Source organism: Mesorhizobium carmichaelinearum, from assembly GCF_900199455.1.
Taxonomy (GTDB): domain Bacteria; phylum Pseudomonadota; class Alphaproteobacteria; order Rhizobiales; family Rhizobiaceae; genus Mesorhizobium; species Mesorhizobium carmichaelinearum.
Genome location: NZ_FZQR01000003.1, coordinates 1 through 56,583, shown reverse-complemented (window position 1 = coordinate 56,583; position 56,583 = coordinate 1). Strand labels below are relative to the sequence as shown.

The 56,583-nt window shown below is 61.7% G+C and carries 54 protein-coding genes and 2 pseudogenes (1 of these 56 only partly in view); 38 read left to right on the top strand and 18 right to left on the bottom strand.

Annotated elements, in window-relative coordinates:
* From CKW40_RS07035 to CKW40_RS07010, 6 genes are all read left to right on the top strand, one after another.
* A protein-coding gene (locus CKW40_RS07035; RefSeq protein ID WP_095199246.1) for an SDR family NAD(P)-dependent oxidoreductase crosses the window boundary here: on the top strand, positions 1–778 show its 3' portion. The gene continues 11 nt to the left of window position 1, outside the view; the window shows 778 of its 789 coding nt (coding positions 12–789); the start codon falls outside the window, past its left edge; its stop codon occupies positions 776–778.
* 37 nt (positions 779–815) lie between these two features.
* Positions 816–2,126, top strand: a complete 1,311-nt coding sequence (locus CKW40_RS07030) for an MFS transporter (RefSeq protein ID WP_095199245.1) — start codon at positions 816–818, stop codon at positions 2,124–2,126.
* A 9-nt stretch (positions 2,127–2,135) separates the two neighbouring features.
* Positions 2,136–2,609 carry a RidA family protein gene (locus CKW40_RS07025; RefSeq protein WP_342202924.1) on the top strand — a complete coding sequence of 158 codons (474 nt, stop codon included), beginning with the start codon at positions 2,136–2,138 and terminating at the stop codon, positions 2,607–2,609.
* Positions 2,610–2,860: 251 nt separating this feature from the next.
* Positions 2,861–3,178 (top strand): MFS transporter, encoded by a 318-nt coding sequence (locus tag CKW40_RS07020; RefSeq protein WP_244571112.1) that lies wholly within the window; start codon positions 2,861–2,863, stop codon positions 3,176–3,178.
* Complete coding sequence (locus CKW40_RS07015) at positions 3,175–6,357, top strand: efflux RND transporter permease subunit (protein WP_095199243.1); 3,183 nt, start codon at positions 3,175–3,177, stop codon at positions 6,355–6,357. Before CKW40_RS07020 ends, CKW40_RS07015 begins: the two co-directional genes overlap by 4 nt.
* Positions 6,350–7,681: an efflux RND transporter periplasmic adaptor subunit gene (locus CKW40_RS07010; RefSeq protein WP_095199242.1), complete on the top strand. Its 1,332-nt coding sequence runs from the start codon at positions 6,350–6,352 to the stop codon at positions 7,679–7,681. The genes CKW40_RS07015 and CKW40_RS07010 overlap by 8 nt, the downstream gene beginning before the upstream one ends.
* Positions 7,682–7,806: 125 nt before the next feature.
* On the opposite strand, the gene CKW40_RS07005 is transcribed toward CKW40_RS07010, so the two are convergent.
* Complete coding sequence (locus CKW40_RS07005) at positions 7,807–8,340, bottom strand: MarR family winged helix-turn-helix transcriptional regulator (protein WP_095199241.1); 534 nt, start codon at positions 8,338–8,340, stop codon at positions 7,807–7,809.
* Positions 8,341–8,431: 91 nt separating this feature from the next.
* Here CKW40_RS07005 and CKW40_RS07000 point away from each other — a divergent pair, with 91 nt between their 5' ends.
* Together CKW40_RS07000 and CKW40_RS06995 are read left to right on the top strand one after the other, a co-directional pair.
* Positions 8,432–9,895 carry an MFS transporter gene (locus CKW40_RS07000; RefSeq protein WP_244571111.1) on the top strand — a complete coding sequence of 488 codons (1,464 nt, stop codon included), beginning with the start codon at positions 8,432–8,434 and terminating at the stop codon, positions 9,893–9,895.
* 40 nt (positions 9,896–9,935) lie between these two features.
* On the top strand, positions 9,936–10,298 hold the full coding sequence (locus CKW40_RS06995; RefSeq protein ID WP_244571110.1) for a MurR/RpiR family transcriptional regulator: 363 nt from the start codon (positions 9,936–9,938) through the stop codon (positions 10,296–10,298).
* Positions 10,299–10,657: 359 nt separating this feature from the next.
* Here the strand turns inward: CKW40_RS06995 and CKW40_RS06990 are convergent, their stop codons facing one another.
* From CKW40_RS06990 to CKW40_RS06945, 10 genes are all read right to left on the bottom strand, one after another.
* A complete protein-coding gene (locus CKW40_RS06990; RefSeq protein WP_095199239.1) occupies positions 10,658–11,656 on the bottom strand; it encodes a 4-hydroxyproline epimerase in 999 nt (332 codons plus the stop codon).
* Between the two features lie 18 nt (positions 11,657–11,674).
* On the bottom strand, positions 11,675–12,535 hold the full coding sequence (locus CKW40_RS06985; protein ID WP_095199238.1) for an ABC transporter permease: 861 nt from the start codon (positions 12,533–12,535) through the stop codon (positions 11,675–11,677).
* Positions 12,532–13,380, bottom strand: coding sequence for an ABC transporter permease (locus CKW40_RS06980; protein ID WP_095199237.1), 849 nt, complete (start codon positions 13,378–13,380; stop codon positions 12,532–12,534). Before CKW40_RS06980 ends, CKW40_RS06985 begins: the two co-directional genes overlap by 4 nt.
* A gap of 16 nt (positions 13,381–13,396) precedes the next feature.
* Entirely contained in the window at positions 13,397–14,476 is a 1,080-nt protein-coding gene (locus tag CKW40_RS06975; RefSeq protein WP_095199236.1) for a quaternary amine ABC transporter ATP-binding protein, read from the bottom strand.
* A 91-nt stretch (positions 14,477–14,567) separates the two neighbouring features.
* Positions 14,568–15,419: a glycine betaine ABC transporter substrate-binding protein gene (locus CKW40_RS06970; RefSeq protein WP_179297865.1), complete on the bottom strand. Its 852-nt coding sequence runs from the start codon at positions 15,417–15,419 to the stop codon at positions 14,568–14,570.
* An 83-nt stretch (positions 15,420–15,502) separates the two neighbouring features.
* Positions 15,503–16,834: an NAD(P)/FAD-dependent oxidoreductase gene (locus CKW40_RS06965; protein ID WP_095199234.1), complete on the bottom strand. Its 1,332-nt coding sequence runs from the start codon at positions 16,832–16,834 to the stop codon at positions 15,503–15,505.
* Positions 16,831–18,348 (bottom strand): aldehyde dehydrogenase, encoded by a 1,518-nt coding sequence (locus CKW40_RS06960; protein WP_095199233.1) that lies wholly within the window; start codon positions 18,346–18,348, stop codon positions 16,831–16,833. The genes CKW40_RS06965 and CKW40_RS06960 overlap by 4 nt, the downstream gene beginning before the upstream one ends.
* Positions 18,341–19,252 (bottom strand): dihydrodipicolinate synthase family protein, encoded by a 912-nt coding sequence (locus tag CKW40_RS06955; RefSeq protein WP_095199232.1) that lies wholly within the window; start codon positions 19,250–19,252, stop codon positions 18,341–18,343. The genes CKW40_RS06960 and CKW40_RS06955 overlap by 8 nt, the downstream gene beginning before the upstream one ends.
* The gene (locus CKW40_RS06950) at positions 19,249–19,959 is read right to left on the bottom strand and encodes a GntR family transcriptional regulator (RefSeq protein WP_095199231.1); all 711 of its coding nucleotides are present in this window, start codon (positions 19,957–19,959) and stop codon (positions 19,249–19,251) included. The genes CKW40_RS06955 and CKW40_RS06950 overlap by 4 nt, the downstream gene beginning before the upstream one ends.
* Positions 19,960–20,704: 745 nt before the next feature.
* A complete protein-coding gene (locus CKW40_RS06945; protein WP_179297864.1) occupies positions 20,705–21,694 on the bottom strand; it encodes a GlxA family transcriptional regulator in 990 nt (329 codons plus the stop codon).
* Positions 21,695–21,976: 282 nt separating this feature from the next.
* On the opposite strand from CKW40_RS06945, the gene CKW40_RS06940 reads away from it, so the two are divergent.
* The 14 genes from CKW40_RS06940 (at position 21,977) to CKW40_RS06875 (ending at position 37,587) form a co-directional block, all read left to right on the top strand.
* Positions 21,977–23,317: an extracellular solute-binding protein gene (locus CKW40_RS06940; RefSeq protein ID WP_095199229.1), complete on the top strand. Its 1,341-nt coding sequence runs from the start codon at positions 21,977–21,979 to the stop codon at positions 23,315–23,317.
* Positions 23,318–23,409: 92 nt separating this feature from the next.
* Positions 23,410–24,315, top strand: coding sequence for a carbohydrate ABC transporter permease (locus tag CKW40_RS06935; RefSeq protein ID WP_179297863.1), 906 nt, complete (start codon positions 23,410–23,412; stop codon positions 24,313–24,315).
* Positions 24,315–25,181: a carbohydrate ABC transporter permease gene (locus tag CKW40_RS06930; protein ID WP_095199227.1), complete on the top strand. Its 867-nt coding sequence runs from the start codon at positions 24,315–24,317 to the stop codon at positions 25,179–25,181. Before CKW40_RS06935 ends, CKW40_RS06930 begins: the two co-directional genes overlap by 1 nt.
* Complete coding sequence (locus CKW40_RS06925) at positions 25,178–26,647, top strand: aldehyde dehydrogenase family protein (protein ID WP_095199226.1); 1,470 nt, start codon at positions 25,178–25,180, stop codon at positions 26,645–26,647. Before CKW40_RS06930 ends, CKW40_RS06925 begins: the two co-directional genes overlap by 4 nt.
* Positions 26,648–26,686: 39 nt before the next feature.
* Positions 26,687–27,895 carry a sialidase family protein gene (locus CKW40_RS06920; RefSeq protein ID WP_095199225.1) on the top strand — a complete coding sequence of 403 codons (1,209 nt, stop codon included), beginning with the start codon at positions 26,687–26,689 and terminating at the stop codon, positions 27,893–27,895.
* Between the two features lie 42 nt (positions 27,896–27,937).
* Positions 27,938–29,089, top strand: a complete 1,152-nt coding sequence (locus CKW40_RS06915) for an exo-alpha-sialidase (RefSeq protein ID WP_179297862.1) — start codon at positions 27,938–27,940, stop codon at positions 29,087–29,089.
* Positions 29,076–30,179 carry an ABC transporter ATP-binding protein gene (locus CKW40_RS06910; protein ID WP_095199223.1) on the top strand — a complete coding sequence of 368 codons (1,104 nt, stop codon included), beginning with the start codon at positions 29,076–29,078 and terminating at the stop codon, positions 30,177–30,179. The genes CKW40_RS06915 and CKW40_RS06910 overlap by 14 nt, the downstream gene beginning before the upstream one ends.
* A 128-nt stretch (positions 30,180–30,307) precedes the next feature.
* Positions 30,308–31,270 carry a dihydrodipicolinate synthase family protein gene (locus CKW40_RS06905; RefSeq protein WP_095199699.1) on the top strand — a complete coding sequence of 321 codons (963 nt, stop codon included), beginning with the start codon at positions 30,308–30,310 and terminating at the stop codon, positions 31,268–31,270.
* A 50-nt stretch (positions 31,271–31,320) separates the two neighbouring features.
* The gene (locus CKW40_RS06900) at positions 31,321–32,319 is read left to right on the top strand and encodes an ABC transporter substrate-binding protein (RefSeq protein ID WP_095199222.1); all 999 of its coding nucleotides are present in this window, start codon (positions 31,321–31,323) and stop codon (positions 32,317–32,319) included.
* Positions 32,320–32,470: 151 nt separating this feature from the next.
* Positions 32,471–33,154, top strand: coding sequence for an ABC transporter ATP-binding protein (locus CKW40_RS06895; RefSeq protein ID WP_244571109.1), 684 nt, complete (start codon positions 32,471–32,473; stop codon positions 33,152–33,154).
* A gap of 49 nt (positions 33,155–33,203) precedes the next feature.
* A complete protein-coding gene (locus tag CKW40_RS06890; protein WP_095199220.1) occupies positions 33,204–33,947 on the top strand; it encodes an ABC transporter permease in 744 nt (247 codons plus the stop codon).
* Between the two features lie 30 nt (positions 33,948–33,977).
* Positions 33,978–35,483, top strand: a complete 1,506-nt coding sequence (locus tag CKW40_RS06885) for an aldehyde dehydrogenase (RefSeq protein ID WP_095199219.1) — start codon at positions 33,978–33,980, stop codon at positions 35,481–35,483.
* Positions 35,480–36,388 (top strand): D-2-hydroxyacid dehydrogenase, encoded by a 909-nt coding sequence (locus CKW40_RS06880; RefSeq protein ID WP_095199218.1) that lies wholly within the window; start codon positions 35,480–35,482, stop codon positions 36,386–36,388. The genes CKW40_RS06885 and CKW40_RS06880 overlap by 4 nt, the downstream gene beginning before the upstream one ends.
* Complete coding sequence (locus tag CKW40_RS06875; protein ID WP_095199217.1) at positions 36,388–37,587, top strand: mandelate racemase/muconate lactonizing enzyme family protein; 1,200 nt, start codon at positions 36,388–36,390, stop codon at positions 37,585–37,587. Before CKW40_RS06880 ends, CKW40_RS06875 begins: the two co-directional genes overlap by 1 nt.
* A 225-nt stretch (positions 37,588–37,812) precedes the next feature.
* Here CKW40_RS06875 and CKW40_RS06870 read toward each other — a convergent pair whose 3' ends face one another.
* Positions 37,813–39,138: an ISNCY family transposase gene (locus CKW40_RS06870; RefSeq protein WP_095199216.1), complete on the bottom strand. Its 1,326-nt coding sequence runs from the start codon at positions 39,136–39,138 to the stop codon at positions 37,813–37,815.
* 467 nt (positions 39,139–39,605) lie between these two features.
* Positions 39,606–40,796, bottom strand: a complete 1,191-nt coding sequence (locus CKW40_RS06865) for an NADH-quinone oxidoreductase subunit D (protein ID WP_095199215.1) — start codon at positions 40,794–40,796, stop codon at positions 39,606–39,608.
* 815 nt (positions 40,797–41,611) lie between these two features.
* Here CKW40_RS06865 and CKW40_RS06855 point away from each other — a divergent pair.
* The 14 genes and pseudogenes from CKW40_RS06855 (at position 41,612) to CKW40_RS06795 (ending at position 52,087) form a co-directional block, all read left to right on the top strand.
* Positions 41,612–42,409 carry a phosphodiesterase gene (locus tag CKW40_RS06855; protein WP_095199214.1) on the top strand — a complete coding sequence of 266 codons (798 nt, stop codon included), beginning with the start codon at positions 41,612–41,614 and terminating at the stop codon, positions 42,407–42,409.
* A gap of 144 nt (positions 42,410–42,553) precedes the next feature.
* Complete coding sequence (locus tag CKW40_RS43685) at positions 42,554–42,772, top strand: hypothetical protein (RefSeq protein ID WP_095199213.1); 219 nt, start codon at positions 42,554–42,556, stop codon at positions 42,770–42,772.
* Between the two features lie 181 nt (positions 42,773–42,953).
* Entirely contained in the window at positions 42,954–43,628 is a 675-nt protein-coding gene (locus CKW40_RS06845) for a protein-L-isoaspartate(D-aspartate) O-methyltransferase (RefSeq protein ID WP_095199212.1), read from the top strand.
* 430 nt (positions 43,629–44,058) lie between these two features.
* Positions 44,059–44,175, top strand: a pseudogene (locus CKW40_RS06840) (IS6 family transposase); the annotation flags it as partial.
* A gap of 303 nt (positions 44,176–44,478) precedes the next feature.
* Positions 44,479–44,916, top strand: coding sequence for a hypothetical protein (locus tag CKW40_RS06835; protein ID WP_095199211.1), 438 nt, complete (start codon positions 44,479–44,481; stop codon positions 44,914–44,916).
* A gap of 339 nt (positions 44,917–45,255) precedes the next feature.
* Positions 45,256–45,570 carry a co-chaperone GroES gene (locus tag CKW40_RS06830; protein WP_095199210.1) on the top strand — a complete coding sequence of 105 codons (315 nt, stop codon included), beginning with the start codon at positions 45,256–45,258 and terminating at the stop codon, positions 45,568–45,570.
* 50 nt (positions 45,571–45,620) lie between these two features.
* The gene (gene groL, locus CKW40_RS06825; protein WP_095199209.1) at positions 45,621–47,264 is read left to right on the top strand and encodes a chaperonin GroEL; all 1,644 of its coding nucleotides are present in this window, start codon (positions 45,621–45,623) and stop codon (positions 47,262–47,264) included.
* A 41-nt stretch (positions 47,265–47,305) separates the two neighbouring features.
* Positions 47,306–47,380, top strand: a pseudogene (locus CKW40_RS46185) (NADH-quinone oxidoreductase subunit D-related protein); the annotation flags it as partial.
* A 52-nt stretch (positions 47,381–47,432) separates the two neighbouring features.
* Positions 47,433–47,798 carry a 4a-hydroxytetrahydrobiopterin dehydratase gene (locus CKW40_RS06820; RefSeq protein WP_095199208.1) on the top strand — a complete coding sequence of 122 codons (366 nt, stop codon included), beginning with the start codon at positions 47,433–47,435 and terminating at the stop codon, positions 47,796–47,798.
* Positions 47,799–47,833: 35 nt separating this feature from the next.
* Positions 47,834–48,160 carry an antibiotic biosynthesis monooxygenase family protein gene (locus tag CKW40_RS06815; protein WP_095199207.1) on the top strand — a complete coding sequence of 109 codons (327 nt, stop codon included), beginning with the start codon at positions 47,834–47,836 and terminating at the stop codon, positions 48,158–48,160.
* Positions 48,161–48,227: 67 nt separating this feature from the next.
* Positions 48,228–49,148: a complex I NDUFA9 subunit family protein gene (locus tag CKW40_RS06810; RefSeq protein ID WP_095199206.1), complete on the top strand. Its 921-nt coding sequence runs from the start codon at positions 48,228–48,230 to the stop codon at positions 49,146–49,148.
* Positions 49,149–49,211: 63 nt separating this feature from the next.
* A complete protein-coding gene (locus tag CKW40_RS06805) occupies positions 49,212–49,475 on the top strand; it encodes a hypothetical protein (RefSeq protein WP_095199205.1) in 264 nt (87 codons plus the stop codon).
* Positions 49,475–49,819, top strand: a complete 345-nt coding sequence (locus CKW40_RS43680) for a hypothetical protein (RefSeq protein ID WP_179297860.1) — start codon at positions 49,475–49,477, stop codon at positions 49,817–49,819. Before CKW40_RS06805 ends, CKW40_RS43680 begins: the two co-directional genes overlap by 1 nt.
* 1,053 nt (positions 49,820–50,872) lie before the next feature.
* Complete coding sequence (locus tag CKW40_RS06795; protein ID WP_095199204.1) at positions 50,873–52,087, top strand: NAD-dependent formate dehydrogenase; 1,215 nt, start codon at positions 50,873–50,875, stop codon at positions 52,085–52,087.
* A 262-nt stretch (positions 52,088–52,349) separates the two neighbouring features.
* Here CKW40_RS06795 and CKW40_RS06790 read toward each other — a convergent pair whose 3' ends face one another.
* The 4 genes from CKW40_RS06790 to CKW40_RS06775 all read right to left on the bottom strand — a co-directional run bounded on the left by CKW40_RS06790 (position 52,350) and on the right by CKW40_RS06775 (position 55,215).
* Positions 52,350–52,718 carry a VOC family protein gene (locus CKW40_RS06790; protein ID WP_095199203.1) on the bottom strand — a complete coding sequence of 123 codons (369 nt, stop codon included), beginning with the start codon at positions 52,716–52,718 and terminating at the stop codon, positions 52,350–52,352.
* A 201-nt stretch (positions 52,719–52,919) separates the two neighbouring features.
* Positions 52,920–53,417, bottom strand: a complete 498-nt coding sequence (locus tag CKW40_RS06785; RefSeq protein ID WP_095199202.1) for a GNAT family N-acetyltransferase — start codon at positions 53,415–53,417, stop codon at positions 52,920–52,922.
* 210 nt (positions 53,418–53,627) lie between these two features.
* Complete coding sequence (locus CKW40_RS06780; RefSeq protein WP_095199201.1) at positions 53,628–54,284, bottom strand: sulfotransferase family protein; 657 nt, start codon at positions 54,282–54,284, stop codon at positions 53,628–53,630.
* A gap of 28 nt (positions 54,285–54,312) precedes the next feature.
* Complete coding sequence (locus CKW40_RS06775) at positions 54,313–55,215, bottom strand: VOC family protein (protein WP_095199200.1); 903 nt, start codon at positions 55,213–55,215, stop codon at positions 54,313–54,315.
* A gap of 159 nt (positions 55,216–55,374) precedes the next feature.
* Between CKW40_RS06775 and CKW40_RS06770 the strand changes: the two genes are divergently transcribed.
* Entirely contained in the window at positions 55,375–55,566 is a 192-nt protein-coding gene (locus CKW40_RS06770; RefSeq protein ID WP_095199199.1) for a hypothetical protein, read from the top strand.
* A 343-nt stretch (positions 55,567–55,909) separates the two neighbouring features.
* Here CKW40_RS06770 and CKW40_RS06765 read toward each other — a convergent pair whose 3' ends face one another.
* A complete protein-coding gene (locus CKW40_RS06765) occupies positions 55,910–56,095 on the bottom strand; it encodes a hypothetical protein (RefSeq protein WP_095199198.1) in 186 nt (61 codons plus the stop codon).
* A gap of 159 nt (positions 56,096–56,254) precedes the next feature.
* Between CKW40_RS06765 and CKW40_RS42785 the strand changes: the two genes are divergently transcribed.
* On the top strand, positions 56,255–56,461 hold the full coding sequence (locus CKW40_RS42785) for a hypothetical protein (protein ID WP_143748256.1): 207 nt from the start codon (positions 56,255–56,257) through the stop codon (positions 56,459–56,461).
* The last annotated feature ends 122 nt before the right edge of the window (positions 56,462–56,583 follow it).

Here is a 56,583-nt window from a genome sequence, read left to right as displayed (position 1 = left end):
ACTCGACGGCAAAGTCGTCCTGATAACTGGCGGCAGCAAGGGAATAGGGCTGGCTTGCGCGCGGGCCTTTGGCAGGGAAGGGGCTCGCGTGGTGATTGTCTCGCGCAGCCAGCAGAACCTGGATGCCGCAAAGGCAGCGCTGGCTGCCGAGGGCCTGTCGGTAGCCAGTTTCGCCGCCGACCTGTCGGATGGGCTTGCGGCAAAGGACATGGTCGCCGCGCTCGAGGATCAGGTGGGTCCGATCGCGTCCTTGGTCAATTCAGCCGGCGGCGCCAGGAGAGTTCCTCCGGGTGAGCTGACGCCGGACAAATGGCGTATTGCGATGGACGCGAAATTCTTCACCTACATGAACGTCATGGACCACGTCCTGCCCCTGATGGTGGCACGTCGCGCGGGCACGGTCGTCAACATCGTCGGCACCGGCGGCAAGATCGCATCACCCATGCATCTGCCGGGAGGCGCCGCCAACGCGGCGCTGATGCTCGCCTCGGCGGGTCTGGCGGCGGCCTGGGGTTCCGCCGGCGTCAGGGTCAACGTCATCAACCCCGCCGCCACCATGACCGAACGCCTGCAGTTGTCGCTTGAAGTCGAATCCAGGATGACCGGCAAGCCGACGGAAGAGCTGCTGCGGCTGAACGAACAACGCATTCCCCTGCAGCGCTACGCAAAGCCGGAAGAAGTGGCCGACGCCGCGCTTTTCCTCGCCAGCGCAAGATCCTCCTACGTGACAGGCGCTTCGCTGACCATGGACGGAGGTCTCACGCCACTGGTCGTCTAGCTGGCCCAACAACCAGAAGAAGCAATGGGAGGAAGAAATGTTCACCTGGTACAAGCAGTTGACGGAGCGGGAGCGGAACACCTTCTGGGGCTGCTTCGCCGGCTGGGCAGTCGACGCAATGGACGCGCAGCTCTTCAGCTTCGTGCTGCCAGTCCTCATCGCGGCATGGGGGATGACGACGGCCCAGGCCGGCTACCTGGCGACGGCAACGTTGCTCTCCGCGGCAATCGGAGGATGGATCTGCGGATATCTCGCCGACCGTTTCGGCCGCGCCCGCATCATGCAGTTCACGATCCTGTGGTTCTGCGCCTTCACCTTCCTTGCCGGTTTTGCACAGGACTTCCAGCAGCTGATGGTCCTGCGCATCCTGCAAGGGTTGGGCTTTGGCGGCGAATGGGCGGCCGGCGCGGTTCTCATGGGCGAGATCATCCGCGCCGAACATCGCGGCAAGGCCGTCGGCACCGTCCAGAGCGGCTTCGGCGTCGGATGGAGCGCGGCGGCCATTCTGGCAGGCGTGGTGCTGGCGCATGTGCCCCAGGAGTATGGCTGGCGGGTGCTGTTGATGATTGGCGTTCTTCCCGGCCTGCTGGTGCTCTATCTGCGCCGCAGGATCGAGGAGCCGGAGATTTTTGTCAAAACGCGCGAGCTTGTCGAGAGGTCCGGAACCCGTCCGGGATTGGGGGCGATATTCCAGCCGGAAACGCTGCGCATTACCGTTCTGTCCTCGTTGCTTGCATTCGGTGTGATCGGCGTTGGCGGCGCCATCGTCAACTGGCTGCCGACTTTTCTGAAGACCGTGCGCGAACTGTCGCCGAGCACTTCGGGCTACTACGTGTTCGTGGTGACTGGCGGCTCGTTTTTCGGATTTCTGGCAAGCGCGTACCTGGCCGACTATCTCGGGCGGCGGCGGACATTTCAGCTCTTTCTGGTTTGTTCCTGGCTGGTTACCGTCGCCTACATGTTCTTGCCGCTTTCGGGCTGGCTGCTGGTTGTCCTGGGGGCGCCGTTCGGCTTCTTCACCATCGGCAACTATGCCGCGCTGGGCCCGTTCTTCACCGAACTCTTCCCGTCCGCCATTCGCGCCAGCGGCCAGAGTTTCGCTTACAACTCCGGCAAGGCAGCGGGCGCCGCGGCCGTATCCTGTATCGGGATACTGGCGCAATATATCGGCCTGGCGGAGGCGATTGGCCTGGTCGCGCTGTTGGGCTACGGCATCGCATTCGCCGCGACCCTTTTGCTGCCCGAGACACGCGGAATTCAACTGACGTCCGGCCCTTTGGCACCGCGCCCCGACCCCGGCGTTTCCTCCCCGCCGGCGGAGGCCACGGCTTTGCGGGCGAGGCGGTAGCCGCTCCAGATGCACCCGGATGAGAGTCCTGCCGTGCACGCTCCAACAAATCTCGAATTATCCCAACGATCAGATCTCGCGGAGGATCAGCAGGCCATGCGCAAGAGCATTTCGGTTAAAGGACTGAGCCACCGGCATCCGGTTCCCAACGCCTGCCGGATCGGCAATATGGTGTTCTCCGGAGCCATCCATGGCGTGAATGCGACCACGCACGAGTTGCCGGCCGAGATCGCCGATCAGTCGGCAAACGTCTTTGCCAACATGCTCGCCATTGTCGAGGCCGCGGGCGGCAGCGCGCAGGATGTCATCAAGGTGGAGATCTATCTCCGCGACAGCCACGACAGGGATGCCGTCAACACGGAATGGGTTCGCATGTTTCCCGATCCGGGGTCGCGCCCGGCCCGGCACGTTCGGCCATTGCCGCCGGATAGCCCCTCCCTGGTGCAATGCGAATTCATTGCGATTATCGAGGACAGTCCTTGATCCCGGAACAAGGCACCGGAGCTAGATGTCCCGCCGGCGGGCGGAGCCTCGCACCGGACCGTCGCCGCCTTTCGGCCGCGTCGCGGTGAGGCCGGCTTCTATGGACCTTCATGAGCGGAGTTTACAGAGTCGAGCCAAGTATGTATATGTGTATAATCATTATGACTACATAACTATGTGCACATAGGCATCCCGAGACTCAAATGGTTCCCGCCTGTTCCCCAAACCCGGCCTGGCGCTCTCCCCGTTCCATGGCCCTTGCCGGAGAGCTGCACGCGGTCGGTGTGTATGTGTTGCTCGCCGGTGCCTTCCTGCCGATCGCCGATTTCTTCATCGTCAACGTCGCGCTGCCGACCATCTCCGCCTCGCTCAAGCCGACACCGGCCGCACTCGAGCTGGTGGTTTCCGTCCATGGCGTGGCCTATGCCGCGATGCTCGTGCTCGGCGGCCGGCTTGGCGATCGCTTCGGCCGCCACACGCTGTTTGTGGTCGGGCTTTGCGGCTTCATCCTGGCGTCGCTGGCCTGCGGCCTGGCGCCGACCCACTCCGCCTCAGGCATTGTTTCATGATCGCAGTCGTCCGCATTGCCCTCAACCGGCCCTACACCTTCATTGTGTTGGCGCTGCTGATCCTGATCATCGGCCCGCTCACGGCCCTGCGCACCCCCACGGACATCTTCCCCGATATCCGTATCCCCGTGATCAGCGTGATCTGGCAGTATACAGGCCTACCGCCCGACCAGATGTCGGGCCGTATGACAACGCCGTTCCAGCGTTCGCTGACCACCACCGTCAACGACATCCAGCATATCGAATCCACCTCCTATAACGGCTTCGGCATCATCAAGGTGTTCTTCCAGCCGAATGTCGACATCCGCACAGCCAATGCGCAGGTCACCGCGGTGGCGCAGACCGTGCTCAAGCAGATGCCGGCCGGTGCAACACCGCCCCTGATCCTCAACTACAACGCCTCCACCGTACCGATCCTGCAGATTGCGCTCTCGGGGCAGGGCATGACCGAGCAGGCGCTGGCTGACCTTGGCCTCCAGACCATCCGCACGCCGCTTACGACGGTGCCGGGCGCCGCCATCCCCTATCCGTTCGGCGGCAAGACCCGCCAGGTGCAGATTGACCTTAACCCCTACGCACTGCAGGCGCGGGGCCTATCGGGGCAGGACGTCGCCAACGCGCTGGCGGCCCAGAATCTGATCACACCGGTCGGTACCGAAAAGATCGGTCGCTACGAATATGCGGTGCAGCTCAACGATGCTCCATCTTCGCTGGCCGACCTCGCTAATCTGCCGATCAAGTCGGCGAACGGGGCGCTTGTCTATGTGAAGGACGTGGCGACGGTGCGCGACGGCAATCCACCGCAAACCAACATCGTGCATGTCAACGGCACCCGCTCCGTACTGCTTCAGGTTCTCAAGAATGGGTCGGTCTCGACGCTCGCGATCATCCAAGGCATCAAGGATCAACTCGGCTTGCTGCGCCCGAGCTTGCCCGACAATCTTCAGGTGTCGCTGCTCGGCGACCAGTCGCTGTTTGTCCGCGGCGCCATCACCGGCGTGGCGCGCGAAGGCGTGATTGCGGCTGCACTCACCAGCCTGATGATCCTGCTGTTCCTCGGCAGCTGGCGCTCCACCATCATTATTGCCGCGTCGATCCCGCTGGCGATCCTCGGTTCGGTGATCGCGTTGTCGATTACCGGCGAGACGCTGAACATCATGACGCTTGGCGGCCTGGCGCTCGCCGTCGGTATCCTCGTCGACGATGCGACGGTGACCATCGAGAACATCAACTGGCATCTCGAACACGGCAAGGATGTTCGGACGGCGATCCTTGACGGTGCCCAGCAGATTGTGATGCCGGCCTTCGTTTCGATGCTGTGCATCTGCATTGTCTTCGTGCCGATGTTCTTCCTCGACGGCATTGCACGTTTCCTCTTCGTGCCGATGGCCGAGGCAGTGATGTTCGCGATGATCTCCTCCTTCATCCTGTCGCGCACTTTCGTCCCGACGCTGTGCAACTACCTGCTCAAGCCGCATGTCGATCACGGGGTGCATGGCAAGCCGCGCAGCTACAACCCGCTGGTGCTATTCCAGCGCGGCTTCGAGGCGACGTTCGAACGCATCCGTGTCGGTTATCACGGCCTGCTGGAGCTGGTGCTCGGCTATCGCTTTGTGTTCGTTGCCGGCTTCATGGCATGCATCATGGGGTCCTTCCTGCTAACGCCCTATCTCGGACGGAATTTCTTCCCCGCTGTCGACACCGGGCAGATCCTGATGCATGTGCGCCTTAGGGTTGGCACCCGCGTCGAGGAAAGCGCCAACCAGTTCGCCGACATCCAAAAGGCAATCCGCCAGCTGATTCCGCCCGGCCAGCTCGACACTTTGGTCGACAATATCGGCGTCCCGGTCTCGGGCATCAATCTCGCCTACAACAACACAGGCGTGATCGGTTCCCAGGATGGCGACATCCAGGTCAAGCTGTCGGAAGATCATCGACCGACCGATGAATACGTCCGCAAGATGCGCGAGGAGCTGCCGCGGCGGTTCCCGGGCGTGACCTTCGCCTTCCTGCCGGCCGACATTATCAGCCAGATCCTGAATTTCGGTGCCCCAGCACCTGTCGATATCCAGGTGCGCGGCAACAATCTGTCGGCGAACTTCAAATATGCCAATCTCGTGCTGGGTCGCCTGCGTCACGTTCCCGGCGTTGCCGATGCCCGCATCCAGGAATCGCAGGCCAATCCGACACTGAACGTCGATGTTGACCGCACCCAGGCCGAATATATCGGCCTTACCGAGAAGGACGTCACCAACAGCCTCGTCGTCGACCTCGCCGGTTCGAGCCAGGTGTCGCCGACCTACTGGCTCGACCCCAAGAACGGCGTGTCCTATCCGATCGTGATGCAAACGCCGCAATATCAGGTCGATACGCTGGGCGCCCTTCAGACGACGCCGATCACCGCGGCCGGCATCGGGACGCTGCCCATCCTCGGCGGTGTCGCCAATGTGAAGCGCACCGTCAGCAATGCAGTCGTTTCGCAATACAACGTCGTGCCGATAGTGCAGATCTACGCCACCACGCAGGGTCGCGACCTCGGCGCCGTCGCCACCGACATCAACAAGATCCTTGCCGACACCGCCACCGACTTGCCGAAGGGCAGCTCCGTTTCCCTGCTCGGTCAGGTGCAGACAATGAACAGTGCTTTCGCCGGCCTGCTGTTCGGCCTGCTCGGCGCCATCGTGCTGATCTATCTGCTCATCGTCGTGAACTTCCAGTCCTGGTCGGACCCCTTCGTCATTGTCTCGGCGCTACCGGCCGGCCTTGCCGGCATCGTCTGGATGCTTTTCGTCACGCAAACGCCGATGTCGGTGCCTGCACTCACGGGCGCGATCATGTGCATGGGCGTGGCGACCGCCAACTCCGTGCTCGTGATCAGCTTTGCCCGCGAACGCCTGGCGGAACTGGGCGACCCCATAGCCGCCGCCCTCGAAGCCGGCTTCGTCCGCTTCCGACCGGTCTGCATGACGGCACTCGCCATGATCATCGGCATGGCGCCGATGGCTCTCGGCCTCGGCGAGGGCGGCGAGCAGAACGCGCCGCTCGGGCGCGCCGTGGTCGGCGGCCTCCTCTTCGCAACCATGGCAACGCTGCTTTTCGTGCCCGTTGTCTTCAGCCTCGTCCACAAGCGTGAAGCCAAGCCGGCTGCAGCGCCTTCGGAGACCTTGCATCATGCTTGAGCACACCACGCCGAATCTGGACACCTCCGGCGAAGTCGTTCCCACGCCGGTGGACGACGCCAACAACGGGCAAGAAACCTCTGGGATAGCTGACACAGCCAAGTCACCCGACACGGCTAGGGCAGCCGAGGGGGCGTCCCCCGTACGCAAGCCCGGTCGTTCACGGCTGGGGCTCGGCATTTTCGGCGTCGTCGCCATCGCCGGTGCCGCGGCCCTGGTCTCCACCGGCATCAGCGCTCGCCAAAAGAGCGAAGTCGAGCTGCAGCAATGGACGGAGGCGCAGGCGATCCCCAGCGTTACACTGGTGACGCTCAACGCCAAGCCTGGCGTCGTCAGCCTCAATCTGCCCGGGCGGCTCCAGGCCAACGACAGCGCGCCGATCTATGCCCGCGTCAGCGGTTATGTGAAGGATTGGAAGGTCGATATCGGCGCCAGCGTCAAGGCGGGGCAGACCCTGGCCGAGATCGAGGCCCCCGACCAGGACCAGCAATTGCTGCAGGCCAAGGCCGACCTCGCCAACGCCAAATCGGCCGAGGTCCTGGCCGACGTCACCCTCAAGCGCGAGCGCCCGCTGCTGCAATCCCAGACCGTCGCGCAGCAGGAGATCGACCAGCGCGTGGCGGACCTGGCCAGCAAGCAGGCCGCGGTGAGTTCCGGCGAGGCCAATGTCGAGCGCCTTGAGGCGCTGTCCGCCTACAAGACGGTCGCCGCGCCGTTCGACGGCCTCATCACTCAGCGCAACACCGATATCGGTTCGCTTATATCGGCCGGTTCGAGCGCCGGGCTGGCGATGTTCGTGGTCTCGGACGTACATACACTGCGCGTCTATATCAACGTGCCGCAGAACTACGCGCCGGACGTGAAATTGGGTTCGCAGGCGACTGTCTCGGTGCCGGAATATCCGGGCCGCAGCTTCCCGGCCACCGTCGTCGCGTCGGCTCGGTCGGTCGACATCACGTCCGGTACGACGCAGATGCAGCTCTCCGTCGACAACGCCAAGGGAGAGCTGATGCCCGGCGCCTATGCCAATGTGAAGGTCGATCTTGCCGGGGTGGCCGGCACGTTCCGCATTCCGGTCAGCGCGCTCATCTTCGACGAGAGGGGCCTGCGCGTCGCCACCGTCGCGCAGGACAATCGCGTCGCCTTCAAGACGGTGACGATCGCCCGCGACCTGGGCAATGAGATCGAACTGGGCTCGGGCGTCGCTGCCGACGACCACGTCATCGCCACTCCGCCTGACGGTCTGGCGGAAGGCGACGAAATCCATATCGTCGAGCTGCAGCAGCCCAAGCAAACCACGCCCAAGGCCGCCCTGGCGCAGTGACGAAGAACTCGTTTCGAACCCGGCTGGGCGGCGCCAATGTTGATTGGCGGCGCTTAGCCGAACAGGCTGTGAATAAGCCTTTGTGGGTTCAGTCGAAGTGCGAAGGTTTCTTTTAGACCAGGTGCTCAGTCCCGGAGTGCGGGGGAGATGTCCCGCCGGCGGGCGGAGCCTCGCACTGGACCGTCGCCGCCTTTCGGCCGCGTCGAGGTAAGGCCGGCTTCGATGGACCTGAGGAGGCCGAGCGCGGCGTCGAGCCCGCTGGTGTCGCCGCCGGCGGCGGCAGACACGGCGTCGCCCCATTCCTTGCGCACCAGGGCGTAGTTTTCGGCCCCGCGCAGCGTGCGATGGACGCTGACGCCGCGGCGATCCGCTGGATCGACATGCCGCTCGACCAGTCCCTTGCCTTCCAGGTCACGCAGCACCGTGGAGACGTTGGTGCGCTGCAAACCGGTCGCCGCCGCGATCTGGCTGGGCGTCGCCGAGGCCTGCGCCACAAGATGACGCATCACCATGCCCTCCGACTGCGAAAGCAGGAACACCCGCTCGTCCCGGTAGCCGCGAAACTGGATCTCGCGGGCGATGATGAGGATCAGGTCGGCCAGATCCGCCCACCGAACCGGTAGGGCCTTGCCTGTGGAGGATTCGCTGTCGGTCTTCATGAGCGGAGTTTACAGGCTCAAGCCAAGTATGTATATGTGCATCATGATTATGATCACATAACTATCTATACATAAGCAAATGGAGGTTCGCATGACCCATTTCACAGGCGCCGCCAGCGGGCATTCTCCCCGTTCCATGGCCCTTGCCGGAGAGCTGCACGCGGTCGGTGTGTATGTATTGCTCGCCGGCGCCTTCCTGCCGATCGCCGACTTCTTCATCGTCAACGTGGCGCTGCCGACAATCTCCGCCTCGCTCAAGCCGACACCGGCCGCACTCGAGCTGGTGGTTTCCGTCTATGGCGTGGCCTATGCCGCGATGCTCGTGCTCGGCGGCCGGCTTGGCGATCGCTTCGGCCGCCACACGCTGTTTGTGGTCGGGCTCTCCGGCTTCATCCTGGCGTCGCTGGCCTGCGGCCTGGCGCCGACCATCGACGTGCTGATCGCGGCCCGGCTGATCCAGGGCGCGACGGCGGCGATGCTGGTGCCGCAGGTGCTGGCGACCTTCCAGGCGACATTGCCCGCCGAGCGCAAGACCCGGGCCATCGCGCTCTACGGCGCGACCTCGGGCATTGCCGCGGTCGTCGGCCAACTCGCAGGCGGACTGCTGGTCAGCGCCAATCTGTTCGGCACGTCGTGGCGGCCGATCTTCCTCATCAACATCCCGCTCGGCATCGCTGTGTTCTTCGCCTCGCGACTCGTCCTGCCGGCCAGCCGCTCGCCGCACCCGGCCGGCATAGACCTGCCCGGCACCGTGCTTTTCGCCGCCACGCTGACGGCCCTTCTGGTGCCGCTGACCGAAGGCCATTCGCTCGGCTGGCCGGCATGGACCTGGGTGATGCTGGCTGGCGCCGTGGTGCTGGCGGTGCTGACCGTGATGGTCGAAAGGGCTGCCGAGGCGCGCGGCGAGGTGCCGTTGCTGCCGCCGTCGCTGCTGAAGCTGCCCTCGATGTCGCGGGGGCTCGCCATGATCACGCTGTTCAGCCTTGGTTTCGGCGCCTTCATGTTCGTTTTCGCGCTCACCGTGCAGAACGGACTCGGCGCCAGTCCCCTCCAAAGCGGCCTTGCCATCCTGCCGATGGCGATCATGTTCTTCATCGGCTCCATGGTCAGCCCGCGCATGATCAGCCGCTTCGGCCGTGGTGCGCTCGCAGCGGGCGGCATCGTGCAGGCGCTTGGACTGGCGCTGTTGATCGGCATCATCGTTTCCGGCTGGCCGAAGGTTAGCCTGGCAGAGCTGGCGCTGCCGCTGGTGCTGATCGGCGCCGGACAATCGATGCTGTTCTCAGGCCTGTTCCGCGCCGTGCTTGCCGATGTTCCGGCTCACCTCGCCGGCGTTGGCAGCGGCGTCCTCATCACGCTGCAGCAATCCGGCCTGGCGCTGGGCGTCGCAACGCTGGGCACGCTCTATCTGGCGCTGGAGCCCACAGGCATCGCGCAGGCCTTCGGCACCGTCATCGCCATCCAGCTCGCGATCATCCTGGTGCTGGTGTTGTTAACCGGACTGTTGCCGCGCTTCACCAAGCACCAGCCCATCGCCCATCCTGTGGAAATATGACCTCCCAACGCGCCGAACTCAGCGGGGCTTCGAGGCGAGAATGCGGGCTCTCGAAGCGGAGCTGGGGAGTCGCGAAGATCGAAGCGAACTCGGATTTCTGCGAGATCTGGTTGTGCGGGACATCGCCTCGCTGCAGGATTTGCTGGCGGACGTTTCGGCCGACAAAATCGTCAACGCCGTCGATCTCCTGCAGAAGAGCGAGACGATATACCTGATATGTCAGCTTCGCTCGGCGCCGGTTGTCGATCTCCTGCGCTACGTTTTGACTATGCTTGGCAAGCGTTGCGTCCTGCTGGACCCTAGCGGCGGCCTATACGTTCTCGCGCTCGCTTGCAGCGCCGATGTGCCTTGCTCAAGCTCTGACGGTGGCATTGGCGAGCAGACTTCAGCAGGATCCCGATAGCCCTCGGATACCAACCGCAACTGCCCCTCACGGCCGCCAGCAGACTACTTCCTGATGCTTGCAGCTCAATCACCAGTCGCGGGAAACGCGATGGTGAGTGGTGGATCGACGAGCGTTCCCGCGCCGCCGGCCTGGCCAACGCAATGCGCTCGCACTTGTCGCGGCGCCGTATCTCTTCAGGGGGCGGTTGGGCAGCCGTTCGGGTCCAGAACCCTGCGCAAACCGCGCGGCGTTTCAGCAGGGTCGCTTGCACACGAGCGCAGAGCGGCTGTATGCGTCTGTCCTCAGCCCGCCGCTGCGTCGGATGTGACACCGGTGCGCGAGACGTTCACCGATCTATCGAGTACGGGGTCGCCATTTCATTGGATTTGGAACCCATGCGCCAACGGATCGCGGTCGTCCACGAATATGGTGTTGTGGCCGATGATGCGCGCCCAGCCGCCGACACTGGGCTTGATGCCTTTGAAGGAGCCGATGTCGGCCTCCGCCTCTATGCGGCCCTCGAACACGGTGCCAATCAGGCTTTCCTGGCGGAAGCTGTCGCCGACCTTCAGTAGTCCCTTGCCATGGAGTTGCGCCATGCGGGCCGAAGTCCCGGTGCCGCCCGGCGAGCGGTCGATGGCCTTGTCGCCGTAGAAGACCGCGCCGCGGCCGTCGGCTTTGCTGCTAGAGGGCGTGTCGCACCAGATGGCGTGGTCCACGCCACGTATCCTTTCGTCTTCGGGATGAACTGGATTGCAGACAGGTTTGAGCGCTTCGCGCAGACCGCGGCTGAGGTCGACGATGTCGCTCGCCGACATGCCGTCCAGGCCCGGCCACGCCTCTTGCGGCTCGACGACGGCGTAGTAATTGCCGCCATAGGCGATGTCGACGACGAGCCGGCCGAGACCGGGCACATCGACGGCGACGTCCGCGGCATGCAGATAGCTGGCGACGTTGAACATACGGACAGAGTCCACGAACTCGCCCGGCTTCTCGTATTCGATATCGACCCGGCCGGCCGGAGTCTCGATCGACAGCTTACCCGGCACCTGGGGCGTCACGAGGCCTTCCTCGATCGCCGCCGTCACGAGGCCGATCGTGCCGGCGCCGCACATCGGCAGGCAGCCGCTGACTTCGATGAAGATCACGGCGAAATCACAATCCTCACGGTAAGCTGGATAGATGATCGCGCCCGACATGATGTCGTGCCCGCGCGGCTCGAACATCAGTGCCTGCCGGATCCAGTCATGATCGCGTACGAAAAGTTCACGCCGCTCGGCGATCGGGATGTGCGGCAGCAAGGGACCACCTCCGGCGACCAGGCGGACCGGATTGCCGCAAGTGTGGGAGTCGATGCAGAAGAAACTGCGGCGCATGAGAATTCCTTTTGCGGTTCAGGCTGGTTTCGCCGCGCCAGGCGCCTGCTGACGCTGCAGCACGCCCCTGGAGACCCGGTCGAGGAGGATGGCGACGGCGACGATCGACAGGCCGGCCCTGAGGCCCAGGCCCATCTCCATCCGCGTCAATCCCCGCGTCACCTCGGCTCCAAGACCTCCCGCGCCGACGAGGCCAGCCAGGACGACCATGGCCAGCGATAAGAGGATGCACTGGTTGAGGCCGACCAGCAGTGTCGGGGTGGCTGAAGGGATTTCGATCTTGAAGAGGATCGACCGCGGCGAGGCGCCGGTGGCATGGCCTAGTTCCAGCAGGTCTTTCGGCACCTGGTTGAAGGCCAGCGTCGTCAGGCGCAGCATCGGCGGAATGCCGTAGACGATTGTCGCGATGATCGCGGGAACGCGGCCGAGGCTGAAGATCATCACGGCGGGGATGAGGTAGACCCATGGCGGCACGGTCTGCATGATGTCGAGCACGGGTCGGATCGCGGCCTCGAACTTGCGGTAGCGTGATGCCAGGACGCCAAGCGGAAAGGCGATGGCGACGGAGATGATCACCGCCACCGTCACCAGCGCAAGTGTCTGCATCGAAGCGGTCCAGAAACCCGCTAGCAGGCAGAACGCGAGTGCAATGGCTGTCACCACCGAGACCCGAACGCTGACGAGGAACGCCGTGAGAAGGACAGCTATGACGATCGTCGCGTAGGGCGGCGGGTAGAGCAGGGTGGTTTCGATGGCGCCCAGCACCGCTTCGATCAGCTTGGTCACCGCGTCGAAGAACGGATGGAAGTTCTTATTCAGCCAATCCACGGCAGGGGCGAGGTAGGCGCCCGGCGAAAACTGAAGGAGATCGGGATTCATCGTGCATCTCCCTTGGCGCGGCGCGCCACGCTCTGCGTAAGCCTGTCGAGCACCATGGTCAGGATGACGATCGCGATCGCGGCGTTGATCGAGGTGGCGATGTCGAGCGTGCGCACCGCCGAATAGATTGTCTCTCCGAGACCTCCCGAGCCGACGATACCTGCAATGACGACCATGCCGAATGCCATCATCAGGCATTGGTTGATCCCTGCCATGATGCTCGGGATGGCGAAGGGGAGCCTGATCTTGATAAACATCTGCCAGGGTGTTAGGCCGCTCGCCTGGCCAAGCTCTATGAATTCGTGCGGCGTCATCCTGATGCCCAGCGCAGTGAGCCTGATGGCGGGAGGCATCGCGACAATAAACGTGGCGACGAGCGCGGTGGCAGCCCCATAGCCGAGCAGCGCGATCGCCGGCAGGAGATAGATGTAGGGGGGCATGGTCTGGATCAGGTCGAGTATCGGCTCGAGAAAGCGGTCAAACGCCCTGACGAAGCCAGCCACGATTCCAATGGGAATGCCGAAGAGAAGAGCAAGGATCGTTGCCGTCATTACCAGGGCCAATGTGCTCATGGTTTCGCTCCAGAGCCCCATGACCGCGCAGAAGATCATGGCAAGCCCCACCAGGATGCCGGCGAAGGCGTTGATCAGGCGCCATCCAAGCAGCGCTGCGATGATCGCGATCACGTAAAATGGTGCGAGCTGAAGAAGCCAGAGGACGCCGTTGTAGGTGCCCTCGAGCACGGCCCTGACAGAATCAAACAGCCATTCGCCATTGTCGCTGATCCAGCTGAGAGCATTGTCCGTCCAGCCGTCGAAAGTATCCGTGATGGTGGAGATGTCCATTTCGCCTCTCCCGGGCCTAAGCTGCGGTTGGCGTACCGGCGACGCCCCGGAGCAAACCACGAATGGTCACGACACCGATGACGGCTCCGTTCTCGACGACCGATATCGCGTCGCGATCAGACTGCATGGTGAGATCGATGAGTGCCGCGATATCGGCCTCTGGCGACGTTCGAAGAAGCACGTTCACGTCGCAATGCGGCTCCGCAGCCTTGAATTCGGCAACTGGGCGCATAACGGAATGGGCCTTTACCAGATGGATCCTGGATATGCCCGCCACGAAATCGGAGACGTAGTCGTCGGCGGGTTTGGTGACGATCTCTTCCGCCGTGCCTACCTGGACGATGACACCGTCCTTCATGATGGCGATGCGGTCGCCGATGCGGATGGCTTCCTCGAGGTCATGGGTGATGAAGACGGCCGACTTGCCCAGCGACTTCGTCAGCTGTCGGAATTCGTCCTGCAACTGGCGGCGGATCAACGGGTCGAGCGCGCTGAACGGCTCGTCCATGAGAATGATTTCGGGATCTGCAGCCAACGCCCGGGCGAGACCGACACGCTGCTGCATGCCGCCGGACAACTCTCTCGGATAACGTGCGGTCCAGTCGCCAAGCCCAACTTTTTCGAGTGCCGCGTGGGCCGTCCTGTTGCGCTCGTCTTTCGCGACGCCGCGCACCTCGAGACCGAAGCCGGCGTTCTCGAGAACGGTCCGGTTGGGGAGAAGCGCCACGCTCTGAAACACCATGCCAATGTTGCGGGAGCGCATTGCGCGCAGCTCCGCCGCGTTCAGCCTGGCGATCTCCTTGCCTTTCACCGTGATCTTGCCGAGGCTCGGTTCGATCAGGCGGTTGAGCAGGCGGATCAGCGTTGACTTGCCGCTCCCCGAGAGCCCCATGATGCAGAAGATCTCGCCGCGGTGAACCTGCAGGCTGGCGTCGGAGACGCCCACCACGCAGTCGAAGTCCTGCAGCACCTGTTTCTTGGAGAGTCCCCGTTCGGAGATGGCCTTGACGGCGGCCTGGGCGCGGCTCCCGAAAATCTTCCATACCGACTGGCAGTCGACCAGCACTTCGGCGGGATCGTTCATCGCAGTGTTCATCGCGTTCCCCACGGGCCGGCTTGGCGGCGGCCTTCATGTTTTCGTTGCTGCGGGACGGGCCACCGATGTCGGCGGCCCGCCGTTTCGACGATCACTGGGTCTTGATGTTTTCCCAGCGCTTCAGGAGGTCGGCATGGCTGTCGGTCCAGTCCTTGATGGCCGCGTCCATGGTCTTGCCTTCGTTGACGGCCGAGTTGATCGCGGTGATGTCGGCAAGCGGCACGTAGACACTGGCGATCACTTCGCGTGCATGCGGATTGTCGGCGGAAAAGCCCTTCTTGCCGATCCAGTAGTAGCTCTGCGGCGGCGGGAAGACCGCCTTGGGATCCTTGAGGAACTTCACGTCGTACTTCTGCATCATCCAGGAGGGTTCCCAGATGGTGACGGCAATCCATTCTTTGCGATCGGTTGCCGACTTGAGCGCGGCGGTCATGGCGGCGGTGCTGCCTTCGACGAGTTGCAGCTTCAGGTCGTATGCCTTCACCGAGTTTGCCGTATCGCGCATCAGACCCGAACCGGGCTCGATGCCGACGATCTTGCCGCCGAACTTGTCGGCGTTGTCGTTCAACTGGTCCATGGAGTCGATCGTCACGTATTTCGGCACCGCCACGCCCTGGAACAGGCCATGCGAAACCGGCGAGATCTTCTCGAGCTTCTTCTTGTTCTTGTCCCAATAATCCTGGGCGACGTAGTCAGTCTGCGAGGCAAGGATCTGGATGTCGCCCTTGGTCAGCGCGGCGTAGGCGATGCCCCATTCGGAAAAAGGCACCACCTTCACGGTGTAGCCGGAATCTTCCAGCACCTTCTTGGTGATGCCGGTGATGGGGGTGAGGTCCTCCCAGGACATCGTGCCCACGGTAATGGTCTTTTCTTCCGCCTGAGCGGACAGCATGGTCATACCGACCATCGCGGCAGCGCAGAGCGCTTTCCACAACGTCTTCATTTTACTCACTCCTTTGTTTTTTGTTCCCATTCTCACTTGAAGACCTTGCGGTCGGCTCAGTCCTCATATTGCGCGGCGAGGGGTCATCCCTCGCGGCCTGCACGCAATTCCTGCAATCGGATCACGCTGTTGACGCCGAGCCATGCGAGCGGCTCCGGAGGGAGCCTCGCGGGTTCGGGCTGATCCGAAAATTTGTCGAGCATGTCCGAGCGGGTGCCCGTCGCCAGATCGGCAGCCATGACGCCCGCTAGCGTGCTTTTCACGGTCCCGAGACCGTTTTCGCAGCACGCCGAGTAGAGGCCCGCTTCGATTTCGCCGAAGGCGGGAACATGGTTGCGGCTGAGGCAAAGCCGTCCGGCCCAAACGTGTTCGAATGGCACGTCCTTGAGGTCCGGAAACCTGGCGTCCAGCGAAATCCGCTGCTCGGCGGCGATCCCGGCCAGGCGCTTTTCGCCGACCTGGACGGCCCAGTCGTAGGTGAACCGGGTCCGGATCACGATACGCGAGGCCCCATCGGTCGAGATCTTCCTGACGGTCGCCCCCATTGGATCGGCCGGAAGCAGGGCCCACCTGTCCTTGCCCGTCGATCTTCCGGTGAAGGGCGCGGTCATCGATGCGTAAGTGAAGATGTGCATCAGGCGGCCGTGGAAGTGACCGAAATCCTCGATGTGGCCATTGACGCCCAGGATGACTTTTGGCGCGGTGACGCTGCCGCGACGCGATACGGCTCTCCACGTGTCGCTGAGGCGCTCAAGTTTGAGCACCGGCGAGTGCTCGAATATGTCGACCTTCGATACCAGCCCGGCGGCGAAGCCACGTATGTAGTCGGCGGGCTGGATCATCACCGCGCCCGGCGTGTAGAGACCTCCCAGATAGTAGGACGATCCGGTGATCTCCCGCATCTCGCCCGCATCCACAAGGCGATGCTCCTCACCGATGCGGGCGAGCGAGCGGGCATAGCTTGCATTGAGCTTCATGCCGCGCTCGCTCGCCGCGGCATTGATCTTGCCCGACGGATCAAAGGTGCGCACGGACATGCCGTATTCCGCCGCGGCGTCGGCGGCGAAAGAGATCGCAAGGCGGTTCTGGGCGATCTCCGTCTTTGTCGCGGCCTCGCTGGCCACGGAATATTCGCCCGACGACAGATTGTGCGGGACGTCGATCATGTAACCGGAGTTCCGGCCCGCTGTGCCCTTGGCGATCTCTCCCGCCTCCAGCAGGACGATCCTGTCGCTCGGCCGCAGTTGACGCAGCCGCCGCGCGGCGGACAGGCCGGCGAAGCCGGCGCCGATGATCAGCCAGTCGGCCGATACGTCGCCGTCGAGCGTCCGGACGGGGAAGCAGCGTCTGCTGATCGCCTCCCAGCCCGAGGTTCCGGATTCCGCCGGAAGCCGCTTGACGACGATTTCGCTCACCGCACGGTCTCGTCGAGCGAACGATCCGAGATGTCGATCCAGACCGTCTTCAATTCGCAGTAATTGTCATGCGCGAAGACCGACTTGTCGCGCCCGCCGAAGCCGGATTCCTTGTAGCCGCCGAACGGCGTTGTCGCGTCGCCTTCGCCGAAGCAGTTGACGGTGACGACGCCGGCCCGGATCTCGCGTGAAAGCTTGATCGCCTTGCGCAGGCTACCGGTGTAGACGGACGCGGTCAGGCCGTAGTTCGTGTCGTTGGCGAGAGCCACCGCTTCGGCGAGCGAATTGAACGTCGTGACCGACAGGATCGGTCCGAAAATCTCCTCCTGAAACAGGCGGCTCGCAGGCGTAACCCTGTCGACGACGGTCGGCTCGATGTAGATGCCCTTGTGCGTGGCGCCGCCATGGGCGATGGCGAGCTTTTCGGTCTTCACGTCACCGAGAAAGGATTTCACCTTCTCGAAATGGTTCTTGCTGACGAGCGCGCCGATGCGATTTTCCGGGTCGAGCGGATCGCCCGTCTTCCATTCGCGGAGGTAGGCGCCGATCCGCTGCAGCAACTCTTCTTTGATCGTGGCGTGGACGATGAGCCGTGATGTGGCCGAGCAGTTCTCGCCCATGTTCCAGAATGCGCCGTTGACCACCTGTTCGGCGACGAGGTCGAGATCTTCGGCATCCTCCAGGACCACTGCCGGGTTCTTGCCGCCGCATTCCAGCACGACGCGCTTAAGGTTGGAGTCCGCCGCGTAGTGCAGGAAACGTCGGCCTGTCGGCGTCGATCCGGTGAACGCCACCATGTCGACATCCATATGCATGCCGATCGGCTCGCCGACCTCCTTGCCGCCGCCCGTGACGACATTGAAAACGCCGGCGGGGATACCCGCCTCGTGCGCCAGCTCGGCGACGCGAAGCGTCGTCAGCGTCGTCTCCTGGGCGGGCTTCACGATCACCGAGCATCCCGCGGCGAGCGCCGGACCGATTTTCCACGCCAGCATCAGCAGCGGAAAGTTCCACGGCAGGACGCAGCCGACGACGCCGACCGGTTCGCGCACGACCATGGTCAGCGCGTTCGAACCCACGGGCGCGACGTTGTCATAGAGCTTGTCGATGAGTTCGGCATGCCAGCGAATGGTATGGATCGTATCGGGAACATCCACCGTCTGGCATTCGCGGACCGGCTTGCCGCTGTCGAGGCTCTCCATGACCGCCAGCTCGTGGCGGTTGTCCTCCAGGAGCTTCGCGAATTTGAGCAGCACGGCCTTGCGCTCGCCGGGCGAGCGCAGATGCCAGCGGCCGTCATCAAAGGCCTGTCTGGCCTTGCCCACGGCGAAATCGACATCGGCAGCGTCGCATGCCGCGATCTCGGCAAGCGTGTCGCCCGTCGCCGGATTGGTCGTCTTGAAGGTCTTGCCGGAATTGGCCGGACAGAACGCCCCGTCGATGAAGGCATTGGTCGGAAATTGAAGGCCTGCGGCAATCGCCTTGTATTCGGCAGCGGTCAAAGGTTCATGCATGATTTGCTCCCGACGTGACCTGGGCGACCGTGCGCTTCAAGGTGGCGACGACAGTCTGAAGAGCCCGCTTCTCTTCTGAATTGAGGGGACGCAGCGGCGCCCGCACCGGGCCTGCTTTCAGGCCGGTCAGCTCACAGCCGTGCTTGATCGACTGCACGAACTTTCCGCACTCGAGGAAATCCATGAGCGGCAGCATCGCGGTCATGATGGCGCGGCCCTTGTCGAAATTCCTTTCAAGAACACAAGCTTCGTAGAGCGCGACATGCTCGCGCGGGAGAAAATTGGAACCGGCGCAGACCCAGCTCCTGGCACCCCATGCAAAGAATTCGAGCGCCTGGTCATCCCAGCCGCAGGACAAAGCGATATGGGGGAACTTCCGCGCCAGCAAATGGAGGTTGGCCATGTCGCCGGAGCTCTCCTTGATGGCGACGACGTTCCTGGACTTGCCGACGCGGGAAAAATACTCCTCTCCCATCATCACGCCCATGCGGGCCGGGTAGTTGTAGAGCATGATGGGAAGGTTCGCCGCGCGGTCGACCGTCAGCGCGTGAACCGCGTTCTCACGCTCCGTCGGCAAGGCGTATGGCGGCGACGATACGAGGATGGCGTCGGCGCCGATCTCCTTTGCCGCCTTGGCGTACTCGACCGAATCTTCGGTCCTGATGGCGCCCGTTCCGATGATCAGCGCAAGCCGGGTGCCGATCACCTCCTTGGCATAGGCGGCGAGATCGAAACGTTCCTGGGCCGTCTGTGCGTAATACTCACCCGTCGATCCGCCAACGATGATGCCGTGGACCCCGGCTTCGATGAGCGACTCAAGGACCGCCGCGAAAGCGCCACGATCTATCTGCCCCTTCGGGTCGAGAGGCGTGATAGCAGGGGTATAGATGCCTTCGAATTTCAAGACGGTTCCTCCGTCGAAGCGGCAGGCATTCCGACGAGCGCGTCTGCCTTCATTCCTTGCGGGGCGATGAACATCTCCATGTTCTCGCGCGACAATTCCCAGTGTTCGAATACGAGGTCGACGACGGTGTCCTCGTCGTGCGAGCCGATGGCGGCGATGAAGCCATCATGGTGGTCCGCGGCGAGCCGCAGTCGCCGGCGCATGTCGTCGGTACGGGGCCGGAAGAAGGTGTGACCGATGCGGGCGTGGTCGATCAGGAGTCGGCCAAGGCTCGGCTGCAGGTAGGCGTTGCCCGACATCTCGCCGATGATCTCGTGGAAACGGTTGTTCTCGAGGACCATCGACAGTGCGTCGCCAGTGACGCTTGCCGTGCGGAACCGCTCTTGCGTGTCCGTGAGGTCCGCAAGCTGCTTCGGCTTGAAGTTCTGGACCGCAAGGCGGCCGATCGCGGCATAGATCATCGGCGCGACCAGGAAGAAGTGCCTGAGCGTCTGATGGTTCATCGGGACGACGCGCGCGCCGCGATTGGCACGGATATCGATGTAGCCTTCCCCCTCAAGCCGACGAAAGATCTCACGTACAGGCGTGCGTGACAGGCCATAGCGCTCGCTGAGGCTCACCTCGTCGAGATCCTGGTCGGGGTCGAGTTCCATCGTCAGAATCTGACGCTTCAGATCGTCGTACAGACCATTCTTCCCGCTCTTCACCGAGACCTCCTGCCTGAATTCGCGTGACCACGGCCCAGACCGCGGCGCCGGTAGGAATTCGCACAGGTCGCGGTGCGAGTCAAGAAATTGTATAACTTAGGTACACAATCATTATACGCGGAGCATACATCGAATTGATGGCGAACGAGACCCTCTATCCGCGAGCCGGCCTTTGGACCTTGTGCTTCGATTGGCCCAGCATGGGAAATGGGAAAGAACCGGTGGACTGGTAGGTGGCCAGCCAAAAAGCGGTTCGCGCGGAACCCTTAAATGACGAGCAGGTCTATGACGCTCCCGCCGCTAAATTTTCGGATATGCGACCGACACAGTGGAACTTATGAAACCTCAAGGCTGGCCCATGAGCAGCCGCAATTGTGGTGCATGCAATATGGTAGCGGTGGGGTTTTGAACCCCCGAGATGAAACGTCCTTATTATCAACCAGTTGAGAGGAATCAGGCCCGTCGGAGTCGGCGCTCTGACCCTTGTTCGCCAAAAATCGATAACAATATCATATCGTTTGGTAGTGGTAGCGGGAGAGCGCTACCGCCTTTCCCCCCACTCAGCGAACTGCCAGTTCAAGCTTCGTTTCTGCGGCTGAGCGATTTGAGCCCATCTAAGTACGAATCTGGTGGGCGGGAGTTCGAATCTCATCAGGCATGCCAGTTTTTCAATAACTTAGTCTAGCACACACGCGCCATAGCAAGATGACGAGCCTCTCGTCTTTATAGCCGTTCTGCTCCCTCTCTAGACGCCCACCTCGTCGGCGGTGGATTCCATGCCAGGTGGGCGGCCTCGAGACATCCTGACGATCTCGGGGCGGACTGTGATCTGTGTTTCGCGAAATGCCTGGCGGAACGTGCGTGGTGATTGACCGAACTGGGCGGTAAAAGCCCGGGTGAAAACCGAGGGGTAGGAAAAGCCGCAAGCATAGGCGACATCCTTGATTTCACGCTCTTCGTAAAAAAGCAGGTTGCGTGCCGCCTGCAGGCGCGAGCGCAGATAGAGCTGGTTCGGGGTCTGGTTGAACTGGCGAAGACAGCAGCGTTCCAGTGTCCGCACCGAAATACCGAGGTGGCGCGCGAGGCTCTTCGGCGACAGCGGGAAATCGAGATTGTCTTCCATCAACGCCACGATCCTGTGGGACAGGGAAGGTTGTGTCTCACCAATCGCATCATCGTCCGTTCGCTGCGGATGAATGCCGTCGCGCGGCGTATGAATGAGCGCATTGGCGACTTCCTTGGCGAGGCTCGCCCCGCGCAGCCTTCCGATCAGATCAAGCATCATGTCGAGCGTTGCCACTCCGCCTGCGCAGAAGGCAAGTTGACGATCGATGAAATAGATCTGGTTCTTTGTCTCGGCCGCCGGAAAATGCTCAAGGTATGATGACACCGCCTCCCAGTGCACCACCGCCTCGCGATCGCCCGTGAGGCCGGCTGCCGCAATGGCAAAGGCGCCCGTGTCGACGCCTATGATCATCGATCCATGCCGGTACGCATTGCGCAGGGCTCCGCGCACGTTTGCCGATATGTTTTGCGTCGGCAGATTGCCTTCCAGGACAACCAGAAAGTCGCAGCGCGGAAAGTTGGCCAGATCGTGGTTCGCGGCAACCCACATGCCGTTGCTTGCGCGTACCGAGTCGCCCGAATCCGAAATCATGATCCATTCGAAAAGATGCTGACCGCTGTTCTGATTGGCTATGCGCAGCGTCTCGGTCGCCATGATCAGGGCATTCATGGGAAATTCGGGTTGCAGCAGGAAGGCGAACCGCGGCCGGCGGTTGGAGGCGGCTGCGATGACGGGATTCGTATCTGCGACCATGACAAGCGTCCGAGAAAATTGCCGATGACGTTCCAGATATATTGTGTGACGCTGTGGATCAACTCTTGGGCAGCCGTTTGGCCAACACTGTCACCACGCCGAGAGCACGTTCTGGGACGGCCTCGACGAGGGAACATAGAAAAATAAGCTCTAACAGAGCGTGGTAAGCGCGTAGCGCATGCCGCGTGGGAGATTGTCATGGATTTGACTTCATTGAACAAATCGACTTTTGCCCTGAACCGCAGAACACTTTTGAGGTCGGCTGCGGCAGCTGGGGTAGGTCTTGCCGTTCCGCACATCTGGACCGGCCGTGCCTCGGCCGCCAACCCAATCGAGATTGTCCATTGGAGCTGGCTATCGGCTTCGGACGGCGAGGTGTGGGCCAAGATGATCGCCGCCTTCAACGACGCGCACAAAGACAAGGGCGTCCAGATCCGCATGGAGGTGGTTCCTGAGGAGCAATATGTAACCAAGGTGCTCGCCGCCGCGGCCACCGGCAAAGCGCCAGACTTTGGCTGGGGCACGGCGGGCAAGTCGGCCCAGCTGGCGCGCGACGAGGTCATCATACCGCTTGATGATCTCATCACTGGCTCTGGTCTCGACCTCGCCGACTTCAGCGCGACGTCGATCGCGGCCTCGCGCTATCCGAAGTACGACAACAAGGTCTTCATGATACCCATGGACCTGATGAGCCTTCAGCCTGAAATCAACCTTGATCATGTCAAGGAAGCGGGCCTTGATGCCAGCAAGCCGCCGATGGATGGCGACACGCTGCTGGAATGGGCAAAGGCCATGACCAAGCGCGAAGGCGACAAGGTCACACGCTCGGGCATCATGATGACGGGTTCCGGCGTTCAGCCGACCGTCACCTGGGGCATCGTCGCCGAACAGATGGGTTTTCAGCGCGCCAGCGACGATCTGAAAACCGCTTGCGTGAACCCCGAGGCCGGCAAGGCGGCGATGCAATGGGTGCTCGACCTTTTCGACAAGCACAAGGTTTCGACCCGCGACGTCACCGACCGCTACAAGGCGTTCGGCACGGGGCAGGGCTCGATATTCTGGACAGGTCCCTGGACGCTCAACGGCTACGTCGCGCAGAAGCTGCCGTTCAAGACAGTGCTGTTTCCCAAGATCGGCACCAAGCACGTCACTTATTTCGAGATGGGAGGTCTGGAATTCTACAAACAGGCGGACCCGACGCGCCACGAAGCAACGATGGCGGCTGTCAAATGGCTGTCGGACAACAGCTTCCTGTGGACGACGGTTGGTCGTGGCGCTTCTCCGCGTAAATCCATCCTCGAGCGGCCAGATTACAAGACCGCCGGCAATCCGTGGGATATTCGCGGCGCTTTCGTCGACGGAATGAGCATCGCAACCGTCGGCGAGATCCCGGTGGTGAATGGTCCAAACTTCACGATCTATTCGGGCGGAAATTTCCTTGCCAAGACGCTCGAGGGAGTATGGTCGGGACAGACGACGATCGACGCGGCGATGCAGCAGATCCAGACGCAGTGGCAGGCTGATCTCGACGAAGGGTGATCCTGCCGGCTTCCTCCGGCAATAGGAAGTCAGTCCGTCGCGACCTCCACCGCGACGGACCGCCGGACAATTTTGACCACGGACAGATCGCGATGACGATGGCTGCTAACATGGACGCGAGCGGCGCGCTTGGCGCTGAGCGTTACGAGACGGACCGGGCAGGATACCTGCTTGTCGCCTTCTTCGCGATTCCTTTTTTCCTGTTCAATATCCTTCCCGTGTTGTTCGGCGTCTACGTCTCCTTCACACGCTGGAGTATCGTTGGTTCGCCGAAATGGGTGGGGCTTGAGAACTTCTCCAAGGCGTTCAGTGACCAGTGGGTCGCGGTCGCCTTCAGGAACGTCTTCCTCTACGGCCTCGTCATCGTTCCCTGCGTGACCGGGCTCGGCTTGCTGTTCGCGCTTTTCGTGAACAAGCGCTATCCGCTATCGGGCCTGGCGCGCACGCTCTTTTTCGCCCCTACGGTCGTGTCCGCGACGGTGATCGGGCTTGTATGGGTCTGGATGCTCGACACCCAGTATGGGCTCGTCAACTACTACCTGTCATTTCTGGGTTTCGACGACATCCCCTGGCTCACCTCCACGCGCTGGTCGCTGATCGGCGTCAGCATCGCCTCGGTCTGGTGGGATCTGGGCCTTGCCTTCGTGCTGTTCCTGGCCGCCTTGCAGGATATTCCAGGCGAGATCATCGACGCGGCGCGGGTGGATGGCGCCAACCGCTGGCAGCGCTTCAAGCATGTGATCCTGCCACATCTGCGACCCGTCATCAGCATGGTGGTGACGCTGCAGCTGATCTCCACGCTGCGCATCTTCAGTCAGGTCTACGTCATGACCAATGGCGGTCCGGCCAGCTCTTCGTCCTCGCCGATCCATTACATCTACAATCTCGCCATCGTAAGAAACCTGTTTGGCTACGCCGCCGCGGTGTCCCTCTTGCTGTTCGCGTTGATCCTGGCGATCACCGTGGTCCAGCGCTTTCTTCTCAGGGAGCGTGCTTGATGACCGCCTGGCTGGACCAAAAGCTCGAGGCGCGCGGCCTCGAAAGAGCGGATCTCTTCATCTGGCCGCTCGGCATGGCCGTCGCCGCTCTCTGGGCGTTGCCCTTCGTCTGGATGGTGTCGACCTCCTTCAAGTTTCCGGGCGATGTCATGACCAAGGACATCGAATGGCTTCCCCACCGCATCACCCTGAACAACTACATCAAGGTCTTCGACTACCCCGTCATACGCTGGGGCTTCAACAGCGTGGTGCAGGCAACGGTATCGACCTTCCTCTGTGTCCTGTTCGGTGCGATGGCCGGCTACGCGTTGGCGCGCATGCGGTTTCCCGGTCGGGATACGCTGTTCTACGTCTTTCTCGCTTCGCTGATGATACCCACCGAGGTTTCAGTGATCCCGCTGCTGCTTGGCTTTGTCAAAATCGGCTGGGCAAGCAGCTATCAGGCCCTCATCTTGCCATCGATCGGCAATGTCTTCAGCGTCTACATCTTCCGCCAGTTTTTCCTGTCGTTCCCCAAGGAACTGGAGGAGGCCGCGAAAATGGACGGTGCGGGACCGTTCAACCTGTTCTTCCGCATTGCGCTCCCGCTCGCCCGGGCGCCGGCAATCGCGGCTTCCGTCATCATCTTCACCCTGAACTGGAACAACTTCCTGTGGCCGCTGCTGGTCACCTTCGACGAGTCAATGAAGACGCTTCCGGTCGGCATAGCAGCCTTCACGCCAGTGGTCGGAACGCAGACCCAGATCGAGGGCTATAGCGTCGCCATGGCGGCGGTGACCATCCTGAGTATCCCCAGCCTGCTGCTGTTCTGTTTCCTGCAGCGCTATTTCATTCAGGGCCTTTCCCAGGGCAGCGTGAAACAATGACGGTACGAACCTATTCCCGCACCGATCTTATCGATCCTTTGCCCGGCCAGCACTTCATCGACGGCAAGTGGCGAAAATCCACTGAGGGTCGAACATTCGAAACGATCGATCCCAGCACGGAAGCGGTGTTGGCAATCGTGGCGCGCGGCGATGCCGGCGATATCGACACTGCGGTCAGAGCCGCGCACCGCGCGCTGCAGGGCGACTGGCGCAACTTGAACGCGGCCGAGCGTGGACGGCTGCTCTTCAAGCTGGCGGATTTGCTGGAAGCGGACGCGGAGCGGTTTGCATTGCTCGAAACGCTCGATGTCGGCAAGCCGGTCAAGGAGGCGCTCGGCGATATCAGGGGCGTGTGCGCGACGCTGCGCTACAACGCCGGCGCCGCCGACAAGATGGAAGGGTCGACGATCCCACTGGGTCGCGACGTCGTCGACTTCACCATGCTGGAGCCGGTCGGCGTGACCGGCCATATCGTGCCCTGGAACTATCCGCTGGGCATGGTCGCGCGCTCGGTGGCGCCGGCACTTGCCGCGGGCTGCACGGTCGTGATCAAGCCTGCCGAGCAATCGCCGCTCACGGCGCTGGCCTTCGCTGAACTGTGCCAGAAGGCGGGATTGCCCGATGGCGTGGTGAATGTCGTGGCGGGCTTTGGCGAAGACGCCGGGGCGGCGCTTGTTTCGCACCCCCTGGTGCGCGGCATCACCTTCACCGGATCGGTCGAGACAGGGCGCAAGATCTATGCCGGCGCGGCACACGGCTTGAAGCCCGTCGTGCTCGAACTCGGCGGCAAGAACCCGATGGTGGTGTTCGAGGATGCCGATCTGGAAAGGGCCGCCTTCGATGCGCTTGACGGTGCGTTCGGCAACAGCGGCCAGGTTTGCTCCTCGTCGTCGCGGTTCCTGCTGCATCGATCGATCCGCGAAGAATTCCTCGACCGTCTGACGGAAGGCGCGGCCCGGCTGACCGTCGGCCGGGGTCTCGACAATTGCGATCTCGGACCGCTGGTCTCGAAGGAGCAGCATGCCAAGGTACGATCCTACATCGACGCCGGCCGCGCATCTGGGGCGACAGTGCGGCTCGGTGGCGGCCGTCCGAAAGGACTTGAGCGCGGCTATTTCGTCGAGCCGACCATTTTCGATCGTGTCGATCCGGCAAGCCCGCTCGCCCATGAGGAAATCTTCGGTCCCGTCGGCGTGGCGCTGTCCTTCGATACCGCCGACGAGGCGCTGGCCATGACCAACGGCCTCCGCTTCGGGCTCGTCGCCGGTGTCTACAGCCGCGACATCTCGCGCGCCCTGACATTCGCCCGCGACGTCGAGGCCGGCTCGGTTTGGATCAATGGCTGGTTCATCGGCGGCGTACAGGCGCCGACCGGCGGCATCAAGGACAGCGGGGTAGGGCGCGAGCGCGGACTGCCCGGCATCCGCAACTATCTCAGTATCAAGAACATCGGAATTCGGCTGTAGGCCGGAAAATCAAGACATCCCAAAAGAGGAAACCAGGGAATGACTGTTATGAAAGACGTTGAGCACTTCACGATCTTCAAGGATCAGGAGCATTGCGTCAACCAGATCGCGACGCGGCTTCTGAAGAACGGCGACATATTGGCTGTGTTCAACGAAGAGCGCTTCCCCTTTCATCACGACAGCGGCCAGACGCTGATGACCCGTTCCAAGGATGGCGGCAAGACCTGGAGCCCGCCCAAGGTCGTCCTGCCCTGGTCTGAAACGCAGGGCAACTGGGACTGTGGCATCTGCGAAACGCAGGACGGCACGCTCATCGTCAACCTGACCATCACCGGCTTCTTCAAGCGCGGCATCAAGCCCGAACAGCCTTCGTGGAGCTCGCACCCCAACACCAAGGAATGGGGCGACTGGACCTGGGCCTACAAGACGCAGGCCTGGCTCGGCACTTTCGTCGTCAAGTCGAAGGACGGCGGCGAAACCTGGACCCAGCCGATCCCCGTCAATGTCCGCCCGCTCAAGCATGGCGGCTGCCGCCTCGGCTGCTGGGAATTGCCGAACGGCTCGCTGCTGATGGGTCTTTACGGCCGCATCCATGGCTATGAGGAAGAGGGTGAAGGCGAAAGCACGCGCTCGGCGCTGATGCGCTCGGACGATGGCGGCGACAATTGGGAGTATTTCTCCACGCTCGGCTTCGACCCCGCCAGCATCATCGACTATGAGGAGCCCGGCTTGGTCCGGCTCGCGGATGGCAGGCTGGTTTGCTTCATGCGTACGCATGTCAACCCGACCAGCGATGCCAAGAACATGGTCATGACCGTCTCCGAGGATGACGGCTTCAGCTGGACGCCGCCGAAATGGACCAACATCTGGGGCTATCCGCCGGAGATCATCGCTCTTCAGGATGGTCGCTATCTGATGGTCTACGGCTATCGCCGGCCACCCTATGGTGTGCGCGCGATCATCTCTGACGATGGCGTCACCTGGGACGTGAAGAACGAGTTCGTCATCCGCGAAGGCGGCGTCCCCGGCCAGACCGTGACGGAGACGCCTGGATCGAGCCGCATGACACCGGCCTCCGGCAAGATCGAGGGCGGCGACGTCGACTGGAACCATCCGGGCGTCTACCAGCACATCGGCTACCCCAGCGTCGTCCAGACGCAGGACGGCGCGATCGTATGCTCGTACCACGAATGGAGCGACGACCCGAAGCCGCTGCAATATGTCCGTTGCACGCGTTTCCGGATCTGAGCACCAACGATGACATCCGGCTCGGCAGCCTCGATACCTCGAATGGATCACCAGACGATCCATTGCGATCCGCACGCATACAGCGCGCATCCGCATCTGGCGGTTGCGGCCAACGACAATTGGCTGCTGGTGTTCACGCGGTCGCGCCGCCGTGCCGGGATCCTGCATCCGCCGCAGGACCCACTGTACTGCAACATGCTGATGCGATCGGCGGACGAGGGGAGAAGCTGGTCGGCTCCTTCCGTCGTCCCCGGCTTCGGCTGGCAAGGCGTGGAATGCGCCGGGCTCACCCCGCTGCGCTCAGGTGTTGTGCTGCTGAACCAGTGGCGCTTCGACTGGCATACGCTTGCCTACGCGCAGGCCCATCTTGCGCCTGGCGCCTATACACGACCGGAGGAACTGTTGAGCGCCGAGGCCATGGGGGCCGAACTTCAGGACTGGACGCCGGAGAAAACCGCGCTTGCCGAACGTTATCCCTGGGCGCGCGGCGGCGGGCAGACATGGGTTCATCGTTCGGTCGACGGCGCAAACACCTTCACCGCGTCGACGCGCATCGACACGTCGCCTTTCAGCGGTGGCTACGGCATGCGTGGCGGGATCGAGGTCGACGGCGAAATCATGCTGCCGCTCTGCGATGTGCCGAACTATGCCGCCGTGTTCACCTTGCGGTCGGGCGATGGCGGCCAAAGTTGGTCCAAGCCGCGCCTTGTCGCGGCGGGCGAAGGGCATGCCTTCGAGGAGCCGGCGCCCATCCTGCTGCGTGACGGCCGCATCGTCATGCTCTTGCGCGACAATGTCTCGCGCATCCTGCATGTCGTCAGTTCGGGTGATGGCGGTGTCTCGTGGAGCGCTCCGTCGCCGACCGGGATCGAAGACTATCCGGCCGATATGGTGGAACTCGACGACGGCCGCATCGCCTGTGTCGCCGGCAGGCGGCGCGCGCCCTTCGGCATCGCGCTCTACATCTCCCAGGACAAGGGAAACAGCTGGAATTCGGCCAGTCCCTACGTGGTCCGCTCAGGCCTTCCCAACCGGGATCTGGGCTATCCATCGCTGGCGCTGCGCGCCGATGGCAGCCTCTACGTTGCCTACTACGCACAGGATTCCCAAGGCATTACAGGCATCCATGCCAGCGTTCTCGTGCCCGACGCTGACGGCTGGCGCCAGGAAGGACTTGCTTATGGCCAAGGTTGAGCTTTCGGGCGTCTCGAAGAAATATGGCGAGAAGATCATTATCCCCGGCGTCGATCTGACGATCGAGCATGGTGAATTCCTGGTCTTCATCGGGCCGTCGGGCTGCGGAAAATCGACGTTGCTGCGCATGATCTGCGGCCTAGAGCCGATCAGTGGTGGCACGGTAGCGATCGGCGGCAAGCCGATGCGCGGCGTGCCGCCGGCAAATCGCGGCGTGGCCATGGTGTTCCAGAGCTATGCGCTCTACCCGCACAAGACGGTCGCCGAGAACATGGCCTTCTCCCTGCTGATGCAAGGCATGCCGAAAGCCGAGCGCGACAAGAGGGTCGCCGCTGTCGCCGACACGCTTCAGCTTGGCCCGTTGCTGGGCCGGCTTCCCAAGGAGCTTTCCGGAGGACAGCGGCAGCGCGTGGCGATCGGCCGGGCGATCGTGCGTGAGCCCGAAGTGTTCCTGTTCGACGAGCCGCTGTCGAACCTCGATGCCGAACTTCGCGTCCAGATGCGGCTCGAACTCGCCAAGCTGCACAGAAGCCTTGGTGCCACGATGATCTACGTCACGCACGATCAGACCGAGGCGATGACGCTGGCCGACCGGATCGTGGTGTTGCGCGATGGCGTGATCGAGCAGTTTGGAACGCCGGCACAGATCTACGACGCGCCCTGCAACCGGTTCGTCGCCGGCTTCATGGGTTCGCCCAAGATGAGTTTCCTCGAGGCGTTCGTTGAGAGGCAGGAAGGCACGCGCCTGGCGCTGCAGATCGCGGGAACGACCGGCGGCAGCGTGGAACTGGACCTGGCGCAGCCGATGGCGCTCTCCGGCAGCGTGACCGTTGGCATCAGGCCCGAGCATTTCAACACACACCGGACTGCCGGCCCGCGTCTGCAGGCCGATGTCGAGTTCGTGGAACGGCTTGGCGGCGAGAGCTTCCTGCATGCGCCAGCGCATCCGGCGGGCGCGGTGGTCATGCGTCAAGGCGACGAGGAAGCAAGGAGCATCGGACCGGGAAAATGCGAGATCGGGGTTGATTGGCGCAGGGCGCATCTGTTTGCCCGGGACGGCAAAACGATACCGCTCATGCGGAAGCTCTAGGGGCACGGGACCTGTCCTGGCCTTGTGCTCAGCTTCGTCAATCCGGACGGACGTGAGTGACGGTCAAAGCAAAACGAACAGAGCGGCGGGCAATACGACTCTGCCAAGTCTGCATGAAGGAGATGACTTTGGACTTTGAAAAATTGAAATCGCGTCTGGCGGGCTGCTACGTGACGATACCGACGGCATTCGTGGACAGTGCTGACTTTCCGGTCAATCATGTGGCGATCAGAGCCTATGTCCGCTTCCTGATCGACAACGGCCTGACCGCCGAATATGCCACGCTCCTGGCGGGTGGCGCGGCGGGCGACTTCTCGACCATGTCGTTCCAGGAACGGATCAGTGTCGGTGAAACCGTTGTCGATGAGGCCAAGGGACGCGTTCCGCTTGCCTTTGGCGGCCAATCGACGAGCACGCTGGAACTGGTGAAGCTGGCGCAGGCGGCGCAGTCGATGGGGTTCGACTTCCTGCAGGTCTCGTGCCCGTTCTATTTCACCCACACGGAGGCCGATTTCGAGGAGTTCGTCATGGCCGCGGCCAAGGCGGCGCCGCGCATTGGCATCATCGTCTATAATACGTTCTGGACCTCGACGAGCCTGTCGTTCGGCATGATTGATCGTCTTGCCAAGATCGAAAACGTTGTCGGCCTGAAATGGGCGACGCCGCGAACAGACGCCATGGAATTCGAGGACGTCACCTCGAATTTTTCCAAACGCTTCACGATCATCGACAACAATCTGTTCTTTCCCTACTCGGCAATGCCGTCGCTGGGGGCGCAGGCCTTCGAGGTGCATCTGTGCAACTACTGGCCGGAATGGGGCATCAAGCTGATCGACGAGGTCAAGGCGCGGAACTACACCGAGATCGCGCGCATGATGGTGGAGGAGGCCATGCCCTTCTACAAGCTCTGGGTGGCGATCGAGAAGGAGTTCACCAGCGGCGACGGCTATCTCGACAAATTGTGCATGGAACTGATCGGCCTGCCTTCGAGCCGCTGCCGGCCGCCGACACGCGACATCCGCCAGGACTATCGCGCCAAGACCCTGGCGATGATGCAGGCCGCGGGCGTGCCCCGCCTCGTGTCCAAGTAGACAATATCGGGAACACCACAAGAAGCGACAAATCAAAAGGAGCGACCGCTATGCGCAATTTCAAGGATGTGATGCTCGGTGCCGTGGCAGCCACAATGTTGCTCGTCGGCGTCGCCAAAGCCGACGACGATGTGAAGTTACGCCTCAACTGGATGTACTACGGTTCCCATGCCGGCTTCGCCCTCGGCAAGGTGAAGGGTTTCTACAGAGATGCCGGCATCAACCTTGATATCCGTTCCGGCAATGGATCGGGCTCGGCGCACCGTCTGGTCGCCAACGGCGACAGTGACTTTTCCTATGGCTCATGCGGATCGATGGTGAACCTCGCCTCGCAGGGCGCCGCATTGATCTCGGTCGCGGTGATCGATGCCATGGGATCGGAAGCGATACTGGTTCGCCCCGAAGCGGGCATCACCAAAATCTCCGACCTCAAGGGCAAGAAGCTGCTCACCACGGCCAATGCCGGCGTCAACACGTTCTTTCCGATCGTCCTTGCCACGGCGGGCCTTTCGCCTTCCGACATCACGCTCACCAATGTGCCTGACGGCGCGCTCGTATCGAGCTATCTGCAAGGTGCCGGTGACACGGTAGGCATGCTTGGCGGCATCGACGACAAGCCGGCCGAGATCAAGAAGAACGGCGGCGCCGCACCGGTGGTTTTTCCCTATTCGGCCCATGGCGTGAACCAAGTCGGATATTGCATCGTCGCTCGCAAGGACATGGTCGCGAAAAACCCGGACCTCGTGAAACGCTTCGTGCAGGCGACCATCAAGTCCTATAAGGCGGCCGAGGCCAATCCGGACGCGGCGATCGCGGCGATTGGCGACATCGTCGGCGGAACGATGAACGAGGATGAGGGAAAAGCGCAGGCCCGCGCCGTGCTCGATGTGACGCTCAGCCTGCTCTATTCGGCCGCGAACAAGGACAAGACGCTCGGCTTGAACGTTCCGTCCGATTGGGAAAGCATGGTGACCCTGATGAAGAAGTACAATGACCTCGACCCAAAGGTCGAGGCCACGCAATTCTACACCAACGACTTCGTCAAGTAATCGGCGAACCGGGGTGGCTTGCCGTCACTCCGGTGCTCGCTTCCAGTCGGACCAGATTGAACAGTCAATGAATCCGCTTATCGAACTTACGGGCGTGCAGAAGGTGTTCGGGGCAGGCCCCGGCGCCCTGCATGCCTTCGGTCCGGTCGACATGAAGATCGAAAAGGGCGAATTCGTCTCGTTGCTCGGTCCGTCGGGCTGCGGAAAGTCGACCCTCATGCTGATGATCGCCGGGTTGCTCGACGCCACAGGGGGCCGAATTGCGATCGACGGGCGCACCGTCGTCGGGCCACAGACCGACATCGGCATCATGTTTCAGGACAATACGCTGGTGCCGTGGCGCACCGTGCGTGGCAACATCGAGTTGCAGCTGGAGCTGCGAGGACTTTCAACGGCCGCTCACCGCGCCAGCGTGGACGAATTGCTCGCTTCGGTCCATCTTGAGGATTTTCAACGGCGCTACCCGCACGAACTCTCCGGTGGGATGCAGCAGCGCGCCGCATTCTGCCAGGCGCTGGTGCATCAGCCCGCGACCATGCTGCTCGACGAGCCGCTCGGCAAGCTCGACGCCATGACCCGAGAAGCGATCCGCACCGATTTGCAGGCGCTGTGGATACAGCGCCATCCGACCGTTGTGTTCGTGACGCACTCGATAGAGGAGGCTATCCAGCTTTCCACCCACGTCGCCATCATCACGCCGCGCCCCGGACGCGTCGAACGGATCATTTCCGTCGATCTGCCTTATCCGCGCGATTTCGAGGTCAAGAGCAGCCCGCAATTCATCGGCTACGTCCGGCAGGCTCAGGAGATATTTCGCGGCTATGGCGTCCTCTGATCGACCCTCTCCACCGGAGCGCGCTGCCCGCTGGATTGCGCGGTCCTGGATGTCCATTGCTTTCTTCGCGGCGTTCTTCCTCGCCTGGCAGTACTCCATCGTCTGGTTCGATATCCCGCGCTACATCCTCACGCCTCCATCGGTCATCGTCACGAAGGGTTGGGCGGACATCGACCGGCTGCTCTACTACACCTGGATCACCGGCGTGGAGGTCGTGCTGGGTTACGCGGTGGCGGTCATCCTGGCGCTGCCGCTCGGCCTCGCCATCGCATTCTCGTCCATCCTGCGCCGCACGATCTATCCGTTTGTCGTCTGCGTCGAAATGGTACCCAAGATCGCCTTCGCGCCGCTCTTCATCTCCTGGCTGGGTTTCGGCCTGCTGCCCAAGGTGATCATCGTCTTCCTGGTCTGTTTCTTTCCTATCGTGCTCAACGCCATTCTCGCGTTCAGTTCGCTGAGCGAGGAACTGTCGCGCTTCAGCGTCTCGACCGGCGCGAGCGTATGGCGCACCTTCGTCAAGGTCCGGCTGCCGGCCGCGCTGCCGCAATGCTTCGTCGGCTTCAAATACGCCGCGATCAACGCGACGGTCGGCGCGGCAATCGCGGAGTTCATCGGCTCGGACCAGGGGCTCGGCTTCTACATCCAGATCGTCACCGGCAACATGCGCCCGGACCTTGCCTTTGCTGGCATCTTTTTCCTGACAATCCTCGGCCTGGCTTTGTTCGGCTTGGTCACGCTCGCCGAGCGCCTCCTCATTCCCTGGCATATTTCGGTGCGACACCAGTCGCGCTGACCTCTCAACGCATCCGACGGAGACCAAGACGTGACCTTAACCAAAGACAGCGCTCACGCAGTCGCTTCCAAGCTGACCCCGAAAGGTCTCGCCTTCATTGACGGCAAATTCACCGCGGCAGCGGACGGCGCGACTTTCGACACCATCAACCCGGCGACCGGCCAGTTCGTTGCCGCCGTGGCGCATTGCGGTGGCGCCGATGTCGATCGCGCCGTCAAGGCCGCCCGCAGATCCTTTGACGACGGTGTCTGGTCGCGCGCGGCTCCCGAGTTCCGCAAGGAAGCGCTGCTGCGGCTCGCCGAACTCGTACGCGCCAATGCCGACGAACTCGTCGTTCTCGAAAGCATCGACAGCGGCAAAACCATCACCGACTGCGCAAACGAGATCGGGCGGGAGGTTCCGAACTTCTTCCAGTGGTATGGCGAACTCGCTGACAAGTCGTTCGGCAAGGTGGCACCCACCGGAGAGAATGCGCTGGCCCTCATCGTCAAGGAGCCGGCCGGCGTCGTGGGTCTCGTCCTGCCATGGAATTTCCCGCTGCTGATGGCGGCCTGGAAGATGGCGCCCGCGCTCGCCGCCGGCTGCTCCGTGCTGGTAAAACCCGCCGAGCAGACGCCGTTGTCCGTCCTGCGCCTTGCCGAACTCGCGCAGGAAGCCGGCATCCCGGACGGCGTCATCAACGTGTTGCCCGGTCTCGGCGAAATCACGGGCCAGGCGATAGGCCGTCACCCCGATATCGATATCGTCTCCTTCACCGGGTCGACCGAGGTCGGCGGTTATTTCCTGCGCTATGCCGGCGAGAGCAATCTCAAGGTAATTGGCCTGGAGATGGGCGGTAAGAGCCCGTTCATCGTGCTGGATGATGCCGATCTCACGGACGATCTGATCGAGCATGCCGCGATGTCCGCCTTCTGGAATGGCGGCCAGAACTGTTCCGCGAACATGCGGCAGCTTGTCGACCGCAGTCTGGCTGAGGAGTTCGCCCATCGCGTCACCGTCCGCGCCAAGGCATTCCGTGTCGGCGATCCACTCGATCCGGCGACCAATATTGGCGCCATGGTCAGCGCCGAACACCAGAACCGCGTGATGGGCTACATCGAGCGCGGATCGGCCGAGGGTGCCCGCTTGCTGACCGGCGGCGGCTCGACGGGGCCAGGCTACTTCATCGAGCCCGCTGTCTTTGCCGATATGACGCCCACGATGAGCATCGCCCGCGAGGAGATTTTTGGCCCTGTCCTCGGCATTCTGCCGGTCGCTGGAATGGATATGGCGCTGCGGATCGCACGCGACACCGACTACGGCTTGCACGCGACCGTGTTTACCAAGGATATCGACCGCGCCATCCACATGGCGCGGCGGCTGCCCTGCGGCACTGTTTCGGTCAACGGGTTTTCAGAAGGCGACGTCAAGACGCCCTTTGGTGGTTACAAGCGCTCCGGCTCGCTTGCCCGGGACAACGGCACCGAGGCCATGGACCAGTATCTGCAGACCAAGACGATCTGGATCAGTACTGCGCAGCCCTCGGTGTCCCGATGATGGATATTGCGGTCTGCGGCGCATTTGCGGACGAACAGGTAGCGCGGCTCAGGGACGGCGCGGGTGATATTCCGGTCAAGTTGATGGAGGCCGAAGCCAGTTGCGATTGCTCCATTGTTTTTGGCAACCCCGAACCCGATCAGGTCGCGGCAAACCCGAACCTGCGCTGGCTGCAACTGGAATCCGTCGGGTTTGGTGAGTATGCGGGCCTCGACTGGAACCGGGGCCACGGTGAGACGCTGGTTACCAACCTTGCCGGCTTCTTTGCCGACCCGGTCGCGGAATCGGCGCTTGCCGGCATTCTTGCGCTCTATCGGGGCATCGACCGCCTGGTCCTTCTCCAGGCGGGCAAGCAGTGGCTTGGCGATCCCTTGCGCACACGCCTGCGCGTGCTGCGCGGGGCGCGCGTCGTTCTGTTCGGCTATGGCGCGATCAACCGGCGGCTGGCTGAACTGCTGGCGCCATTCGGCTGCGTGATCACGCCGATCACACGCGAGGGGATCACGGGGCTCGACAAGGCGCTTGCCGGGGCCGACCTGGTCGTCTGCACGGCACCTGCCACCTCCGCGACTTCGGGTCTTTTCGATGCTGCCCGACTGGCCAGGATCAAGGTCGGCGCGATCTTCTGCAATTTCGGGCGCGGCTCGATCCTGGATGAGGACGCGCTTGCCGACGCCCTTGAGCATGGCCTGCTTGGCGGCGCGGTGATCGACGTGACCCGCGATGAACCCTTGCCGACCGGGCGCAGATTATGGACCTGCCCGAACATGATCCTGACGCAGCATTCCGGCGGTGGCACGACGGATGAACTCGACCGCAAGGTCGATGTATTCCTGGCAAATCTGGCGCGCTTTCGCGCCGGTATGCCGCTCGACGGCGTCGTCGATTTCTCACGAGGATACTGATGGCCCAGATCACCAACATCCGCTGCGTCCTGCTGTCGTCGGCCTACGCCGATGCGGACGATCCGGAAATCAAGGAATGCTTTCCCAATGGGCCCAAGCGCACCATCGGCATGGTGGAGGTCACGCTGGATAATGGCGTGACCGGACTGGGTGAAGGCTACCTCGCCGTCTTCGCACCGCTGGTGTTCCAGGCGATCGTCGACCTTTGCCGTCCGCAGGTGATCGGCCGCGATGGCTTCGACATCGATCGCCGGGTCAAGGACCTTCGCAGCCTGTGCGATTACTGGTCGCTTCAGGGGGCCGCGCGGCACGTCATCGCGGCCTTCGAGATTGCTTTGCAGGACGCCAAGGCCAAGAGCCTTGGTGTGCCCGTCTACACGCTTCTCGGCGGGGCGCAGGCCCAATCGATCCAAATCTACGGCTCGGGCGGCTGTTGCGATGCCAAGGAACAGTTCCTGCGCGAACTGGATATGCTGGGTTCGCTCGGTATCGAGATCTACAAGATCCGATCGGTCAAGCGCGATATCCTGCGCACGGCCTGGGTGCTGGAAGAGGCCGGGCGGCGCGGCATCAAGGTCGGCGTCGACATGTGCCAGAACCTGGCCGACCCGCCGCAGGCGGTCGAGGATGTGGTGGCCTTCGTCGAGGCCGTCCACGCCATCACGGACCAGCGCATGGTGTTTGTCGAGGAGGCGCTTGGCCCCGACCAGCCCGATGCCTTTCGTGAACTACGGGGTCGTATCGATGTGCCGGTATGCGGCGGAGAAATCGTCACCACGCCCAAGGAAATGATCGAGCGCATCAATGCCGATGTCTATGATTTCGTCCAGCCCGACGCTTCGGTGATGGGCGGAATTTCAGCGGTGATGGACGTGTTTGAGGCGGCCAAGGCCAAGGGGACCGACGTGGTCGTGCATGCCTGGGGTGGCGCTGCCGCGATCATGGCCAGCTATCACGCGGCCTTCGCCGCGGACGGAAAGCTGGTCGAATATCCAATGCTGTATTTTCCGCTCGGCGCCGAGATGATCGGCGACCAGGGACGCATCGAAAACGGCCGCCTGATCCGCCCGACCGCGCCGGGGCTCGGTCTAACGCTCACCCCCGACATGGAGGCGCGCTATCCTTTCGATGAAACGGCCGTCTATTCCTGCGTGCTGACGGACTGGGGCCCGCCACCGGACAGCTATTGGCGAGATTAGCCCAGTTAGCCTCGCCACCTTAAGGAATGCTGGACTAGTTTCCGTCCATAAACCTACGTATTTTACAGCGTTTACAATCGCTTATCCTCGGTTGGCAGAGCATTTGAGGGCATGCGACGGAATTACAGGCGCTGGTTTGGTCAGAGCGGTGCTGCAAGCGCGATCCGGCGCACGCCCCGCGACCGGATTGGCCGGTGCGGGTGCGACTGCGATGCCTGGTCGGCGTCAGGTCGCTTTGAGGCGAATGAAGAGGACGAGGTTGTAGGCCACGACCGAGGACCAGACGTAGGTCTTGAAGTGGTCAAGGCCAGGCCAGGTGCAGCGCGCCAGGCCGTAAGCACGTTTGAGGCAAGAGATGCCAGCTTCGATGCCGGCGCGGAAGTTGCGCAGCTTGCGATAGACCCACTTGCTTCTGACCATGTCCTCGATCCTGAGGCCGGCTTTCTTGTGGAATGCCATGTCGGAGACGCCCCACGCCTTCGCTTTAGCCAGGTTGTCGCGCGTGGCGAAGCCGCCATCGGCGGCGGCTTGCCGCGGCGCTTGACCATAGAGGTCGATGTGGCGTTCCAGCATCGGCAGAAAGCGGTCGCTGTCGGCCGGGTTGCCTGCTTCGATGACCAGATCGAGGATCATGCCGCTCCTGCCGGAGGTCAGGTTGAGCTTGTGGCCGTACTCGGTGTCCCGGCTGCCTTTGACGATGATATCGGCATACCGTTCGAACAGGCTAACCAACTTCTCGCGGGCCGGCACGCGCCGCTCGCTCTGTCTGATGATGCGTTCGATCAGCGGCCGATAGTGACGAACCTGGGCCTGCCACAGTGCGATGGGCGGCGGAGTGCTCGCCTCGGCCAACCGCTCGGTCGCCCCCTTCAGATAGGCCAAGGTCGCGCGAGTGATTGCGATCAGTTCGCGGTAGAGTTGGACGCGATTGGGTCGGCCGCGCGTGAACTGGATCTTGCGGGCGCGCTTCTTGGCTGCGCGGCAATGATCGCGCCATGATGCGCCAGCGCCGCCGACCAAGCTATCGGCCCGCTTCAAAAGCCGCACCATGACCCGCACGGCATCCCACAGCAGACTGCTGTCGCTCGGCTCGTGCATGAGTGCCGAGGTCACAGTGCTGTCCAGCCGCACGACTGCACCGTCTTCGAGCTTCGCCTGCCGCGCGCTCGACAGCAGCACCCGATTGATCTGTTCCCAAGTCTCAGATCGGATCGCACTGATGGTCCTTTGCAGCACCGACTTCTGCGGGCTCCATGACCATGGCAGTCGGGCAAAGGGGCGAAACGAGGCGGAGTCCTCGAGATGGAATGCCAGCTCTTGGTAGCTCAGCTGCCGGTACTGCTTGAGGATCGCGCAGCGCAGCACCGCTTCGGCCGGCAGGCCCTGCCGTCCGGTAGCCTTGACGCCGACCCGGACCAGGTCTCGGGCCACCAGGCCGAGCAGATCGCGATGCTCGTCCAGCCATTGCGACATCGCCTTCAGCTCGTGGCCGATCTCGTGTGTGGCGAAAAGATCGAATATGCTCGCTTGGACGGTGCGTTCTTGGCGCATTGTCGGCTCCGGCGGTGGCAGATTGTGCTTTGGAATCAGTGGCATGAGACCAAAGTGTACCTGAAACCGCCGGGCCTTGCTTACGCAAGCTCCGATTCACGCAATAATATCAATATGTTGGCGTTTGTGGACGGAAACTAGTCTAGTTTAGAAACCCCGCTTCGGCGGGGTTTCTCGCTGAGGGAAGCGTTGAGGCGACCCCGAGGGGTGATCCACAGGGGAGGGGGCGGCGCCAGAGGCCAGCGGTGCGGCTTGCCCAGCACAAGATGACGGCAGGCCAACCTCCCCAAGCCACGCGTCGTAGTGGCCTGCTGCCGGTTCCATGGACACGGAGTTGAGGTTAAGATGGAACCGGCAGCAGGCCAGAGACCCACTCCGGCAGGCCTTTTTTTGCGCGACTTCGATAAACCACGGATGATCCTGCAATTGTAGGCCTATCTTCCAGCAGCCGAGATGTGCAACTCGGCTTAACGATCGATCTCTCCGAACACGATGTCGAGCGAACCAATGATCGCGGAGACATCGGCGATCATGTGGCCCCGACACAAGAAATCCATTGCCTGCAGATGGGCGAAGGAGGGTGCTCGGATCTTGCACCGGTACGGAACATTGCTGCCATCGGAAATCAGATAAACGCCGAACTCACCCTTCGGTGCTTCGACCGCAGCGTATACCTCTCCGGCGGGCACGTGATGCCCTTCCGTGTAAAGTTTGAAATGATGGATCGTCGCTTCCATCGAGCGTTTCATCTCGGCACGCGACGGTGGCGTGATCTTTTGATTTGGAAGTGCGACCGGGCCCCGGCCTTCCGGCGATCGTAATTTTTCCAGGCATTGCTTCATGATCCGTACAGACTGGCGCATTTCCTCCATGCGGACGAGATAGCGGTCATAGCAGTCCCCGTTCTTGCCGATGGGAATGTCGAAATCCATTTCGGAGTAACATTCATATGGCTGCGCCTTGCGCAAATCCCAGGCCGCGCCCGATCCGCGTACCATCACGCCGGAGAAGCCCCAAGCCCAGGCATCGTCAAGACCGATCCCGCCGATATCGACGTTGCGTTGCTTGAAGATGCGGTTGTCTGTGAGCAGCACTTCGAGATTGTCGCAGACCTTGAGGAACGGGTCACAGAAATCCCAGATGTCGTCCAGAAGCTTCGGAGGCAGATCCTGATGCACGCCGCCGACCCGGAAATAATTCGCGTGCATGCGGGCGCCGGAAGCGCGCTCGTAGAAGACCATCAGCTTCTCGCGCTCGGCAAAACCCCAGAGCGGCGGGGTCAGCGCGCCGATATCCATGGCTTGCGTCGTCACATTGAGAAGGTGTGACAGAAGCCGGCCGATTTCGCAAAAAAGGACACGGATGAGCTGTCCGCGCCTGGGAACCGATATTTCGAGCAGCTTCTCGGCGGCGAGGCAGAATGCATGCTCCTGATTCATCGGCGCGACGTAGTCGAGCCGGTCGAAATAGGGCAGGGCCTGCAGATAGTTCTTGTGCTCTATGAGCTTCTCGGTCCCGCGATGGAGCAGGCCGATATGCGGATCGACGCGCTTGACGACCTCGCCATCGAGTTCAAGCACGAGCCGCAAGACACCATGCGCGGCCGGATGCTGCGGTCCGAAATTGATGGTGAAGTTGCGAATTGCGGCCTCGGCCATGGCGATCCTTCCGGCCTCGTAGTTCGCAGTCGATCTCGAATGCCCGATGCAAAGTGCGGCGCCTGACCGACGATCAAATCAAGTCGTCGTCTGGGCCATCGTCGCCGATGTTGGCAGCGACCACATGCGACGAATCCAGCTCGACCGCTGCCGACACCGACACGGCAGGTGGCGTAGCATCGATCGAACTTTGCAGGATATACTACTCTTCCGAGCTCGTTTGGGTAATCACGGCATCGACCTCCGATCTAATTTCCGGAGGCAAATCCTCGATGTCGATGACCGCTACGCTCGTGAAGCCTGGTCGCACAAAGTTGGCGGAGCCTGGGTTACATCTGGGGGAAGTTGCGCGCCCGGGGATTGAGCGTAAACTGGCGACGCCACGCCGAGTGCCAAAAGGACGGCGATTGTCGTCAGCATGCGCATGATCTTTCCGTTCCCGTTCGCTCAAAGGAGGATCATCTTTATGGCAACAAAGAGTATCCCTTAGTTGTGGCCCTCGGCTGCCACAGATGTGCCCAATGGTGAAAGCCGTGCCTCGGAGCTGTTGCCTTGGACATGTAAATCGTGAGACCGGTAATTTTGCTGGGGTAGTGTCTACAGGGATTGGCAGCAAGGTCCGATCCAACACGGTCGGTCTCCCCCCGAGGATGGGCCGAACGCCTTGCCAGGAAACTCAGGCTCCGATGAGATAGCAGGGCTCCGAAAGCTCACGGCTTCGGAGCAGGTAAGATACCGATCCGCATCGGCGCCACTCCATTCACCGCACGGGCGCCAACCGGCCCCCGGTTATCCCTCCACTTGGACTTCTTTCCATGCTCGTTGCGCAGATTAGCGACTTCCATGTCCATGCCGTTGGCCAAATGGTATATGCTGGCATCGACACCAATGCCATGACGCGGCGCGCCATTGCCACGATCGCTGCCCTGGACCCTGTTCCCGATTGCGTCCTCGTCACGGGCGATCTTGCCGATAGCGGGGGCCTGGACGAGTACGCTCTCGTGGTTGATATCCTGTCCCGTCTGGCAATGCCGGTATTCGTCATTCCGGGCAATCACGACCGGCGCGAGACGATGCGCGACGGCCTCGCCGCGGCCTATCCCTATCTGCGCCAAGCTGAGGATTTTCTGCATTACGTTGTCGAGGATTTTCCAGTTCGGCTCATCGGCCTCGACACGGTGGTGCCGGGAAAGGTCGGCGGTGCTATCTGCGCCGCACGAGCGGCTTGGTTTGCCGATCGTCTCGCTGAAGGGGACGGTCGCCCGACGCTGGTCTTCATGCATCACCCACCCTTCGTTACCGGTGTCAGCGGGATGGACGCGACGATGTGCCGAACCGACAGCGCATTCGCGGGGCTTGTCGAAAGCCATCCTGAAATTGAATGCGTGGTCGCCGGCCATCACCATCGCCCCATCACCCGTCGCTGGGCCGGCACGGTCGGCTTCGTTGTGCCCGGAGTGGCGCATCAGCTGGCGCTTGATCTTCGCCCGGGCCAGCCCATCCGATTTATCCTCGAGCCTCCGGGCTTTGCGCTCCACGCCTGGTCGCCCGAGACCGGCTTGGTCTCGCATGTCGCGCCAATCGGCGACTACGGACCGAGTCGCGATTTTTAGCTTTATTCCGGTTGTTCGTGGAAGCTCGAGAAATGAGCCGCTGCTGCTGGCCTCGGCGGAAGCGGAGGCCGGAACGCGCATCCAAACAGCGCAGTAGTGAGGGTCCGGAGGCGGCGTAAATGCAACGGAAGCGCCGCGCCGGCTGTGCCGGCGTTCGCCCTCGCCTCGCCTGCAGCGCAAATAGCGCTGCTGGCTCGCCCAGGTTCGGTCATCGTCAATCACCAGATCACGCACGATCAGCACGGGAAGGAGCCGGTGAGCGCCAGCGCAGGGTTCGGCGTCGTTTTGGCCTTCGGCCCATTGGTGCTCAACTGGCTGGCAATCCGCAATATCGATGTTGTCGCCTGGCTGGCGAGCTTCTGATGCGCACGCCGTTCCACCCCCCGGTGCGAGGAACGGGAGAGCAACAAGGACGGCGACGAAATAGCAGGGCGGTACAACCCGCTCCAACCGAAGCCGCGTTCTCGACGACATGGTTACTGTGACAAGACGAACAGGTTATAAGGCTATCAGGCAGCAGACTGGTTGAGGAACGCCCACCGTCATGAAGCCGATGAACGAAGAGCACCTCGCGGTTCTACGCAGGCACATGGTCGAGGTGATTGCAATCCATGCCGACCTTGCAAGCGAAGAACTCGGCAAGGCGACGCTCGATGAGCGGGTGATGGCAGCGATGCGGCGGGTGCCACGGCATCTCTTCGTTCCAGCCGTGGTCGCGCCTTATGCCTACCAGGACATGCCGCTGCCGATCGGCTTCGATAAGACCGTCTCGCAGCCCTTCATCGTCGCTCTCATGACCGATCTCCTTGCTCCCCAACCGCACGAGGCAGTGCTCGAGATCGGCACCGGCCTGGGCTACCAAACCGCAATCCTCGCGGAACTCGCCTCGCAGGTTTGGAGCGTCGAAATCATCGAGGAATTCGCAAGCGATGCCGAGGCTCTCCTGCAGGGCCTCGGCACCTCCAATGTCGGCATTCGTGTCGGAGACGGGTCTCGCGGCTGGCCTGAGCACGCCCCATTCGACAAGATCCTGATCACGGTGGCGGCTGAGCCGACGCCGCCGGCTTTGCTTGAGCAGCTCAAGCCAGGGGGGCGCATGGTTCTGCCTGTGGGATCTGAAAAAGTACAGTTGCTGACTGTCATCGACAAGGTCGCGGCAGGGCAACTCAAGACTCGGAAACTCATCCCAGTTCGGTTCAGTCGGCTCGAAACGGTCTAATGAGGGGTGCAACTGCGCGGAGCTGTGCTGGAAGATCAGGATAACGCGCGCCGCATCGATCACACGGCCGCTAGATGGCATCGCCGATCTTTTGACATCCATGGCGCAACGCTAACTCGTCGAGCACGCCTGCAGCCGCCGGTCGCAGCCGCTGGCGATCATGCCGGCGCGGTCGTAGTGCGCGCTTCCCAAAGACCCTTATCCAGCCTGTTTGCCTACCAGAGGGCAAATGGGTCGCTCATCTCTAAAGGTCGAAGGAAGGGACCCCTGATTGGCTGTTTCGCTGGTTCGGCTACCATCCTGACGACGCACAGCCTGGACCGTTTTTGAGATGGCTTCCGCTCAACTTGTTGGACGGACCGGTTCTTGGATCGAGCGCAATCCGCAACACTCCGCCATAGGGCCGGGTAACTTCGATAATGGTTTCGACACGGACAAACTGCGATCCTACGGAGTAGCCAGGCGCCAGGTCGTGCCGGAAGTCGTACACTGGAGCCACAAGGGCCGGGCGGAGAACTCGCATCGGCCCGGCCTTCGGCGGTTTCGAAGCTAAACTGCCGCTCCCTTGATCCCGCTGCCCGGCCAGCAATGGAGCCGGGCTACTCCAGCACAGACTCTGCCCGTCGGTCACCTCGATCGGCACGGACTCCAGACCAACATCGTCGAGCAGCCGCGCATTTGACCGCGTTCGCCAAATTAATGGCCGGATCTTTGCGAAGCCTCCACATCTGCGTGAACGAAGCCCTCCAGGCATCATCGTGATTGGACTTCACGATCCGTTGGAGTCACGCTGGCTGCAGGCATAAGAAGGATATGGGTGGACCAACTATCGTCCGAATAGGAGGCCAACATGAAGCACCAAACGATCGAGCAACTGCAGATCGTCGCCGAGATCGATCAGGCCTACCCGCGCCAAGCCATGTCGCGCAGCGAACGTCTTGAACGCTGGGCAGAGCTCCTCGAACGGAACCCTGACCGGCGCCTCTCGACGCTGCCTCAGACTGAGTACCAGCCGGCTAATGCGCGCGCGATCATGCGCGGCCACGACACGCCGATTTCGATCGCTTTCGAGGATCCTGTCCTGCGCGCCGCCGGGTTGGAAGACGACAACTACGGCGAAGCGAAGCGGTTCTTCGAACTGACCGACAGGCAATTGCATGAGATCATCTGCTATTGCCATTTCGGCGCGACGGTGAACGCCGCAACGGCCGCCCGTCACATCCGTGCGGCGATTGCAGGGAGACAGCCCGGCATGTTCGCTCGGATGCGTGAGGCGTTCGTCGGATAAAGCCGGCTCCGTTTCGCAGCATCATTTTTGAAGCGGCTCGCATGGAAAGCCGCCGCCGCAGCGCAGGCAAGCGCTCCCCACGCGGGAAGGCTGCGTTGCATGAGGGATGGTGCGGTTATGATTATCCAAGGTCCTTTTCGAGAGCGGCGGCAAGGTCCGCTGGGCTGAGCTGCACCATCTGTTGCGCCGAACTCTGCAGGGCGATTGCCGGCAGGTGAATAAACGCGCCGACGCATCGCCAGGCAAGCCTGGAAAATTTGGCACTCCTATCATTCGAGTGCCAAAGGGGCTATGTTAAGTGTTGCAGTCGCTCTATGTGCGGCGGCAGAAAGAACCCCAATGAAATTCCGACCACTCCACGACCGCGTCGTCATTCGGCGCGCGGAAGGCGATACCAAATCCAAGGGCGGAATCATCATTCCCGACACCGCCAAGGAAAAGCCCCAGGAAGGCGAAGTCATCGCCGTCGGCCCAGGCTCACGTGACGAGAGCGGCAAGCTGATCCCGCTCGACGTCAAGGCCGGCGATCTCATCCTGTTCGGCAAATGGTCCGGCACCGAGGTCAAGATCGACGGCGAGGATCTTCTGATCATGAAGGAGAGCGACATTATGGGCATCGTCGAGAAGACCAAAGCGGGCAAGAAAGCCGCCTGACCGGGCGATTTGCGCTCTCCTAATTTCTAGACTGAACTGGACGTAAAATCATGTCTGCCAAGGAAATCAAATTCTCCACCGATGCCCGTGACCGCATGCTGCGCGGTGTCGAGATCCTCAACAATGCCGTGAAGGTGACGCTCGGCCCCAAAGGCCGCAATGTCATCATTGACCGCGCCTATGGCGCGCCGCGCATCACCAAGGACGGGGTCGCCGTCGCTAAGGAAATCGAGCTTTCCGACAAGTTCGAGAACATGGGCGCGCAAATGGTGCGCGAAGTGGCCTCGAAGACCAACGACCTTGCCGGTGACGGCACCACCACCGCCACGGTGCTGGCCGCTTCCATCCTGCGCGAGGGCGCCAAATTCGTTGCCGCGGGCATGAACCCGATGGACCTCAAGCGCGGCATCGATCTTGCTGTGGCTGCCGTGGTGAAGGACGTTCAAGCCCGGGCCAGGAAAGTCAAATCTTCGGACGAGATCGCCCAGGTTGGCACGATCGCCGCCAATGGCGACGCGTCGGTCGGTGCCATGATCGCCAAGGCGATGGACAAGGTCGGCAATGACGGCGTCATCACCGTCGAGGAGGCCAAGACCGCCGACACCGAACTCGACGTCGTCGAAGGCATGCAATTCGACCGCGGCTATCTCTCACCCTATTTCGTCACCAACGCCGAGAAGATGCGCGTCGAGTTGGAGGATCCTTACGTCCTCATCCATGAAAAGAAGCTTGGCAATCTGCAGGCGCTGCTGCCGATCTTGGAAGCGGTCGTGCAAAGCGGCAAGCCGCTGCTGATCATCTCCGAGGACGTCGAAGGCGAAGCGCTGGCGACATTGGTCGTCAACAAGCTGCGCGGCGGCCTCAAGGTTGCGGCCGTCAAGGCGCCAGGCTTCGGCGACCGCCGCAAGGCGATGCTGGAAGACATCGCCGTGCTCACCGCCGGCCAGATGATTTCCGAGGATCTCGGCATCAAGCTCGAGAACGTCACCATCGACATGCTCGGGCGGGCCAAGCGCGGGCTGATCGAAAAGGACACGACCACGATCATCGCCGGCGCCGGCGAAAAAGCCACCATCCAGGCGCGTGTCCAGCAGATCAAGTTGCAGATCGAGGAAACCACCTCCGACTACGACAAGGAGAAACTCCAGGAGCGGCTGGCGAAGCTGGCTGGCGGCGTTGCCGTCATTCGCGTCGGCGGCGCGACCGAGACGGAAGTCAAAGAAAAGAAGGACCGCATCGACGACGCGCTGAACGCCACGCGTGCGGCGGTGGAAGAAGGCATCGTTCCGGGTGGTGGCGTGGCGCTGCTGCGCGCCAGGTCGGCGCTTAACGGGCTGACGGGAGCCAATGCCGATGTGACGGCCGGCATTTCGATCGTGCTGAGGGCGCTCGAGGCGCCGATCCGCCAGATCGCCGAGAATTCCGGCGTCGAAGGCTCGATCGTCGTTGGAAAGCTGATGGACAGCAAGGATCACAATCAAGGTTTCGATGCTCAGACCGAACTCTACGTCGACATGATCAAGGCCGGTATCGTCGACCCCGCCAAGGTCGTTCGGACGGCCCTGCAGGATGCCGGCTCGATTGCCGCGCTCCTGATCACCGCTGAAGCAATGATCGCGGACATTCCGCAGAAGGATGCGCCCGCTATGGGTGGCGCAGGAGGTATGGGCGGAATGGGCGGAATGGACTACTGATCGGCGCCTGAAACTATAGCCAGGACGATGGAGGGCCAGCACGCGGGCACATGCGAGCCGATATCTTGGCGATCATCGGCTCGCTCGACATCGTGTTCGGGGAGATCGATCGATAGGCGCTCGTCGCTGTCGTTTTTGCTGCTAAAAATGGTCTTGGAGACAAGAAACATGATCGACACTCTTGCCGAGAAAACATGTACGCCTTGTCGCGGCGGCGTCCCGCCGCTCACGCGTGATGAAGCCCAACGCTTCCAGGCACAGGCTCCAGATTGGGAGCTGGGTGACGATGCCCACCGCATCCAACGGAGCTTTCGATGCCGCAATTTCCGGGACGCGCTCACCCTTGTTCAGGAGATAGGTGAGCTCGCCGAAACCGAAGGCCATCACCCCGACATCAGCTTCGGCTGGGGCTATGTGACGGTTTCCCTAAGCACCAAGAAGATCAAAGGACCGCACGAGAACGATTTCATCATGGCGAGCAAGATCGATCGGGTGCTCGATCGCTCGGGCCGGCCCGTCGACCGCCAGCAGTGACACGGCAAATCCATCGCCAATCTAGCGAGGTTTCCATGACACAGATCCGAACCGACAACCAACCCGTCACCCAAATCACCATCGTCGATTCTGAACCGGACAAGCAGGCCGAGGCATTGTCCGTCATGACCGAGCGGGCGCGCTTTATGGCGCGCCAGCCTGGCTTCATCTCAATCAGCCTGCATCGCAGCCTCGACGGGCGGCGCATCGTCAACTACGTCCAATGGCAGAATCGCGATCTCTTGCGATCGGCTCATCAATCGCCGGAATTCCGGAAGGAGTGGGGTCATTTCGATCAGTTGACGGACGAGATCGATCCCAATCTGTACGAGGTAGCCCAGGTGATAGATAGTGGTCAGTAGGCGTGCCGCTCACGTGACCTGAACCGCCGGGTCGAGACGGCCGACAAGAGCTGACAAAGTCTAAGCCATGGCTGCCATGAACCATCGCGTCGTCACCGTGTTCGGTGGAACCGGGTTTCTCGGCCGCCGCGTTGTTCGGCATCTCCGCGATGGTGAGTTTTTCGTTCGGATCGCATCAAGACATCCGGAACGGGCCAAGAAGCTGTTTGGTTCTGATGATCCGCAACTTCAATCGGTCGAAGCCAATATCCACGATGAGCGGGCGATCGCCGATGCACTTGCCGGTGCTCACGGTGTTGTAAATTCGGTCAGTCTTTATGTCGAACAGGGACAGGAGACCTTTCATTCCGTGCATGTCGAGTCAGCCCGGCGGGTTGCAGCCCAAGCACACCGAGCTGGCGTCGAACGGCTCGCTCACATTTCAGGAATCGGCTCCGATGTTGCCTCGCCGTCGCTCTACATCCGTAAGCGTGGCGAAGGCGAACTGGTGGTGCGTGCAGCGTTTGCTGAAGCCACTATCATCCGCCCGGCGGTGATGTTCGGACCGGATGACGCGTTTCTCACCATTGTCCTCAAACTTCTCCGCCGGCTTCCAATCTATCCGATGTTCGGTCGCGGCCTGACGAGATTGCAGCCGGCCTATGTGGGCGATGTGGCAGAGGCGACCGCAAGAGCGCTGCAGGGGACGGAGACGCATGCGATCACGTACGAGTGCGGCGGTCCTCGCGTCTACTCTTACAAGGAATTTCTCAGAGCCGTTGCGCACGAAGCCGGTCTTAAGCCCAATCTGATTCCAATCCCATTTGCCGCTTGGCACGCGCTGGCTTGGTTCGCAGAAATGCTCCCGAGCCCGCCTGTCACTCGGAATCAAGTGGAACTGATGCAGGTCGACAACGTGTCATCGCCGGAGATGCCGGGATTTGGAGAACTTGGAATTTCGCCGTACTCGGTCGAGGAAATGCTCCAGGAGATATTGTGGGATCACTGATTAAAGAGCTTCTTCGGCTAGTGCGCTCGCGCCAAGGGGAACGACAAGGGCAAGGTCGAGGGCATGGTGAAGTATTCCCGCTCGAACTTCATGACGCCGATACCGGCGGCGGCGAGCGTCGATGAGGCTTCGGTCTATCGTCTGCTCAGGGCGCACGACCTGATCAACAGTCCGGCCTTCATCGTCATGAAGGCTGCCAACGAGTTCAAATTGAGTCGTATGTACCAAACCGGCACACTATATATCGATGGTCGCCTGCACCTTCCCGGCAAGCCGGCGAGTGGAAGAGACCACCACGCTTTCGCCCAACAAAGGGAGAAGCGATAATGACGTTCAATGACTCAGCGGACTCAAAGCAGCTTTCAATACTGGCCACAGTGGTCGATGATTATTGCCGTCAGGCCGGGATAGCAGTGGGCGATCCGGCCAGGGAACGTCTTGGCCGTCAAATCATCGAGTTGTTCCAAAGCGGCATGGATCATCCAGACGAGTTGTTGTTGGCCCTAAACCATCACTACGACGAGTGGCTTGGTGAGGTTGGCCTGCCGTCGTCTTGTGCCGACCAAGCCGCATCGCTGATCTCTGGCGCTGCTCCCTCTCCTGCGGATCACCCGTCGATGTCGCCGCAACGCTTCCCCCAACGAAAAACCCCGCAGGGGCGGGGCTTCTAGTATTTTTCGGCGCGGGCTTGCGCTCCACTGAAAACAGTGACGGAGCAGTTAGGCGACAGGGCCAGCGTCTGCCGTTACGGCGAGTCAGGATATCGTTGCATCATCGGCGTTCCGAGCCGCGTCGAACGCGACAGGTCGATTCATGACATTGCTGACGGCAGAACCAGCGAGTGTGCGCGTCACGGAAGCCGGAAAGCAGCGGTCGTTCAATTACGGAATTCGGATGCAATTGTATCGACTCCGACTATCCTTGCACACCCTGCAAAGCTGCGCCGATGGCGCTTGCAAGGACGACAGGAAAACACCACCTATAGACTGATAGCGAACAAGCTGGAAACGTCGGTTCAAGTCCGACGGCCCCGACCAAATCGGGGTTTCGTCTAGGGTAGGACACCACACTTGGTAAACGCCGCTCCCTTCCGGTCGAGCGGCGTTTTCGTATCTTCTGTAAAAAGGCAACAAACGGCCCGCATTGTGGAAAGGCTAGCCTTGTAGCGCTGGCTAGTGCGTCCGCAACTCGAACTTGATCAGGACTTGCATAAGCTGCCTGTCTGTCTCGTCACTTTCGCCATTTCCAGGTGTGACATCGGTGAGCGTTGCGAACTGGCTTGGCAATACCGTCTGAGCGGCAAGCGATGCGAGATTCCTCTGCTTGATAAGCGCTGACTAACAGGTTGTTTGCAATCTTTGAGGGGATGCAGAAGCCCTTGAGGCCTGCGAAGTCGGAGCCTGTCAGTGATCATGATGCACGGTGCCCAACCTCGGCAATTCTGAAGTGTCCGCATCAAGCATTTGTTGTCAGCAGAGCGTGCGCGCGGTCTGAAACAAAGGAACTCGAACGCTGCACGAGTGCCGCCCGCAGCACTTGAAACCATGCCCGGGTCTTCCATGTAATACGCAATAGCGCACAACTTTCCGAATGAGGAAGCGCCGGCAGATGAGTCTGCTCCCCACCAGCAATTCAACAGAGCATCGCCGTGCCGACCATCGTTGGCCGGCAGCGTTAACAACAGAGCGTTTTCCTCTTCGTTGTCAGACGAAGGGAGATACACAATGGCAAAAGTCGTTTGCGTCCTCTATGACGATCCGGTCGACGGTTATCCGACAAAATATGCGCGGGACGGCCTGCCAAAGCTCGACCGCTATCCCGGCGGCCAGACAATTCCCACGCCGAAGGCCATCGACTTTGAACCGGGGGTTCTGCTCGGCAGCGTGTCGGGCGAACTCGGCCTCAGGAGATTTATCGAAAGCGCCGGGCACAGCCTGGTTGTGACTGCGGACAAGGACGGTCCCGACAGCGTTTTCGAACGCGAACTCGTCGGCGCTGAAATCGTCATCTCGCAGCCGTTCTGGCCGGCATACCTGACCGAAGAACGCATAGCCAAGGCAAGCAGACTGAAGCTTGCGATCACCGCCGGCATCGGATCCGATCATGTCGATCTTCAGGCCGCCATGGACCGCGGTATCACGGTCGCCGAGGTGACTTACTGCAATTCGATCAGCGTGTCCGAGCATGTGGTCATGATGATCCTGGGGCTCGTGCGCAACTACATCCCGTCCTACCAGTGGGTCGTGAAAGGCGGCTGGAATATCGCCGACTGCGTCGCACGCTCCTACGATATCGAGGGAATGCAGATCGGAACCGTCGGTGCCGGCCGGATCGGCAGCGCGGTGTTGCGCCGGCTGAAGCCGTTCGACGTCAAGTTGCACTACACCGATCGCCACCGCCTGCCTGAGGTGGTCGAGAAAGAGCTTGGCGTCACCTTCCACAAGGACCCCGCATCCATGGTCGGCATCTGCGACGTGGTCACCATCAATGCACCTCTGCATCCGGAGACGGAAAACCTCTTTGACGAGACGATGATCGCCAGGATGAAACGCGGCGCCTATCTGGTGAACACGGCGCGCGGCAAGATCTGCAATCGTGACGCCATCGCCCGCGCGCTGGAGAGTGGCCAACTCGCTGGCTATGCCGGCGACGTCTGGTTCCCGCAGCCGGCTCCCAAGGATCATCCGTGGCGATCGATGCCGCATCACGGCATGACGCCGCACATTTCAGGATCGTCGCTCTCCGCCCAGGCGCGCTACGCCGCGGGCACCCGCGAAATTCTCGAATGCTGGTTCGAAGGCCGGCCGATCCGTGAGGAATATCTGATCGTCGATGGCGGCAAGCTCGCCGGCGCCGGTGCACATTCCTACAGCGCCGGCGACGCCACCCGCGGTTCGGAAGAGGCGGCACGCTTTAAGGCCAGGAGTGATCCGAGCTAGATCGATTTCCGCTGCGCTCGACTCGGACGGGAAGAAGACAAGGGTGACGTGGGGCAGATCAACATGGGTCCTGCTGCCAAGGTTGACGAAAAGACCAAGGCCGAACTCAAGAAAAATTGGACGATGATGCTGGCCGGTTTGAAAAAGTCCGCTAAAGAAGATTGATGTGTCCGTGCCTCTGATTAGCGTTAACACGCTAGGGCGGAGCGGTTGGACGGGGACTCATCCCAACCGGAACAAGTCAGCATCCGCGCATGTATTCTCAAATTTCGTTGACTGACAAGTCTTCCCGATGTGTCGCGATCTGCCATCTATTCCCCCACGCATCCCGCATCATCGCTCGTCGGTCGCCATAAGGCGTGTCCTTGGGTTCCTCAATCGACTCTCCGCCCGCACCGATTGCACGCCGGTACGTTTCGTCAGCGTCTTCTACATACACATAGAGGAAAGCCGGCATTGCTTCGCGTTCGCCATCGCCGCTGACCATCACGATAGGGTCGCCAATCTTCATCTCTGCCGGCGCCCCAGTCCGGTACTCGCCGGTCGCGTCGAATTCGACCAAGCCCCTGACGTCGTCGGTGACGATTCTCGGTGTGACGATGCGCCAGCCATCGGGCTGAAATTTGACCATTTGCTCACCCTATCAGTCAGCCACGACAGTTGCATGAGGGGCGAGGGGTTAGCCATGCTGCGCCTCGTAGGCTCTGCACGTTACCGGCGGATCGGCGCGGTTGGCGCTGCAGTCGTTCCTCAAGGGATCCTAAGCTTTCTGCCGCAAGTCGAACAAGAGCGCGTGCTCGGGTTATAGGGCCAGGTTCGGTCCTCAGGGCGCTTACCCACGTAGGAACAGATGAATTTCCTGACCGGGATGTTCAGTGGACGGGTAGGGAGACCCATTGGCCGTGAAACCGCGAGCCGGCAAGATTCGTCGCATGGCGGCATTATTGCTGCGTGTTGTAGCGAACACGGCTGATCCGCTTGCGAATGACAGCGCCGCGTCGACGAGACGCCAGCCCAATTTATGACGGCGATGGCTTTCTGCGACGACCACATACCCTAGTTCGACTGGGTAGGCGGCGGCGTCAGCATTTGATTTCGACTTGGCAAAGACGGCGGTTCGATCGTCCGGCTTTGGATTTATAATCGCGGCAGTTCCGACCAGCTTCTTACCGTCATAGAGCATGACTAGGCCCCGCGCACCCTTGATGCGTTCAAGCAGCCCATAGTGGGAAACTTCGCCCTTCGAAACAACCAACTTGACAAAGGCATCGAGTTCTTTGTCGGCATATCCATGCGGGGGCTTGGCGGTCAACGAACTGAGATGTTGCATTGCTTGAGCATAGGTCACTCAGATTGAGGTCGCAAATTCATCGACACGGGCGGGCCGAGAGCGAGGCAATTTTCAGGCGTGAATTGCGCGCCGGCGCTCGCGGTCTCTCGGCGAGGCCCTCCGCGCCGCCGGGCTGCCCTAGTAACGGTGCAATTTACGATGCTTGCACAACCGGACAGCAGCGAACGTCTCCTTGTGGGCGCATCACGGTCACCGGTCCTTTGATCCGAAGGTCTGCTTGCCACCCCCTTGCAGACGGTCAGACTGGTTCTGTGCAAGAGCCGACTGAAAGTCCTTGGTGTTGTTGCGATTGGGATAGGACTGGTCCGGCACCGGCACGCCGAGATGCAGGCAGAGCGGCTTCCACCCATCTCCCAGATTGTGGACCAGCAGCCGACCCGGCGGCACTGTCGCAATGACCGCCCTTACATTGGCCTCGTAGACGGCTATGGCATTAGCGCGATCGTGCGGCCGACCGCCGAAGACCTGCCTGGAGATCAAGGCAAGACCCAGCGACTCCTGATCCGTGCTCCGGCTGATGCCTGCCAGGATCGTTTTCTCGAAGCTTTTCCACCAGCTTTCCGGCGATCGGTATGTCAGAATGACCCGGGCGTCTGGATAGAACTCAATCAGGTCACGCCAATAGTGCGCCGAGGGCCAGTCGATGCAGGACGCGTAGCCGGCAAACAGCTGGTTCCAGTCTGGTGCCGCGCCCTGCGCCAGCGCACGCCAAAGCCGCTTCTGGTCTTCATTGGCCATGACTTCGGACATGTGGTGACAGGGGCCGAAACCAAGGATCGTCAGCGCCTCGCGCATCGAATCCGTTCCTGTCCGGCCAAAGCCCGTTCCGATTACCCTTATCGCCATTGTCCCCCCGTTCAGGCCTACAGCCAGATCAGTCGCTTGCGAGCACTATCCGCAGGCGGTTTCCCTCAGGGTCGGAGAGGTCCAGCGCCCCCTCCGTTTGCAGCGAGGGCACCTGCGCATCGCCGAGACGTCGCGCGACGGCCGCGAGGTCTTCCCGGGTAGGAAGCACGACGGTAAAATGCTCCAGACCCGCCGCGCCGAGCGGTGGCTCCTTCAGCTCGTCGCGAGCCCAGATGTTGAACGCCACCATGTGTGTGCGTTCCTCGGTGCCGCAGTCGAACAGGCCAAACGTTGCAGACTGGATATGTGGCCTGAAGCCAAGCACTCCGAGGTAGAACGCCATCAGCGTTTCGGGCGACCGTGCGCGCATATGAATGTGACCGATGAAGGTATCCGCCGCCAGCGGAACTTTGACACGGTCCGCCGGGTCGAGCTCCTGCAGCAATCGATCGATATCCAGAGGTTCTCGCCCGGAATGCCTTGTGCCGTCCTTGGCGACAAGCGAAACACCGCCGCCAGCCATCTCTTCCCTGGAAGCGAAGCGCCCGGGTGTGTCGAAGCAGATCTCGATCCCGTTGCCGGAAGGGTCGGAAACGTAAAGGGATTCCGAGATCAGGTGATCCTGGGCGCTGTGCCTCAGGCCGGAGGCCCGCAGCCGGGCGGCGACTCGGGCCAATTCCTTGCGTGTCGTGACATGGATGGCGACATGAAAAAGATCGCGGGACTTTGACGGCAGGACGGTTGTTGCCCCGGCAGGCAGCACAATAAGGATCTTGCCGTCGACGCCGAGTTCGGCGATCCCGCCGTCCCTGGTCAGGGTCGAGAGGCCGACCACGTCACGCCAGACCGGTAAGGCGGCTGGAATGTCGACGACGCGCAGATGAACCGGGCCGAGACGGGTGGTGCTGGCCAGAATTTCTTGGCTCTTCATCGGCCGTTGTCTCCCTGCAGCGCTGGAACATTAGCTGCGAAAGATATGCCTGTCTTGCGCATAGTTCGGGTCGACCGCTCCCGGGCGCGTATTCGCCTGTGGTAGCCGGGCCGTTGCCGCTCCTGCTGTCATTTGCGATATCCGGCGGATGGGGAGCAGATGGACAAGGCAAGCGCGGAGCACCGCTACGAGGACTGGGACAAGCTCAACGCGGAGCAGGATGCGCTCGGCGCCTTCGAGCCTGTCATGACGCATTCCTTCGGAATTGATCCGCAGGACGGCCGGCCCGTGATGTTCCACTTTCAGATGATCTGCGACCTAGCGACCGTCGTCGACATCGGTGAGTCGTGATCGCCGAGCCTAAGCACATATTGAGGCCGACCGCTGGCTCTCCGCCCCAATGCCGCATCGTGGAGGTGGTGCGTCGCTACCGCGTAGGGTGGTCGTGGCATGAGTGCCGATGTCCGCTTGGGTCAAAGTCGACATTCAGCCGGCAGGCAAATCAAGCTAACAGAGTAGCCGAGAATTTCGTCCAATTCAGATCGCCACCGTCCACTGGTGGCTCTGAATCAGGTGCTTCTGCAAACGGTGAAGGAAGTCCCCAGACCGCCCCTTGGATCTTGTAGGGCTCTACAGGGCCGGTGAAGCCGCCCCTACGGTTGGGTAGCGACTGCGCGAGACCGGATGGCCATCGCTAGCTCTCCGCATGGCTAAAGACCACAGCGCCGTTGTCGTTACGAACTTCAACGGCGACGATTCCATCGTCACCTTTTCGGGTCTGGAACATCTTGATTGCATGGTCTTTCGCAGTCTTCTCGGCGTCGAACGTCTCCTTGTCGACGATGCCCTGTCTTCCGTACCAGATGACAGTGAAGGCCATTTTTGGTCGTTCCTTTGCACCAAGCATACAGGAATTCAGGGCGGTAGGGATGAAAGCACGGTGCCACATTCAAGCATTGGCGCTCCACAGGGCCGGTGAACTAGCCGCATCTGGACTCCAAACGGCAAGAGGTCGCATTCTGCCCTGGGGGAAGAGGGCGTGGACAAGCACCCCTACGACAATCGCTCTGGACAGTGGCGCAAGGGTACCGCCGGCAAACGCCGTCGTCGTTCTGGCAGCCCGTCGTGGTGGGTGTCCATCTTTGAGGGCGGCGCGTTTCTGGCCGGCTTGCTGACCCTTGAAATCGGCCCACCTCTCGTAGGCTGCAACATCAAGGGCAATATCAGCTACAACACAGGCGTGTGAATCGGCGTGCAAAATTGACCCCATAAGCTGGGGAATCGGCGTCCAATTTTGACCCCCCTGATGCTTTGATTTGCGACCATCAGCTCGTCGTGGCGAGCTGATGGTGTGGGGATGAAGTCGGT

What these genes read in the sequence shown, in the direction of transcription:
- CKW40_RS07030 (WP_095199245.1), top strand. Translation starts at nt 816, where the DNA reads ATGTTCACCTGGTACAAGCAGTTGACGGAGCGGGAGCGGAACACCTTC.
- CKW40_RS07025 (WP_342202924.1), top strand. Translation starts at nt 2,136, where the DNA reads ATGCACCCGGATGAGAGTCCTGCCGTGCACGCTCCAACAAATCTCGAA.
- CKW40_RS07020 (WP_244571112.1), top strand. Translation starts at nt 2,861, where the DNA reads ATGGCCCTTGCCGGAGAGCTGCACGCGGTCGGTGTGTATGTGTTGCTC.
- CKW40_RS07015 (WP_095199243.1), top strand. Translation starts at nt 3,175, where the DNA reads ATGATCGCAGTCGTCCGCATTGCCCTCAACCGGCCCTACACCTTCATT.
- CKW40_RS07010 (WP_095199242.1), top strand. Translation starts at nt 6,350, where the DNA reads ATGCTTGAGCACACCACGCCGAATCTGGACACCTCCGGCGAAGTCGTT.
- CKW40_RS07005 (WP_095199241.1), bottom strand. Translation starts at nt 8,340, where the DNA reads ATGAAGACCGACAGCGAATCCTCCACAGGCAAGGCCCTACCGGTTCGG.
- CKW40_RS07000 (WP_244571111.1), top strand. Translation starts at nt 8,432, where the DNA reads ATGACCCATTTCACAGGCGCCGCCAGCGGGCATTCTCCCCGTTCCATG.
- CKW40_RS06995 (WP_244571110.1), top strand. Translation starts at nt 9,936, where the DNA reads ATGCGGGCTCTCGAAGCGGAGCTGGGGAGTCGCGAAGATCGAAGCGAA.
- CKW40_RS06990 (WP_095199239.1), bottom strand. Translation starts at nt 11,656, where the DNA reads ATGCGCCGCAGTTTCTTCTGCATCGACTCCCACACTTGCGGCAATCCG.
- CKW40_RS06985 (WP_095199238.1), bottom strand. Translation starts at nt 12,535, where the DNA reads ATGAATCCCGATCTCCTTCAGTTTTCGCCGGGCGCCTACCTCGCCCCT.
- CKW40_RS06980 (WP_095199237.1), bottom strand. Translation starts at nt 13,380, where the DNA reads ATGGACATCTCCACCATCACGGATACTTTCGACGGCTGGACGGACAAT.
- CKW40_RS06975 (WP_095199236.1), bottom strand. Translation starts at nt 14,476, where the DNA reads ATGAACACTGCGATGAACGATCCCGCCGAAGTGCTGGTCGACTGCCAG.
- CKW40_RS06970 (WP_179297865.1), bottom strand. Translation starts at nt 15,419, where the DNA reads ATGAAGACGTTGTGGAAAGCGCTCTGCGCTGCCGCGATGGTCGGTATG.
- CKW40_RS06960 (WP_095199233.1), bottom strand. Translation starts at nt 18,348, where the DNA reads ATGCATGAACCTTTGACCGCTGCCGAATACAAGGCGATTGCCGCAGGC.
- CKW40_RS06945 (WP_179297864.1), bottom strand. Translation starts at nt 21,694, where the DNA reads ATGAATGCCCTGATCATGGCGACCGAGACGCTGCGCATAGCCAATCAG.
- CKW40_RS06940 (WP_095199229.1), top strand. Translation starts at nt 21,977, where the DNA reads ATGGATTTGACTTCATTGAACAAATCGACTTTTGCCCTGAACCGCAGA.
- CKW40_RS06935 (WP_179297863.1), top strand. Translation starts at nt 23,410, where the DNA reads ATGACGATGGCTGCTAACATGGACGCGAGCGGCGCGCTTGGCGCTGAG.
- CKW40_RS06930 (WP_095199227.1), top strand. Translation starts at nt 24,315, where the DNA reads ATGACCGCCTGGCTGGACCAAAAGCTCGAGGCGCGCGGCCTCGAAAGA.
- CKW40_RS06925 (WP_095199226.1), top strand. Translation starts at nt 25,178, where the DNA reads ATGACGGTACGAACCTATTCCCGCACCGATCTTATCGATCCTTTGCCC.
- CKW40_RS06920 (WP_095199225.1), top strand. Translation starts at nt 26,687, where the DNA reads ATGACTGTTATGAAAGACGTTGAGCACTTCACGATCTTCAAGGATCAG.
- CKW40_RS06915 (WP_179297862.1), top strand. Translation starts at nt 27,938, where the DNA reads ATGGATCACCAGACGATCCATTGCGATCCGCACGCATACAGCGCGCAT.
- CKW40_RS06910 (WP_095199223.1), top strand. Translation starts at nt 29,076, where the DNA reads ATGGCCAAGGTTGAGCTTTCGGGCGTCTCGAAGAAATATGGCGAGAAG.
- CKW40_RS06900 (WP_095199222.1), top strand. Translation starts at nt 31,321, where the DNA reads ATGCGCAATTTCAAGGATGTGATGCTCGGTGCCGTGGCAGCCACAATG.
- CKW40_RS06895 (WP_244571109.1), top strand. Translation starts at nt 32,471, where the DNA reads ATGAAGATCGAAAAGGGCGAATTCGTCTCGTTGCTCGGTCCGTCGGGC.
- CKW40_RS06890 (WP_095199220.1), top strand. Translation starts at nt 33,204, where the DNA reads ATGTCCATTGCTTTCTTCGCGGCGTTCTTCCTCGCCTGGCAGTACTCC.
- CKW40_RS06880 (WP_095199218.1), top strand. Translation starts at nt 35,480, where the DNA reads ATGATGGATATTGCGGTCTGCGGCGCATTTGCGGACGAACAGGTAGCG.
- CKW40_RS06875 (WP_095199217.1), top strand. Translation starts at nt 36,388, where the DNA reads ATGGCCCAGATCACCAACATCCGCTGCGTCCTGCTGTCGTCGGCCTAC.
- CKW40_RS06870 (WP_095199216.1), bottom strand. Translation starts at nt 39,138, where the DNA reads ATGCGCCAAGAACGCACCGTCCAAGCGAGCATATTCGATCTTTTCGCC.
- CKW40_RS06865 (WP_095199215.1), bottom strand. Translation starts at nt 40,796, where the DNA reads ATGGCCGAGGCCGCAATTCGCAACTTCACCATCAATTTCGGACCGCAG.
- CKW40_RS06855 (WP_095199214.1), top strand. Translation starts at nt 41,612, where the DNA reads ATGCTCGTTGCGCAGATTAGCGACTTCCATGTCCATGCCGTTGGCCAA.
- CKW40_RS06845 (WP_095199212.1), top strand. Translation starts at nt 42,954, where the DNA reads ATGAAGCCGATGAACGAAGAGCACCTCGCGGTTCTACGCAGGCACATG.
- CKW40_RS06835 (WP_095199211.1), top strand. Translation starts at nt 44,479, where the DNA reads ATGAAGCACCAAACGATCGAGCAACTGCAGATCGTCGCCGAGATCGAT.
- CKW40_RS06830 (WP_095199210.1), top strand. Translation starts at nt 45,256, where the DNA reads ATGAAATTCCGACCACTCCACGACCGCGTCGTCATTCGGCGCGCGGAA.
- groL (WP_095199209.1), top strand. Translation starts at nt 45,621, where the DNA reads ATGTCTGCCAAGGAAATCAAATTCTCCACCGATGCCCGTGACCGCATG.
- CKW40_RS06820 (WP_095199208.1), top strand. Translation starts at nt 47,433, where the DNA reads ATGATCGACACTCTTGCCGAGAAAACATGTACGCCTTGTCGCGGCGGC.
- CKW40_RS06815 (WP_095199207.1), top strand. Translation starts at nt 47,834, where the DNA reads ATGACACAGATCCGAACCGACAACCAACCCGTCACCCAAATCACCATC.
- CKW40_RS06810 (WP_095199206.1), top strand. Translation starts at nt 48,228, where the DNA reads ATGGCTGCCATGAACCATCGCGTCGTCACCGTGTTCGGTGGAACCGGG.
- CKW40_RS06805 (WP_095199205.1), top strand. Translation starts at nt 49,212, where the DNA reads ATGGTGAAGTATTCCCGCTCGAACTTCATGACGCCGATACCGGCGGCG.
- CKW40_RS43680 (WP_179297860.1), top strand. Translation starts at nt 49,475, where the DNA reads ATGACGTTCAATGACTCAGCGGACTCAAAGCAGCTTTCAATACTGGCC.
- CKW40_RS06795 (WP_095199204.1), top strand. Translation starts at nt 50,873, where the DNA reads ATGGCAAAAGTCGTTTGCGTCCTCTATGACGATCCGGTCGACGGTTAT.
- CKW40_RS06790 (WP_095199203.1), bottom strand. Translation starts at nt 52,718, where the DNA reads ATGGTCAAATTTCAGCCCGATGGCTGGCGCATCGTCACACCGAGAATC.
- CKW40_RS06785 (WP_095199202.1), bottom strand. Translation starts at nt 53,417, where the DNA reads ATGCAACATCTCAGTTCGTTGACCGCCAAGCCCCCGCATGGATATGCC.
- CKW40_RS06780 (WP_095199201.1), bottom strand. Translation starts at nt 54,284, where the DNA reads ATGGCGATAAGGGTAATCGGAACGGGCTTTGGCCGGACAGGAACGGAT.
- CKW40_RS06775 (WP_095199200.1), bottom strand. Translation starts at nt 55,215, where the DNA reads ATGAAGAGCCAAGAAATTCTGGCCAGCACCACCCGTCTCGGCCCGGTT.
- CKW40_RS06770 (WP_095199199.1), top strand. Translation starts at nt 55,375, where the DNA reads ATGGACAAGGCAAGCGCGGAGCACCGCTACGAGGACTGGGACAAGCTC.
- CKW40_RS06765 (WP_095199198.1), bottom strand. Translation starts at nt 56,095, where the DNA reads ATGGCCTTCACTGTCATCTGGTACGGAAGACAGGGCATCGTCGACAAG.